40 protein-coding genes and 8 pseudogenes (2 of these 48 only partly in view) are annotated in these 57,671 nt (G+C 68.6%); 28 read left to right on the plus strand and 20 right to left on the minus strand.

Translation table 11 applies throughout. The features are described from left to right. A protein-coding gene (locus tag ACZ4WQ_RS12235) for a hypothetical protein (protein ID WP_398372997.1) crosses the window boundary here: on the plus strand, nucleotides 1-823 show its 3' portion. 1,922 nt of this gene lie to the left of the window's left edge; the window shows 823 of its 2,745 coding nt (coding positions 1,923-2,745); the start codon falls outside the window, past its left edge; the stop codon is at nucleotides 821-823. 123 nt (nucleotides 824-946) lie between these two features. Next, a pseudogene (locus ACZ4WQ_RS12240) lies at nucleotides 947-1,240 on the plus strand (IS110 family transposase); the annotation flags it as partial. A 57-nt stretch (nucleotides 1,241-1,297) separates the two neighbouring features. Here ACZ4WQ_RS12240 and ACZ4WQ_RS12245 read toward each other — a convergent pair. Continuing rightward, a pseudogene (locus ACZ4WQ_RS12245) lies at nucleotides 1,298-1,780 on the minus strand (DJ-1/PfpI family protein); the annotation flags it as partial. Nucleotides 1,781-1,934: 154 nt separating this feature from the next. Here ACZ4WQ_RS12245 and ACZ4WQ_RS12250 point away from each other — a divergent pair. Continuing rightward, the gene (locus ACZ4WQ_RS12250) at nucleotides 1,935-2,285 is read left to right on the plus strand and encodes a hypothetical protein (RefSeq protein ID WP_398372481.1); all 351 of its coding nucleotides are present in this window, start codon (nucleotides 1,935-1,937) and stop codon (nucleotides 2,283-2,285) included. Nucleotides 2,286-2,716: 431 nt separating this feature from the next. Here the strand turns inward: ACZ4WQ_RS12250 and ACZ4WQ_RS12255 are convergent, their stop codons facing one another. Continuing rightward, nucleotides 2,717-3,673: a GlxA family transcriptional regulator gene (locus ACZ4WQ_RS12255; RefSeq protein ID WP_398372479.1), complete on the minus strand. Its 957-nt coding sequence runs from the start codon at nucleotides 3,671-3,673 to the stop codon at nucleotides 2,717-2,719. A gap of 155 nt (nucleotides 3,674-3,828) precedes the next feature. Between ACZ4WQ_RS12255 and ACZ4WQ_RS12260 the strand changes: the two genes are divergently transcribed. Beyond that, nucleotides 3,829-5,094, plus strand: a complete 1,266-nt coding sequence (locus ACZ4WQ_RS12260; RefSeq protein ID WP_398372477.1) for an MFS transporter — start codon at nucleotides 3,829-3,831, stop codon at nucleotides 5,092-5,094. A 79-nt stretch (nucleotides 5,095-5,173) separates the two neighbouring features. Here ACZ4WQ_RS12260 and ACZ4WQ_RS12265 read toward each other — a convergent pair whose 3' ends face one another. Next, nucleotides 5,174-5,788: a plasmid pRiA4b ORF-3 family protein gene (locus tag ACZ4WQ_RS12265; protein ID WP_398372474.1), complete on the minus strand. Its 615-nt coding sequence runs from the start codon at nucleotides 5,786-5,788 to the stop codon at nucleotides 5,174-5,176. On the opposite strand from ACZ4WQ_RS12265, the gene ACZ4WQ_RS12270 reads away from it, so the two are divergent. The 5 genes from ACZ4WQ_RS12270 to ACZ4WQ_RS12290 all read left to right on the plus strand — a co-directional run bounded on the left by ACZ4WQ_RS12270 (nucleotide 5,787) and on the right by ACZ4WQ_RS12290 (nucleotide 9,221). Continuing rightward, the gene (locus ACZ4WQ_RS12270; protein ID WP_398372472.1) at nucleotides 5,787-6,059 is read left to right on the plus strand and encodes a hypothetical protein; all 273 of its coding nucleotides are present in this window, start codon (nucleotides 5,787-5,789) and stop codon (nucleotides 6,057-6,059) included. The two genes, ACZ4WQ_RS12265 and ACZ4WQ_RS12270, sit on opposite strands and share 2 nt — an antisense overlap. Before the next feature lie 7 nt (nucleotides 6,060-6,066). After that, nucleotides 6,067-7,038, plus strand: coding sequence for an SDR family NAD(P)-dependent oxidoreductase (locus ACZ4WQ_RS12275; protein ID WP_398372470.1), 972 nt, complete (start codon nucleotides 6,067-6,069; stop codon nucleotides 7,036-7,038). Next, complete coding sequence (locus ACZ4WQ_RS12280) at nucleotides 7,035-7,640, plus strand: TetR/AcrR family transcriptional regulator (RefSeq protein ID WP_311721427.1); 606 nt, start codon at nucleotides 7,035-7,037, stop codon at nucleotides 7,638-7,640. Before ACZ4WQ_RS12275 ends, ACZ4WQ_RS12280 begins: the two co-directional genes overlap by 4 nt. Nucleotides 7,641-7,887: 247 nt before the next feature. Then, a complete protein-coding gene (locus tag ACZ4WQ_RS12285; protein ID WP_398372467.1) occupies nucleotides 7,888-8,250 on the plus strand; it encodes a hypothetical protein in 363 nt (120 codons plus the stop codon). Between the two features lie 296 nt (nucleotides 8,251-8,546). Next, a complete protein-coding gene (locus ACZ4WQ_RS12290) occupies nucleotides 8,547-9,221 on the plus strand; it encodes a DUF4232 domain-containing protein (protein WP_398372465.1) in 675 nt (224 codons plus the stop codon). 155 nt (nucleotides 9,222-9,376) lie between these two features. On the opposite strand, the gene ACZ4WQ_RS12295 is transcribed toward ACZ4WQ_RS12290, so the two are convergent. Next, nucleotides 9,377-9,751 carry a hypothetical protein gene (locus ACZ4WQ_RS12295; RefSeq protein WP_385339724.1) on the minus strand — a complete coding sequence of 125 codons (375 nt, stop codon included), beginning with the start codon at nucleotides 9,749-9,751 and terminating at the stop codon, nucleotides 9,377-9,379. A gap of 379 nt (nucleotides 9,752-10,130) precedes the next feature. Here ACZ4WQ_RS12295 and ACZ4WQ_RS12300 point away from each other — a divergent pair. Next, nucleotides 10,131-10,663 (plus strand): annotated as a pseudogene (locus ACZ4WQ_RS12300) (hypothetical protein); the annotation flags it as partial. Between the two features lie 41 nt (nucleotides 10,664-10,704). Here ACZ4WQ_RS12300 and ACZ4WQ_RS12305 read toward each other — a convergent pair. From ACZ4WQ_RS12305 to ACZ4WQ_RS12330, 6 genes are all read right to left on the minus strand, one after another. Then, nucleotides 10,705-12,777: a glycoside hydrolase family 3 C-terminal domain-containing protein gene (locus tag ACZ4WQ_RS12305; protein WP_398372462.1), complete on the minus strand. Its 2,073-nt coding sequence runs from the start codon at nucleotides 12,775-12,777 to the stop codon at nucleotides 10,705-10,707. Nucleotides 12,778-12,810: 33 nt separating this feature from the next. After that, nucleotides 12,811-15,474: a family 78 glycoside hydrolase catalytic domain gene (locus ACZ4WQ_RS12310; protein ID WP_398372460.1), complete on the minus strand. Its 2,664-nt coding sequence runs from the start codon at nucleotides 15,472-15,474 to the stop codon at nucleotides 12,811-12,813. Between the two features lie 54 nt (nucleotides 15,475-15,528). Next, the gene (locus ACZ4WQ_RS12315; RefSeq protein ID WP_398372458.1) at nucleotides 15,529-16,371 is read right to left on the minus strand and encodes a hypothetical protein; all 843 of its coding nucleotides are present in this window, start codon (nucleotides 16,369-16,371) and stop codon (nucleotides 15,529-15,531) included. Between the two features lie 165 nt (nucleotides 16,372-16,536). Next, nucleotides 16,537-17,337 (minus strand): carbohydrate ABC transporter permease, encoded by an 801-nt coding sequence (locus ACZ4WQ_RS12320; RefSeq protein WP_311721411.1) that lies wholly within the window; start codon nucleotides 17,335-17,337, stop codon nucleotides 16,537-16,539. Nucleotides 17,338-17,435: 98 nt separating this feature from the next. After that, entirely contained in the window at nucleotides 17,436-18,341 is a 906-nt protein-coding gene (locus tag ACZ4WQ_RS12325; protein ID WP_385339737.1) for a carbohydrate ABC transporter permease, read from the minus strand. Then, nucleotides 18,341-19,678: an ABC transporter substrate-binding protein gene (locus tag ACZ4WQ_RS12330; protein WP_398372455.1), complete on the minus strand. Its 1,338-nt coding sequence runs from the start codon at nucleotides 19,676-19,678 to the stop codon at nucleotides 18,341-18,343. The genes ACZ4WQ_RS12325 and ACZ4WQ_RS12330 overlap by 1 nt, the downstream gene beginning before the upstream one ends. A gap of 276 nt (nucleotides 19,679-19,954) precedes the next feature. Between ACZ4WQ_RS12330 and ACZ4WQ_RS12335 the strand changes: the two genes are divergently transcribed. The 6 genes and pseudogenes from ACZ4WQ_RS12335 to ACZ4WQ_RS12360 all read left to right on the plus strand — a co-directional run. Beyond that, complete coding sequence (locus ACZ4WQ_RS12335; protein ID WP_385339743.1) at nucleotides 19,955-20,983, plus strand: LacI family DNA-binding transcriptional regulator; 1,029 nt, start codon at nucleotides 19,955-19,957, stop codon at nucleotides 20,981-20,983. Nucleotides 20,984-21,323: 340 nt separating this feature from the next. Then, the gene (locus ACZ4WQ_RS12340) at nucleotides 21,324-22,739 is read left to right on the plus strand and encodes a glycoside hydrolase family 5 protein (protein ID WP_398372452.1); all 1,416 of its coding nucleotides are present in this window, start codon (nucleotides 21,324-21,326) and stop codon (nucleotides 22,737-22,739) included. A 107-nt stretch (nucleotides 22,740-22,846) separates the two neighbouring features. Next, nucleotides 22,847-24,913 carry a beta-galactosidase gene (locus ACZ4WQ_RS12345; protein WP_398372450.1) on the plus strand — a complete coding sequence of 689 codons (2,067 nt, stop codon included), beginning with the start codon at nucleotides 22,847-22,849 and terminating at the stop codon, nucleotides 24,911-24,913. A 147-nt stretch (nucleotides 24,914-25,060) separates the two neighbouring features. Continuing rightward, nucleotides 25,061-26,833, plus strand: a complete 1,773-nt coding sequence (locus ACZ4WQ_RS12350) for a family 43 glycosylhydrolase (RefSeq protein WP_398372448.1) — start codon at nucleotides 25,061-25,063, stop codon at nucleotides 26,831-26,833. Between the two features lie 158 nt (nucleotides 26,834-26,991). Then, entirely contained in the window at nucleotides 26,992-28,512 is a 1,521-nt protein-coding gene (locus tag ACZ4WQ_RS12355; protein ID WP_398372446.1) for a DUF5605 domain-containing protein, read from the plus strand. A 151-nt stretch (nucleotides 28,513-28,663) separates the two neighbouring features. Then, a pseudogene (locus ACZ4WQ_RS12360) lies at nucleotides 28,664-28,840 on the plus strand (transposase family protein); the annotation flags it as partial. Between the two features lie 13 nt (nucleotides 28,841-28,853). Here ACZ4WQ_RS12360 and ACZ4WQ_RS12365 read toward each other — a convergent pair. Then, on the minus strand, nucleotides 28,854-29,903 hold the full coding sequence (locus tag ACZ4WQ_RS12365; protein ID WP_311721403.1) for a S66 peptidase family protein: 1,050 nt from the start codon (nucleotides 29,901-29,903) through the stop codon (nucleotides 28,854-28,856). A gap of 323 nt (nucleotides 29,904-30,226) precedes the next feature. Here ACZ4WQ_RS12365 and ACZ4WQ_RS12370 point away from each other — a divergent pair, with 323 nt between their 5' ends. The 6 genes and pseudogenes from ACZ4WQ_RS12370 (at nucleotide 30,227) to ACZ4WQ_RS12395 (ending at nucleotide 36,059) form a co-directional block, all read left to right on the plus strand. Further along, nucleotides 30,227-30,367 carry a hypothetical protein gene (locus tag ACZ4WQ_RS12370; protein WP_311721402.1) on the plus strand — a complete coding sequence of 47 codons (141 nt, stop codon included), beginning with the start codon at nucleotides 30,227-30,229 and terminating at the stop codon, nucleotides 30,365-30,367. 78 nt (nucleotides 30,368-30,445) lie between these two features. Then, complete coding sequence (locus ACZ4WQ_RS12375; protein ID WP_468022187.1) at nucleotides 30,446-31,018, plus strand: hypothetical protein; 573 nt, start codon at nucleotides 30,446-30,448, stop codon at nucleotides 31,016-31,018. A gap of 177 nt (nucleotides 31,019-31,195) precedes the next feature. Next, a complete protein-coding gene (locus ACZ4WQ_RS12380) occupies nucleotides 31,196-31,477 on the plus strand; it encodes a hypothetical protein (RefSeq protein ID WP_385339760.1) in 282 nt (93 codons plus the stop codon). Nucleotides 31,478-31,593: 116 nt separating this feature from the next. Next, entirely contained in the window at nucleotides 31,594-32,490 is an 897-nt protein-coding gene (locus ACZ4WQ_RS12385; protein ID WP_385339763.1) for an endonuclease/exonuclease/phosphatase family protein, read from the plus strand. A 488-nt stretch (nucleotides 32,491-32,978) separates the two neighbouring features. Beyond that, a pseudogene (locus ACZ4WQ_RS12390) lies at nucleotides 32,979-34,097 on the plus strand (IS30 family transposase); the annotation flags it as partial. Between the two features lie 741 nt (nucleotides 34,098-34,838). Beyond that, nucleotides 34,839-36,059, plus strand: a complete 1,221-nt coding sequence (locus tag ACZ4WQ_RS12395) for a metallophosphoesterase (RefSeq protein ID WP_398372440.1) — start codon at nucleotides 34,839-34,841, stop codon at nucleotides 36,057-36,059. Between the two features lie 63 nt (nucleotides 36,060-36,122). On the opposite strand, the pseudogene ACZ4WQ_RS12400 reads toward ACZ4WQ_RS12395, so the two are convergent. Further along, nucleotides 36,123-37,158, minus strand: a pseudogene (locus tag ACZ4WQ_RS12400) (integrase core domain-containing protein). A 598-nt stretch (nucleotides 37,159-37,756) separates the two neighbouring features. On the opposite strand from ACZ4WQ_RS12400, the gene ACZ4WQ_RS12405 reads away from it, so the two are divergent. Continuing rightward, nucleotides 37,757-38,650 (plus strand): NAD-dependent protein deacetylase, encoded by an 894-nt coding sequence (locus tag ACZ4WQ_RS12405; RefSeq protein WP_398372438.1) that lies wholly within the window; start codon nucleotides 37,757-37,759, stop codon nucleotides 38,648-38,650. Nucleotides 38,651-38,705: 55 nt separating this feature from the next. Beyond that, a pseudogene (locus tag ACZ4WQ_RS12410) lies at nucleotides 38,706-39,343 on the plus strand (integrase core domain-containing protein). A gap of 33 nt (nucleotides 39,344-39,376) precedes the next feature. Here the strand turns inward: ACZ4WQ_RS12410 and ACZ4WQ_RS12415 are convergent. The 5 genes from ACZ4WQ_RS12415 to ACZ4WQ_RS12435 form a co-directional block, all read right to left on the minus strand. Continuing rightward, nucleotides 39,377-41,134: an amylo-alpha-1,6-glucosidase gene (locus ACZ4WQ_RS12415; RefSeq protein WP_311721395.1), complete on the minus strand. Its 1,758-nt coding sequence runs from the start codon at nucleotides 41,132-41,134 to the stop codon at nucleotides 39,377-39,379. Nucleotides 41,135-41,264: 130 nt separating this feature from the next. Then, complete coding sequence (locus ACZ4WQ_RS12420) at nucleotides 41,265-42,089, minus strand: carbohydrate ABC transporter permease (protein ID WP_352133016.1); 825 nt, start codon at nucleotides 42,087-42,089, stop codon at nucleotides 41,265-41,267. Continuing rightward, complete coding sequence (locus ACZ4WQ_RS12425; RefSeq protein ID WP_468022188.1) at nucleotides 42,086-43,054, minus strand: carbohydrate ABC transporter permease; 969 nt, start codon at nucleotides 43,052-43,054, stop codon at nucleotides 42,086-42,088. Before ACZ4WQ_RS12425 ends, ACZ4WQ_RS12420 begins: the two co-directional genes overlap by 4 nt. 19 nt (nucleotides 43,055-43,073) lie before the next feature. Further along, the gene (locus tag ACZ4WQ_RS12430) at nucleotides 43,074-44,315 is read right to left on the minus strand and encodes a sugar ABC transporter substrate-binding protein (protein WP_468022189.1); all 1,242 of its coding nucleotides are present in this window, start codon (nucleotides 44,313-44,315) and stop codon (nucleotides 43,074-43,076) included. A gap of 131 nt (nucleotides 44,316-44,446) precedes the next feature. Further along, complete coding sequence (locus tag ACZ4WQ_RS12435) at nucleotides 44,447-45,493, minus strand: LacI family DNA-binding transcriptional regulator (RefSeq protein WP_398372433.1); 1,047 nt, start codon at nucleotides 45,491-45,493, stop codon at nucleotides 44,447-44,449. A 482-nt stretch (nucleotides 45,494-45,975) separates the two neighbouring features. Here ACZ4WQ_RS12435 and ACZ4WQ_RS12440 point away from each other — a divergent pair, with 482 nt between their 5' ends. Beyond that, nucleotides 45,976-49,638 carry a LamG-like jellyroll fold domain-containing protein gene (locus ACZ4WQ_RS12440; protein WP_398372431.1) on the plus strand — a complete coding sequence of 1,221 codons (3,663 nt, stop codon included), beginning with the start codon at nucleotides 45,976-45,978 and terminating at the stop codon, nucleotides 49,636-49,638. Between the two features lie 179 nt (nucleotides 49,639-49,817). Here ACZ4WQ_RS12440 and ACZ4WQ_RS12445 read toward each other — a convergent pair. The 3 genes and pseudogenes from ACZ4WQ_RS12445 to ACZ4WQ_RS12455 form a co-directional block, all read right to left on the minus strand. Then, nucleotides 49,818-50,084 (minus strand): annotated as a pseudogene (locus tag ACZ4WQ_RS12445) (LysR substrate-binding domain-containing protein); the annotation flags it as partial. Nucleotides 50,085-50,202: 118 nt separating this feature from the next. Beyond that, nucleotides 50,203-51,873, minus strand: coding sequence for a glycoside hydrolase family 13 protein (locus ACZ4WQ_RS12450; protein ID WP_398372429.1), 1,671 nt, complete (start codon nucleotides 51,871-51,873; stop codon nucleotides 50,203-50,205). A gap of 26 nt (nucleotides 51,874-51,899) precedes the next feature. Then, nucleotides 51,900-54,239: a hypothetical protein gene (locus ACZ4WQ_RS12455; RefSeq protein ID WP_398372427.1), complete on the minus strand. Its 2,340-nt coding sequence runs from the start codon at nucleotides 54,237-54,239 to the stop codon at nucleotides 51,900-51,902. 175 nt (nucleotides 54,240-54,414) lie between these two features. Between ACZ4WQ_RS12455 and ACZ4WQ_RS12460 the strand changes: the two genes are divergently transcribed. The 3 genes in view from ACZ4WQ_RS12460 to ACZ4WQ_RS12470 are tightly spaced (at most 49 nt apart) and all read left to right on the plus strand, a layout consistent with a single transcriptional unit that may run on beyond the window. After that, nucleotides 54,415-55,464 (plus strand): LacI family DNA-binding transcriptional regulator, encoded by a 1,050-nt coding sequence (locus ACZ4WQ_RS12460; RefSeq protein WP_311721387.1) that lies wholly within the window; start codon nucleotides 54,415-54,417, stop codon nucleotides 55,462-55,464. Beyond that, entirely contained in the window at nucleotides 55,461-57,059 is a 1,599-nt protein-coding gene (locus ACZ4WQ_RS12465; protein ID WP_311721386.1) for an FAD-dependent oxidoreductase, read from the plus strand. Before ACZ4WQ_RS12460 ends, ACZ4WQ_RS12465 begins: the two co-directional genes overlap by 4 nt. 49 nt (nucleotides 57,060-57,108) lie before the next feature. Next, a protein-coding gene (locus tag ACZ4WQ_RS12470) for an ABC transporter substrate-binding protein (RefSeq protein ID WP_398372424.1) crosses the window boundary here: on the plus strand, nucleotides 57,109-57,671 show its 5' end (the start). It continues 709 nt past the right edge of the window; the window shows 563 of its 1,272 coding nt (coding positions 1-563); it begins with the start codon at nucleotides 57,109-57,111; its stop codon lies off the right edge, out of view.

A 57,671-nucleotide genomic window follows, 5' to 3' on the forward strand; every position in this document is an offset into this window, starting at 1 on the left:
TGTCAAGTCTCTTGGGCTGACGCCCCGTTCGCAGTCCGGTCGGGCCTGGCTGATGGACGCCTGGGGCTGGGCACCCGGCACTTTGGCGGTGAAGGCGGCCGCACTGCCGCGTGTCGACGTGGGCCGCGCGGTCGTCAAGGAGGGCGACTCGGGCACCCGTACCTACCGGATTCCGGTCGAGATCTCCGGGCACGGCAGCGGGCAGGTCCGCGTGTACGTCCTCGACCCGGAAGGCGGTCCGGCCGAGAACCGCCTCGTGACCGTACGGCCCGGCAGCGACGGGATCGACGTGCCGGTCGAGGTGAAGGGCGACACGGTCTACGGCGACGACGTAGAGCACGACATCGCGGTCAAGGCCGTGCACAACGCCGTTGTCGGCAAGCACCGGGGCGGGCTCACCGTCGAGAATGACGACCCCGAGCCGGTGATCACCCTGTCGCCGGTCGTGGACCGGGTGACCGAGGGAGAGGCGCTGACCTGGCGGATGTCCGTGGACGCGCCCACGGCAGTGGAGATCTGGCAGCCGGTGCGGGTGCTTCCGGTCACCGAGGGCGCCGAGCTGTCCACCAAGGACGTGGATCCGCAGTGGCTCCAGGAGTGGTCCGGTGACGTGCCCGACCCGGAGCGGCCGCTGTCCGACGCGAACCTGTGGATGTGGCTGAACATCCCGCCCGGGAGCACCAGCGTGGACTTCGTCGTGCCGACCGTGCGGGACCAGGTGGTCGAGCCGACCGAGTCGATGCGCCTCGCGCTGACCGACCGCAACGCCGAGCCGCTGCCCGACAGGCCGGTGCTGACGGGGACGGTGCTCGACAAGCCGTAAGCACGATGTACGAGGCTCGCCCTGGATCCTTACGTATCCCCAGGTCGGGTTCTCTCGCGCCAGGCGCTGGATGAGCGCCGCAATCTCTTCGGACAGCGGTGGCCGACCGGGTTCGACCGCCATCTGGCGCCACTTCCACCGCACCCTTCAGGCAAGACGTGGTTCTCGACGAAGGTGATCAACGACGAGGCGCAGATGCTGACGCTGATCGAGGCTGCTCGGGCGCGCGCCGACGAGGTGCGGTGGGCGATGGACATCGCCGGCCGTTCCTCGACCCTGCTGCTGGCCCTGCTCGTCGCGCACGGTCAGAACGCGGTCTACGTGCCCGGTCGCACGGTCAACCGCATGTCCGGCGCCTGCCGCGGCGAGGCCAAAACGGATGCCAAGGACGCCCTGGCCATCGCCGAGGGTGTGCGCGACGACGGTGAGCCCGAAATCGATTCCCGCGGTCACGCCGCCCCCGGAGAACCTGTTCCGGTCGATGCACACACGTTCCGTCGACACCTCGACGCCCAGCCGTGCCAGCTGGTCCCGGGACGCCCAGTGCGTAGCTACGCGGTAACCGTCGAGCAGTCCGGCCGCCGCAAGAACGAGCGGACCGTTGCAGACCGCGGTGATGTAGGAAGCCGTCGCACCGCGGTCTGCCAGCCAGGCGATGGTGGCCGGGTCGAGCATCGGCTTGTACACCATCCCGCCACCAGGGACGAACAGAATGTCGAGCCGCTCGGGGCAGTCATCGAAGGTGGTGGTGGGAGCGATGGTCATGCCGCCGTCGTCCGAGACGACAGGGTCGAGGGTCTCGGCCACGAGGTGGACCTTCATGCCCGCCAGTGCAAACGTGGTGTATGGACCAACAAGGTCGAGTGCGGTGTGTCCCTCGTAGAGAAGGATGCCCACTTCCAGTGGCTGCGCATCGCCTGTCAGGTGATCGGGCCAGTTCGTGGTTTGATCCGTCATTTTTCGGAACCTCCTAGATTAGAAGGCTTGCAGCGTTCCTGTCGTACTGAAACGCGGGAGGGGGGTACTCCACCGCGCCGTTCACCGACAGGAGCGAAGACTGCCTCATCCGCAAGTTACAGTCAAACTGAAACCTTCGATCGAGTGGGGTGCCGTGACCGTCCCGCCGCAGCCCACCAGTACCGCCTTCCTGCTCGCAGCCCTCGGCAGGCACGTGCGCGGCGACGTCGAACACACGCTGAAACCGACCGGCTACACCCTGCGCCACCTCGCGACTCTCGGGCATCTGCGCCGCGAACCCGGCCTGTCCGAGGGTGGTGACGACAGCCGCAACGTGCTCGTCCTTGTGGGTGTCGACTCCGAGCACCACTTAGTCGGCGGTGGGCAGGCGGGTGGATTCGACGGTCGCTGTCTGCTCCGGCGTGCTGGTCATGACTGTCCCGATTCTCGACGACTTCGGGGTGGGATAGCCGACGTCGGACTGGGCGGGCGGTCGGAACCGTGACGGCGCCTGTCGCGAAAGCCCCTATCGGGGCACGTCCGCGCCGGTCCGACGGCAGCGAGCACCGCTCCCGTCCGTGGTCGACAGATCGAGACAACAGGCACCGAAGGCCAGTTAGGGAATGAGTCAGGCCACCGGCCGAAACAGCACGACCCCATACTCACAGCCCATACTCACAGTTCGGGTAGTCGTCGCACACCTCGGCGACCATGCGCACCGCGCAGCGGCGGAGCTCAAGCGGGCACCGGAAGGTCGTGCCATGACTCGATCCTTTCATGAAATCGAGTCTCTGTTCGAACCAGGGCCGTTCGGCAGGCTTTGCGTGGAAAGAGCACCGGCAGCCGGGGTGCCCATCGCCGAGGGTGGGCTTCCAGGGTGAGCTGGTCCCGCCGTGGGGGCAGGCCAGGGAGCCGCAGAGCGCCAGGAGCTCCCGCTCAAGGAGTCAGAATCGTCCGGCCGGAGAACGCGGCCCGATACGCGGAGGGCGACACGTCGAGGATTCTCCGAAAATGCAGGCGGAGGTTGGATCCGGTTCCCAGCCCGACGCGCTCGGCGATCTGGTCGACCGGGAGCTTCGTGGTTTCCAGGAGCGCTCGGGCAGCGTCGACCCGAGCGCGCAGGACCCACTGCAGCGGCGTGTCGCCGGTCTCCTCGGCGAAGCGGCGCATAAAGGTGCGCAGCGACATCCGCGCGTGCTTCGCGAGATCGGTGACTGCGAGCGGTTCGTGGAGGCGCGTCAGCGCCCATTCCCGGGTCGCCGCGAGCGTATCGCCATGCGGTGCCGGGCTGCTGCGGGGAAGGTACTGAGCCTGGCCGCCGCTCCGATAGGGCGCCGTCACCAGACGGCGGGCGATGTCGTTCGCCACGCTCACGCCGAGGTCGCGCCGGACGATGTGAAGGCACAGGTCGATGCCCGCCGCGACACCGGCTGATGTGAGGACCGAACCCTCATCGACGAACAGAACATTGGGCTCCACCAGGATGTCCGGATGGCGCAGCGCCAGCATCTCCGCTGCGTCCCAATGCGTTGTCGCGCGCCGCCCTTCCAGCAGACCCGCGTCGGCCAGGGCGAACGCGCCGTAGCAGATCGATGCGATACGGGATCCTCTTGCATGCGCCCTCCGAAGCGCTTCGTGCACTGTGGCCGGGATCGGTCGGCCGACCGGCGCGTAGCCGGGGACGATGATGGTGTCCGCCCCGATCAGCGCGTCGAGACCCTGCGGCACCGCGTACCCGAAACCCTCACTGGACGGCACCGTTCCCGCAGCGACGCCGCACACTGTCAGCTCGTACGGGAGTCCGTCACGCGGATGGAACACCTGGGTCGGGATGCCGACGTCGAGCGGGAGCGCGCCGTCCAGCACAAGCACCGTCACCCGGTGTGAACTCATCGTCGTCCATCTCCACAGCTCGCGGCGATCAATCCCCAGTGGCACAATCCTCGCACATATTGGCATTCCTGCCACTAGAGGGTGTCGTCCAACCGCTCGACACTGAGTGGGCCGTCCAGTCGGGTTCGGTCCTACGTCGAGTGGATAGGGGTTCCATGCCGCGTCCAACGGTTCCGCCGGTCGTCGCCTTCGTCACATCGGCTATCGCGTTCATGGCAGTGATGGCCGCCGCGGGAGCACCGAGCGCCCTGCTGGTCGTCTACCAGCAGCACTGGCATTTCCCCGACAGCGAGCTGACGGTCGCGTTCGCGATCTACGCCTTCGCGCTCCTCCTCGCGCTCCTCGTCATCGGTTCCCTGTCGGATCGAATCGGTCGCCGTCCGGTACTCATCGCGGCCCTCGCACTCCAGGCGGTCGCGATGGCGGTGTTCCTGTTCGCCCCGGATATCGGCGTCATCATCGTCGCGAGGGCGCTGCAGGGCTTCGCGACGGGAGCGGCCACGAGCGCGTTCAGCGCCTACATCGCCGAGGTCGCACCAGCGGCGCAGAAGAAGGTCGCAGCACTGGTCGGGAGCATCGCATCCGTCGCCGGTCTCGGCATCGGTGTCGCCCTGACCGGCGTCGCCATCCAGTTCGCGGCAGCACCCGCCGCGGTCGTGTTCGGAGCCGGACTCGCGATCATCGTCATCGCCATCGTCGTCACAGCGGCCTCGCCTGAGACGGTCGGCAAGCGTCAAGGGATCGGCGATGCCCTCGTGTCACGCATCGGCGTTCCATCCGCGGCCCGGACCGCGTTCGCTCGCACTGCCCCAGGGATGATCGGGATCTGGATGTCGGCCGGGCTGATCCTCGGCCTCGGGGCGTCGATCGTCCATCAAGCCCTGCACATCACCAGCGGAGCCGCCCTCGGCCTGGTGGTCGCAGCCCAGCCCCTGGCCGCGGCCGTCTCCGCGCTCGTACTCGGCCCGCTGATGCCGCCCCGACGGTTCATGCTCGCCGGATATGCAGCGGTCCTCGCCGGTGTGTCGCTGGAGGCGTGCTCGTTCGCGGCGGGCCTCGCGTCGCTCATCATCTGCGGCGCGATCATCACCGGCCTCGGCTTCGGCGCCGTCTTTTCCAGTACGCTCGGGCTCCTTGTTCCGCTGACGCGAGCGCAGGAGCGCGCGAAGCTGTTCTCCGCCGTCTACGTCGTCGCTTATCTCGCGTATGGCATCCCTACCATCGTGGCCGGCTTCCTCAGTGACGCCATCGGTTTGGTGCCCGCAGCAATCATCTACGCCGCCGCAACACTCGCCATAACAGCCGCTGGACTGATCGTCTCGCTCACCCGGACGGGATCGATGCCGAGGGACGCTCTGCCCGGCGGCACGCAAGAAGCACGAGCGCACGACGTGCGAGCGTCCACATCAAGCGCGGCCTAGTGCAGCGCCGCATTGATCTTGCGAGGGTCTGTGGCTGCCGTCGGTCTCGGTCGGGCCGACGGCAGTGGCAGGTGGCGGGTCAGTTCTTGACCAGTACGGCGGCTAGGGCTGATAGCGCGGAGTTGACCTGGGCTGCGTCGAAGGGCGCGGGGTCGAACTGGTCGGCGGAGACCAGACCGAGCCATTCCAGGCGCTCTTCATGTTCTTCGTGCTGGGGGTCGGCGAGGATCTCGATGAGGTACTCGTAGCCCCAGATGCCGCCGCTGTCTTCGGGCGGGCAGGCCCGGCGGCCGGTGAGGCAGCGGGGGTAGGCAGCACCCGGCTCGGGCTCGGTGACGTGCTCGACGAGGATGTCGTGTTCCCAGTCGTCGCCGAAGTCGTAGGTGTAGCGCAGCCGGTCGCCGGTCCTGGGCGCCACCTGGTCGAGCCGCTTGGAGGCGGCACTACGGATGCCGAGCCCGGGGTCGGAAACGCCGTAGCGGTCGTGGCCGATCCCGAAGGCCCACATGTGGTGGTCCTCCCAGCCGAAGGCTGCCTGAATGATGCCGTGCGACGCCCGCACGGTGATGCCCGACGGCACTTCCAGGCGGCGCCGGACGGGAGGGCGGGAGTCTCGCAAGGTGACCTTGATCTTGTGGACGGTCCGGCTCGGTGCGGAGTGTGAACTCGGCTTGGAGCGCCTGGTGTTCGCCATGGCGGCCACCCTGCCGGCCTGCCGCCTTGCAGCAACAATGATCACCGCTCGGGGAGCCGAAAGGGTGGGGTCCCAGCGCTTCTTGTCGGTCGGCCCGTCGATCGCCGGCTTGAAGTTCGGGTACCAGTCCGCGGGGTCCCGCACACGCCTCGCGGCCGGGAAGTACACGCCGCGGATGCAGATCCGTTCGAGCCTGGGAATGCGGGCCGGCGTGTCAGCTGCGGTTTCGTCGCTCGATGTGGAAGTCGGCCATGGCATGTTACGGTACTGAGTACCACTTGGAACTTGATACCAAGGAGTGTGCCATGGATAGCCGGACCATCGTGTTGACCGGCGTGACCCGCGGTTTCGGCCGCGAGTCCGTCGAGTTGCTGATCCGGGAACGGCCACAGGACCACTACGTCGTCCTGGCTCGCCGCGGCGGCGAACGCCTCGCTGCGGAACTCGCCCAGGCCACCGGCGCTTCCGCGGTCACTGGCGTGGACTGTGACCTCGCTTCGCTCGCCGAGATCAGGCGGGCGGTGGAGGAGATTCTGCGTGGGCTCGACACCGGGTACCTGCCGCCGCTCGGCGGCTATCTCGGCAACGCCGGCCTGACGGTCACGACGACCGAGAAACGCACCACGGACGGGTACGAGATGACCTTCGGGGTCAATGTGCTGTCCCACTATCTGCTCGTCAGGGAGCTGCTGCCCCGGTTTACCGGTCCGGGCTGGATCGTGCTTACCTCGAGCGACTGCCACTTCGGGCAGTTCCGCTATACGCTCGGCGCCACGCCTCCGCCGCGCTGGGAGACGCCGGAACGACTGGCCACGCCTCGTGCCGGTGGCGCGCGGGAGGCCGGGCGGGCGTACGCGACCAGCAAACTCGGCGTCATCTACCTGACCCACGCGCTGGCCCGCCGCCTGCCCGAGAGCGTCGGCGTCTACTCCTACAACCCGGCGCTCGTCGCGGGCACCGATTTCTTCCGCCACGCCCCGGGGCCCGTGCGGGGCGTGCTCAACGGATTCTTCCAGCTTCAGCGATTCCTCGGCCGGGGCATGACGCCGCAGCAGGCGGGCGCGCGGCTCGCTGAGACGATCCTGACCGGGCTGACCGCCCGGACCGGGTCCTACCTCGATCGCGGCCGCAACATGCCGTCGTCGCCGGAGTCGCACGACGAGGCCCGCGAGGAGGAGCTGTGGCGCGAGGCCGCCCGCCTCGTCGACGCTGACCGCGGGGTGGAACGGGCGGATATCCTGGCCGAATGAGCGCGAGAAAGTTTCCGGTGGAGTCATTGCGGGACCGCAAACGCCGCCAGACCCGGGAACGGATCATCGAAACGGCCTTCGCGCTCTTCATGGAGCGGGGGTTCGATGTCGTCACCGTGGACGAGATCGCCCAGCGGGCCGAGATCGGCCGCACCACCTTCTTCCGCTACTTCGGCGACAAGCAGGAAGTCGTCTTCTCCACCGAGGACGACTTCCTGCGCGCGCTCACCGCGGCCATGCGCGATGCGCCCACCGAGCCGCTCCAGGATCTCGCGCAGGCACTGGCCACATCTCGGCGGCTGCTGCTCGTGATCTGCACCGAGGCCGCCCGCAACCCCGGCCACTACGCGGTTTACCACCGCCTGGTCAAGCAGCACCCCGAGCTCGAAGACCGCCACACCCGCAAGACCCGGCACTACGCCGACCTCCTCGAGAAACACCTGATCGACCACGGCACCCCGTCGGCCACCGCCGTCCTCGCCGCCCAGTTGACCGTCGCCTGCTACCAGGCGGCGTGGCGCCTCGGCAGCCACGACGCGACGGCGGTGCTCCGCGAGGCGAATGACGCCTTCGACCTCCTGCTGGGCGCCACCGCCGCATAACCGGCGGACTGGCCTTCGCCCGGCCGGGACATGCGCAACCTCGCAGCGGGCTCGACCACCAGTCCAGCACCCGGGAGTGCGCGTGCAGTGGCATTGGCGGACCGCCGGACGTGACCTGATAAGAGCCCGGCCCACACGCCCCATCGCAGTGTGTCCCCGGTGCTCCGTCGGTGCAGCGCCAGCCCCGCACAGCAGCACAACCGCCACCGGCCCCAGGGCGTCCTGGAAGGGGTGAGGCAGTCTCAAGATGCCGAATACCGGGTTCCGGGGCAGCACGGGCACCGGCATCGGCACTGAAGTTCTCGGGGTCATCGGCGATGGCATCGGCGATGAATACCTGACCTATCTGGGGCGCGAGAACCCGCAGCTGATCGAGTCTCAGAAGGCGGTCGCGGACAAGTCCAATGTGGACCCGTTGTACCAGCAGGCCCGTGTCGAGTGCGGCGGATACGACACCTGCGTCACGGACCGGGTCGCCCAGCTCCGGGCCCAGAAGAAGGCAACCCCCGCCACGACCAAGACGCGTACCGGGCAGCACAAGCAGCCTCAGAAGACGACGCAGACCTCGGACTACCGGGGCAAGGGAGGCGTCAGGGCCACGGCTGCCTGAGCCCGCAACCCGTCGAGTGGTCGTGCTCCCGGCGCTCGCCGCCGTACGTCATCTCGGAGACGTACGGCGGCGGCCGGAGACGTACACGGCCAGCCCGGCCGAGCTCGCCTCGCGCCGGCCGGCGGTCCGCGTAAGGCGGCCGACGGCGCTTCACCGTCTCATGGTGGCGTCTTTTCCCTGGTCACTGTCGTGTTAGTGGGATGTTAGTGGGGCGGTAGTGGTGCGGTAGTGGGCCCGGCCAGAGTTGTTGTCGTACCGAGCAGACGACGACACCGATCGCCCTTGGGGGACCCGGAATGCGCTCCAACACCACCGCCCGCAACGCCCGCCGCCGCTCCTTCCGCGTTGCCGCCGCGGTCCTGACCGCGGCCGCCGCGCTGACCCTGACGGCCTGCAACGGTGACGCGAAGTCCGCGGGCCCGGCCGAGACGGCCCCGGCCGGGTCCAGCAGCTCCTCGGGTTCCTCCGGCGGTGCGCAGGGTTCCGACACCAAGGACAAGGGGGGCTCGGAGGCGGGCGGCGGGCAGGACGCCACCGACGGTGCGGCGAAGGGCGGGGGCAAGAGCAAGTTCTGCCGCACGAGCGACCTGATCATGGAGGCTGTGGACAGCTCGCCCGACGAGAAGGTGGGTGAGGTCACCGTGCAGATGACCAACAAGGGCGCGAAGACCTGCTCGGCGACGGGCTTCGCGGGCGTAGACCTCAAGGACATCGACGGCACGTCCGCCCCTGTCGACCGCGGCGGTGAGCAACCCCGCATCACCGACCTGAAGCCCGGTGACACCGCCACCTTCAGCATCTCCTACGAGGTCGACTTCAGTGGCGACAGCCTCGCGTCCCCGACCAACATCATCGTGACGCCGCCGAACGAAACCCACAGCGTGACCCTGGAATGGCCCGCGGACGCACTGAAGCTGGCCGGCCCGTACGACGACAAGATCCAGGTCCACCCCGTCGGCATAGCCAACTGAGGGCCGGCGGGTCTTGGAGATGCCCGGTGTCACGGCGTGCGACGCATGTGACCCGCGAACCACGCAGCTGGCATCGACCCGGCGCCGCGTCGCTCCGGTCCGACCTGCGAGGAGTACCGCGGCGACTCCGAATCGGTGCCGCAGGGCTCGGTCGGCTATGGGTAGCCGCAGATCAGTGTGGGACAGACGAGCAGGACCCACTGGAGCATCAGGGCAGTAAAGCGGACGGGCCAGTAGCGGGCGTTCCCCGCGGGCAGGAGCAGGGCGATCAGTCCCAGAGCGGCGGATGCGCCGAAGATCGGCACGGCCCATTGCTCGTACTCGATCAGCCCGTAGTGGCACCCCGCGCCGGTGCATGTGTCGCGTTCCAGCTGCCGGACGCCCTGCGTGAGGTGCGCGATCAGCAGGGCGAGGGGGAGCAGAACCAGGCCAACGACGGCGAACTTCCGCGCGGCGGGGCCGGCATCGTGGAACGGGGATTCCGCTGCGGCGGAGGCTTGATCCCCCGGAGATGCTGGGGAAGTGGTCATGCCATCATCCCACTCCACCAGGTCGGATACCGCATGAGCGCTCGTACTCAGATACGCGCCCACTGGGGCGTTTCACCGCCCCCACACTGTCCGCCAGTGCCCGATGGCGGGCACCGTGGTCGATGGCCCTCGTTCGGTAGCCGGCGGCGGGCAGAAGATCAGGTAGAGCAGTCGCAGACCCACAATCAGCGATCATGCCCATACGTGGACCATCGCAAAGCCCCAGGTCAACGACCATACGGCAATAAAGACACTGCGCTTGCCGGGTATGTCATCCGCCCTGGTCAAAGGCCTGTACCGGGCACCACGGTCGTTGGTCTCGGTCGCTCGAGTCGGTGCTCTCGCGTAGCCGGTGGTCCACGCGTCATGATGATCGATCGTGCTGCTGCGACTGGCCTATCTCGGTGTGACGAACGCGTTCGCGGTGCTTCGCCTGCTGCCGATGACCGACCGGGACAAGGATGCGGAGATCCTCGCCCTGCGCCACCGGATCACCGTGCTGGAACGCCAACTCGCCAAGGACAACGTCCGGTTCACGTCCAGCGATCGGGCGTACCTGGCGGCGCTGCTGCACCGGCTGCCCCTGCACGTCCCGCGAAGATTACGGCTGCTCGTACGCCCCGACACGGGACTGCGTTGACACCGCAACCGCGTCGCACGCCGCCATGCCACCTCCTACCGGCTCAAACGCCCGGGACGACCACGCACCGTGCGCTCGATCCGCATCCTGGTGCTGCGCCGGGCGAAGGAGAACCCGAGCTGCCTCGTCATGGACCTCGAAGACCTCGGCTGCCGAGCACGGTCCATGATCCGGGACAGAGACGGGAAGTTCCCCGCCCTCTTCGATGCCGTCCTCAGGACACGGGGATCGAAATCGTCCTCAGCGGCATCCAGATGCCAAGGATGAACTCGACAGAAGGATTTCGGGCATGCAGCCCGCCGACGATCCGAGATTACGTCAGCGCGTGAGCCGACACCGTCGCGTGGCATCGGATGTCGTCCGCGGCGAAGGCCCCTTGGACGGTGATGTCACCCGCCTCGAAGCCACGGTGGCCGTCGGGGAGCGTGTACTGCAGCCGCTCCAGCGGGACCGAGAACGACACCGGGCGAGTTTCATCGGCAGTGGGCCGGACACGCGTGAAGTCGAGCAGCTGACGCACCAGGCGGACGATGGCGGCATCCTCGTCACGGACGTAGAGCTGGACCACGGTCTCACCCTCGAACCGACCGGTGTTTCGGACCAGAAAATGAGCCGTGATCATGTCCTGCTCGACTACTGGTGCCGGACGGGTCTCATCGAAGCACAGCGCGAACTGTGTGTAGGACAGTCCGTGGCCGAAGGCGTACAGCGGTCCGTGGTCCGCCGCCAGATCGTTGTAGTGCGAGTGCGGCCCGGTGGGATGGTCGTAGCCGCTGCCGAAGTGGTGGCCGTGGTGCTGCGGTACCTGCCCGATGGCGCGGGGGAAGGTGCTGGGCAGCTTGCCGCTGGGGTTGATCACGCCGTAGAGGGTCTGGACGATGGCACGTGGTCCCTCCTCCCCCAGCAGCGGGGACAGCAGTATGGCGTTCGACTGCCGTGCCACCTGTTCCAGGAGCAGCGGCCGGCCCGAGATCACCACCGTGATCAAGGGTTTGCCGGTGCCGGCGAGCAGTTCCACCAGTCGCTCCTGGTCGCCCGGGAGTGCGGGGTGGGCCGTGGACTGGTTCTCCCCGGCGGTGTTGTTGCCCAGCCATCCGGTGCGCTCACCGAGCACCGCGACCACCACGTCGGCGCCGGCCACCGCGTCGGCGACCGCGTCGGGGGTCAGCGAAGCCGGGTCGGCCTGGAATCCGCCGAGCGGCACATGGCGGATCGAGTTGTCCTGTCCCCGCAGGGCCTCGATCACGGTCGCCATGTTCGGGTGGAGCGAGCGCGTCGTCTCCTCGAAGTGCGGCTCGATGCCGGGCATCGTCACGTTGAAGACGTCCGTGAAGAGCAGCGAGGACGGATCGACCCCCGGCACCTGGCCGGTGATCAGGGCCTGCGTGCCCAGAAGCATCTCCCGGCTCGCGGCCGAGGTGTAGGCACCGAAGTGGATGCGCAGTTCGTCCGCGGCGGGGCCGAGGACGACCATTTGCTGTGCTTGCGGGGTGAGCGGGAGCGTTCCGTCGTTGGACAGCAGAACACCGGCGCGGTCGGCGATCTCCCGGCGCAGGGCCGCGCCCTGTGCCGGATCGGGGGCAGCGACGGGCGGCGGCGGACCGAACGCGGGGATAAGCCCCACGCGCGCTTTGACGCGAAGGACACGGAGCACGGCCTGGTCGACGAGCTTCTCGTCCAGCCGTCCGGACTCCACCTCGGCGACGAGGTGATCGTAGATCTTGCCGTGGGGTAGGTCGACGTCCATCCCCGTGGTCAGCGCCTGGGCGGCTGCCTGCCCGGAGGTGGTGGCGGTGTGGAAGACCTGGACCAGCATGGGCAGTGCGTCGTAGTCGCTCACCACAAGTCCGTCGAAGCCGAGCTCGCCGCGCAGCAGGTCGTTGAAGAGCCATCGGTTGGCGACGGCCGGGATGCCGTCGATCTCGTTGTAGGAGTTCATGATCACGCCCAGCCCGGACTCGGCGATCGCGCGCCGGAACGGGAGGGCGTACTCGTCGGTCAGCGCGCGGCGGCCCAGCTGGGTGACGGCCCGGCCGGGTACGGAGCCGCAGGCGTGCATGAACCCGTTGACCGCCTCATTGTGGATCAGCGCTCCGATCCCGAACGGCGTCACCTCCCGTACCGCCTCCTGGAGGTCGGCGAACCCGGTTCGCAGACCGTCCGCGTGGTGGCCGAGGAACCAGGCCATCGAGAGGTGGCCCACGCCGTGCGGCCGCAGCTCGGCCAGTTTGCTCAGATCGGGCTCCGGGCCCCGGCCGGCCGGGAGGGACTTCTTTCGGTCGGTGAGGTTCATGACGCTCAAACCGCACAGCTGGGCGACCTTCTGCTCCAGTGTCAGCCGGGAGGCCAGTTTCGCGACCGAGTCGTCGCTGTGGGAGGCGGACACGTGTACTCCTTGGTGCGGATGTGTGCCGCGCGGTCAGGACGGAACGTTGCGGCCGGTTGCCTGGAAACGGCCCGGGCCCGCTTCCAGCCTTCTGCCATCGGGGAGGATGACGGTGGCGGTGGCGGTTGGTGGTATATCAACGTCGATGTGCAGGTTCTCGCCCTCCAGTCGCCATTCGACGGCGATGGTGCCCTGTGGGCTGTCGAACGTGCCGCGTGCCCAGCGGATCAAGGAGTGGGCTACCGGTGCGACGACGAAGGACTCCCAGGCCACGGAACCCTCGGCCTGCCGCAGCCCGAGGGTGTGGGTGTGCAGGAAGTTGATGACCGCGCCCTTGCTGTAGTGGTTGAGCGAGGCGTGCGCGTCGCCGTTGTCGTCGACGCCGTCCCACTCCTCCCAGATCGTGGTGGCCCCACGGTCGAGCATGCCGAGCCAGGACGGCGAGGTGCGCTGGAGCAGGACCTCGTAGGCAAGGTCGGCGTGGCCGGAGTCGGCGAGGACGGGCAGCAGGTCGGCGGTGGAGAGGAAGCCGGTGCCCAGGTGCGTTCCGGCCTCGCGGATCAGCGTGGCCAGGCGGGCGGCGGCCGCGTCGCGCAGCTTCTCGGGTGCCAGTCCGAACGCGAGGGCGCGGACGTAACTCGCCTGGGTGTCGACGGTGGTGCGGCCGGTGTCGTCGAGGAACTCCGCACGCCAGGCGTCCTTGATCCGTTCCGCGAGGTGTGCGTACCGGGCGGCCTCGTCGCTGCGGCCCAGGACTCGGGCGATCGTGGCGAGGGTGGCGGTCGAGCGGAACAGGAACGCCGTGCCGACCTCGCCCTTGTCGGTCGCCATCCATCCGTCGGGGTCGCCTTGCGCCGGTTCGACGAGCGAGCCGTCCTCAGTGCGGGGCTTCGGCTCGGCCCACTCGCCCCAGTGGAAGGAGCCGTCCCAGACGAACTCCTCATGGGGCAGTGGTTCGGCGGAGCGTGCCACCCGGGAGGGGTGGCGTGCGGTGCGGGCGGTGGCGAGCGCCCATTCGACCCAGCGGACCATGGCGTCCCAGTTCCCGCTGAGCACCTGGCGGTCGCCGTAGGTCTCGTACAGCGCCCATGGCACCAGCACGATGGCGTCGCCCCAGCCGGCGGAGCCCGTCATCATGTCCAACCGCTGATCGCCGCGCAGCTTGATACGGCGTCCGTCCGGGGAGAAGTTGGCGATTCGTCCGTCGTCGAGCTGGTCGTCGCGCACCGAGCGCAGCCACTTGCGGCTGAACCCGGACACGTCGTAGAGGCGGACGGCGCTGGGGAGGAAAACCTGGTAGTCGCCGGTCCAGCCGATGCGCTCGCGGGTGGGGCAGTCGGTGGGCACGTCGACGGCGTTGCCGCGGAAGCTCCAGCGGGCCACCTCGTGCAGGCGGTTGAGGTCCTGGTGGGAGCAGGCGAAGGTGCCGGTGGGCCGCAGGTCGGTGTGGACCACCCGCATGGTGAGGCTCGACGCGCCCAGCGGGACGTCACCGCGCTCCAGGCGGGCGTAGCGGAATCCGTGCACGGTGTGGCGGGGCTCGAAGACCTCGCCGACCGCTCCGGAGGAGACGGCCTCGTCGTGCTGGACGAACACGGTCACCGGGTCACCCGGGCGCTGACAGTCGAGGTGGGAGGTGGTCAGGTCTCCGGTTGAGGGGTCGAGGTGCTCGCCGTAGTCGATCACGGTGCGGGTGCCGGCCGGGCCCAGGTCGGTGAGGGCGATCCAGCCGGAGGCGTTCTGGCCGAAGTCGGCGATCCAGGCGCCGTTCGGCAGCCGGGTGAGGGAGGCGGGGAGGTCTTCGACACGTCGTACGGGCGGGGCCGGGGACCAGTCGATCGCGGGCGCGGTGACGGCGTCGGCGAGGACCGGCCGCTCCGGGCCTCGGGCCGCAAGGAAGTCGGTGATCTGGCCGTCCATCAGGTCGGCCCGGGTGGTGGCGCTCGGGGCGGAGGTCCAGCGCTCGTCGGTGATGACGACCTGTCGCGTCCCATCGGCGTGTTCCAGATGCAGTTCCAGCCGGGCGGCAAGGAGTTCGCCCCAGCCTGCCGGTTTACGGAAGGCGCCGACCTGGCCGCGGTACCAGCCGTCGGACAGGACGATCTCGATGGTGTTGGTGCCGGGGCGGACGGACGAGGTGACGTCGGCGGCCTGGGCGTACAAGCTGCGGTCGTAGGAGGTCGATCCGGGCGAGAGTTCGACGGTGCCGGCGCGTTCGCCGTTCACGAACGCCTCGTACACGCCCAGGGCCGTGGCGTACAGACGGGCGCGGACCACGTCCGAGGTGTGGAACGAGCCACGCAGGACGTGCGCCGGGCGCGTTCCGGGCGCGAGGTGCGCGGCCTGCGGGTCGTCGGCGGGGGTGATCCAGGACGCGGTCCAGTCTGCGTCGAGCAGCCCGACCTCGAAGGCATGCCAGACGCTCCATGCGGACACCTCCGTGGCGGCGCGGGATCGCACGCGCCAGCGCACCCGTTCACCACTGCGCAGCGCGCGCACCGGCCAGTCGACGAACAAGTGGCCGACTGCACGGGCGCTGTACTCCGGATCTCCGTGGATATGGATCTGCAGCTCGTATCCGTCCGGCGCCGCAGCGGTCCGGGGAGGTTTCCAGGAGAGGCGAGGGCGGCTGCCGCCGACCGGAATCCCGTCGCCCCCATAGTCGATCGCAAGGTCGTACGGAACGTTGGGGGCCATGAGCACTCTCTCCTCCGGCTTCCGGGCGAGTCAGGGGGCTTGGGGACATGAGGGTCAGCCGCCGTTGGGCGGCCGGGTGTAGGTGGTGCCGTCGATCTCGGTGGTGAGGGTGCCGTCTGCCTGGAAGTCGTTGTTGAACCACACGGCCGGGCCGAGGGTGAAGCCGTCGGGGCCGGTGCGCTTGGTGCCGGTGTGCCGGCCGGACAGTGTCAGATCCTCGGTCCAGGTGACGCAGGCGAGGGCGGTGGCTGTCCCGGGTGTGCAGCCGAGTGTCGTGTTGGAGACGCGCTCCACCTTTTCGGAGCCGTTGATGATGTTCGTGCCGTCGACGCTGTAGTTGCTGTAGTCGACGGCGATGCTGAGGCTCTGGGTGCCGGCGCTGTTGTTGGTGATCCGTACGGTGGCCGAGCCCTGTGCACGCCCGGGCAGGGTGCAGGTGCCGGCGGGCACCGGCTTCGCCTGTTCCGGAGTCGTGTCCGGGTCGTACGGCAGACCCCAGGTCTTGTCGGAGACCGGCGCAGGGGACACGGCCGTGCTGGGCTCGAGGTCCGGGAAGCGGGCGATCATCAGCCGGCTGTTGCGTCCCCCTGGTTCTGTCGAGTCGGCACAGCGGTGCGGCGTCGGGTTGGCGCCGCAGGCCAGGTTCTCGGCGTAGACCACGGCGGTGCTGTCGGCGAGCCACACCGGGTCCGCGGCGGCGTTCCAGTGCGGGTCGTTCCCAGTGTTGATCTGGAAGCCGCGGCTGGCCCGTACGTCGACGAGCCACGGTGAGAAGAAGCGGCGGTTGCCGTTGCGGTGGACAGCTGAGCGGTGATCGGGGATGGGTGCAGACCCCGTTGTCCGGAACGGTCGGCGGCACCGGCAGTTCCTTGATGTCGACCCGCGGTTGGTTCGCACCCGCCGCCTCTGTGACCGTGGACGCCTGGGCGGCAGCCGGGGCTTGGGCGCCGGGCAGGGCTGCGGCGAGCGCCGGTACGGCGGCCGCGGTGCCTCTCGCGAGGATGGAACGCACACTCCGAACTCTCGTGATCATTGCAGCTTCCTCACTGGTGGCTTGCCTGGTCACTTGAGCGCTCCTGCTGACAGACCGCTGATGATGTGGCGCTGCGCGATCGCGTAGAAGACGACGATCGGCAGCACCGCGATGAGCGAGGCGGCGAGCAGGATCTGTTGTTGCGGGGATTCCGCGGAGACGAAGTTGGTGAGCCCGCGTTGTACGGGCATCAGCGAGCTGTCGTTGAACAGCACCAGGCCCATGAGGTACTCGTTCCAGACCTGCATGGCCTGGATGACGGCCACCGCGATCAGGCCCGGCCGGGCCAGCGGGAGGATGATCCGCCAGAAGGTGCCGAGCAGGGAGGCGCCGTCGATGGCGGCGGCCTCCTCCAGTTCCTTGGGCTGGCTGGCGAAGAACCCGCGCATGATCAGGATGGAGATCGGCAGCCCGCCGGCGATGAGCACGAGGATGTAGCCGATGCGGGTGTTGGCAAGCCCGAGCGTGATCAGCAGCTTGTACTGGGCGATGAACGAGGCCGGCAGCGGGATGATCATGATGACGAGAATGGCGGCCACGATGGCGCCTCGTCCGGGGAACTCGATGCGGGCCAGGGCGTATCCGGCCAGGCTCGCGATGATCAGGATCCCGACGACCGCGGCCGTCGTGTAGAGAAGGCTGTTGGGCAGGTACTGGCTGAAGCCGCCCTCGTTCCACGCGGTGGCGAAGTTGCCCCACTCGAAGGGGTGCGGGACGGGGTCGGTCCCCTTGTACAACTGCTCGGCGTTCTGCAGGGAACCGCTCAGCACCCACAGGACCGGCACCAGTGCTTCGAGCGCTCCGGCGATCAGCAGGGCGTACAGGCCCATACGCGGCAGGCGGCTGCCGCGGCGTCGTGGGCTCGGTACCGGCTTCGGCACCGACGACGTATCGGACCCCCGTGCCGGGTCAAGAAGCGTGTTCACCGTCAACGTCCCTTCTCCGTGCTGGACTCGGTGGATCCGCCGAGCCTGCGGGAGACCCACAGCTGGACGCAGGCGAGGACGACCAGGCACAGCCCGAAGATGACGGACATCGCGGCTGCGCGGCCGTACTCGCTGTACTGGAAGGCCTGTTGATAGATGTGCAGGGTGGGGACCTCGGTGTGGCCGGCGGGGCCGCCGTTGGTCAGGACCTGGACGGTGCCGAAGATCTGCAGGCCGCTCAGCAGGGTCAGCACGCTGACGATGCCGGTGACATGCGACATGCCGGGCCAGGTGACGTAGCGGAACTGGGCCCATCCGCGGGCTCCGTCCAGTGACGAGGCCTCGTACAGCTCCTTGGGTACGTCCTGCCGGCCGGCGAGAAAGAGGATGAAGCCGAATCCCCAGTGGTACCAGACGAACACAGCGGCAACCGCGATCACGGCCGTCTTGGGGTCCCCCAGCCAGTTGTGCTGAAGACCGTCGAGGCCGACAGCCTTCAGCATCTGGTTGACGACCCCGATGTTCGGGTCGAGGAACCACGAGAACATCACGCCCACCACCACCGTGGAGAACACGCCGGGCAAGTAGTAGACGGTGCGGAAGAACGCGGACCCGCGGCGGGCCCGGTGCACGGCCAGCGCCATGACCATCGACACCGCGTTGGCGACGATCAGTCCGACCACGCCGTAGAAGACGGCGTTCTTCATCGAACCCCAGAACTGGGTGTCGTGCAGAACATAGCGGTAGTTGTCGAGCCCGACGTACGGCGTGTCCAGGCTCACCCCGTCCCAGGTCTGGAAGCTCAGAAGAATGCCCTGCCCGAACGGGACCACCGTGAACACGGCGATCATGGCCAGCGCCGGCGCCAGGAACAGCCAGGCGGCCAGCACGCGACTGCGGCGCCGCACTACGCGCTCTTCTGTGCAGCGTCAAGATCGCCGAGGACCTGGTCGACCGTGCGTTCCTTGAGGACGAGTGCCTGAGTGCCCTTCTGCAGGGCGGTGTTGACCTGCTCCAGAATCTGGTTCTGGACGAGTTGGATGTCCGAGATCTTCGCGGCGATGCCGGTCAGCTGCTTGGGGATGTTCTTCTCGGACACGGCGCGCGCGGAGGGGATCAGCGGGACCCCCTTGGCCCAGGCCTGCTGCTGGTCAGGCGCCGTCAGCCACCGGAGGAACTTCAGCGCCTTGGCCGCTTTCTTGCTCCGGGGGTTGACCGCGGCGCCCTTGGCGGCGCCGCCGACCATGCGCGGGGCCTGTGTGCCGTCATCGGCCTTGGGGAACGGGAAGGAGCGGAAGTCCGTGAAGTCCGGGGCGGTCGCACGGGCCACGCCGACGGCCGAGGTGCCGTCGAAGATGGTCGCGACGCCCTGGGTGTTGAAGAAGGCCTTCTCCACCGTGGGGTTGTCGGTGTTGCCGCTCGGCAGCGACCCGGTGGCGATCACGCCGGCGTCCCGCAGGTCGACCACGAGCTGCAGGGTCTTGCGCCAGCCCTCGCTCTTCCAGCTGTTATCGCCGACGAAGGTGGCGTTCAGCTCATCGTCGGTCATGTAGTTGGACGCGTACGACTGGATCACCTGGTTGGAGAGGCTGGTCGCGAACCAGAAGGGGCCCTTCCCGGACTTCTTGATCTTCCGCAGCTGATCGATGAACTCGCTCATGGAGGCGGGCGCCTTGTCCGGGTCAAGGCCGACGGCCTTGTACATCGCGGCGTTGACGAAGATCCCCAGGGCCGGGGTCTCCCAGTGGGCGCTGTAGATCCCCGGCTTCACATGCTGCGGATTGTCCGCCCCGAACGTCGTCGTCTTGAGCGTGGCGGGCCGGAAGGTGTCACCCCAGCCGCCCTTCATCCGGTCGGTCAGGTCCATGGCCCAGCCGGCCTTGTAGTACGGCGCCATGGAGTGGCCGTCGACCACCGAGTACATGTCCGGCATGTTGCGAGACTGGGAGCTCGACTGGAGCTTGGTCAGGAAGTCGGTGGGGCCGACGTCGTCGATCCTGATCTTCACCCCGGACTGCTTCGTGTACTGCTCGGCCAGTGCCTTCAGCGTCGCGGCCTGGCCGCGGGACTGGTTCATGAACACGACCTCCGAGCCGCCCGAGCCGCCCGAGCCGCCGGAACCGCAGGCCGCCAGGGACGTAGTGGCGAGACCGGTGCCGATGGCTCCCAGGAGGAAGCCGCGTCGGGAGGGTCCCGTGGTGGTGGCGGTCGGACCTGTCGAACCTGCCGTGTGGAATCGCGTCATCTCGGGTCTGCCCCTTTGGGTGAGTGGCGAAGACGTCGCGCGAGGAGCCGCCAGGCATGGAGGACCGAGAAGTTTGGCCCCTGCTGCTCGAAAGTAATTTCTGTCGGTCGCGCTGGCGGTGAACGTTAAGCGGGTGTCACGTGTCCGTCAATCCTTACCGCACGGTGAATTTTCGCGCATCGACGGTCTTGATCTAGAGGTATTTCGAAAATAGTTTCGGTGCTACGGTGCTGCGCAGCGCGGGCCGCTGACCCGCCGCCCTGTCCTGGGAGAGCTATGGCATCCGACCCCCAACGCGTCACCCTTGCGAAGGTCGCCCAGACCGCCGGCGTATCCGTGGCCACCGTCTCCAAGGTCATCAACGGCCGCCCCGACGTGGCCCAGCAGACGCGCGACAAGGTTCTGGACCTGTTGCGGCACTACAACTACGGCGGATACCGGGACGATCTGCGCTCGCACCCCACCGTGGAGCTGTTCTTCGGGTTCGAGCGGCTGAGCATCTACCACACCGAGATCATTCAGAGCGTGGTGGACGCGGGAGCCCGTGAGGGCATCGCCGTGGTGGTGGGCAGGCGCGGCGACCACGACCCGACGGCCGATCCCGCCGCCTGGGCCCGCGACCTGGCCGCCGCCGGACGGCGCGCCGTCATCGCGGTCACGGCGAACACCTTGTCGCCGGCGATCCACGAAGCCCTGAACCGGGTCCGAATGCCGCTGGTACTGCTCGACCCGGAGTCACTGCCCGACGACTCGATCGTCAGCGTCGGTGCGACCAACTTCTCCGGCGGCCACGCCGCGGCCGCGCATCTGCTCTCCCTCGGCCACCGCCGTATCGCCTACCTCGGCGGCACGGAGCACGCCTGGTCCAACCAGGCCCGGCTGCACGGGTTCCGCAGTGCGGTGGAGGCAGTCGGCGCACGGGTGCCGGGCGAACTGGTCCGCCATGCCGGCACGTTCCACGCCGCCGAGGGCATCGAGCACGGCGGACACCTGCTGGCCGTGGACCCGGCGCCCACCGCGGTGTTCGCCGCCTCCGACGAACTGGCCGCCGGGGTCATCGAAGCCGCCCGGCTACGCGGCCTGCGCGTACCCGACGACCTGAGCATCATCGGCTTCGACAACACCCCGCTGGCCCAGGTGACCTCCCCGCCGCTGACCACCATCCACGGCCCCGTTCACGAGATGGGCGCCGTGGCCCTGCGCACCGCCCTTCAGCTGGCGGCCGGGGAGAAGATCGACTCCCACCACGTCGAGCTGGCCACGCAGTTGGTCGTGCGGGAGTCCACCCGGCCCCCGCGCGACTGATACCGGCAGCCACCCCGGCCTCCCCGAGCGCTGTGCCGCCCGCTGCCGGGGCGCCACCGTCCCCATCCCGCCGCCTTCAACCGGGCCCCAGTCGCCCGCCGCCCGCACACCACCGACCCGAAGTCAGGCAATGTTCCAGCAGCCCCAGCGGAGCCTGCTCGGCGTCCCCCACCGGGGCTGGGCGCCCTGGGACGTACGGATCGTCGTCACCGCCGACGACGCGGCGTCGGCAGCCCGAGAACGCGACCGCGGGTGCTTCCCAACTGCCCGGCCGTCCGCGTACGCCTCGGCCCCGCCACCGATCACTGTCCACCACCGCACCGCGAAGGATCAACCCGCGTTGACCACGACACCTGCGGCTCCCCGCTCCCACGGCACGATCCCGAACCCGCTGCTGAGGATCTCCGGCACCGGTCTGACCACCCATGACGGGACCCCAGTCCGGCTCCGCGGCGCCGGGCTCGGCGGCTGGATGAACATGGAGAACTTCATCACCGGCTATCCGGGCAATGAGGACGCCATGCGTTCAGCCGTACGGAAGGTCCTCGGCGAGCGCCGCTACGAGCTGTTCTTCGACCGGCTGCTGAGCGTCTTCTTCGCCGACGCCGACGCCGCGCTGCTCGCGTCCAAGGGCCTCAACTGCCTGCGCCTGCCGGTGAACTACCGTCACTTCGAGGACGACGCCCGCCCGTTCGAGATACGCGAGGAGGGCTTCACCCACCTCGACCGAGTGGTGGAACTCTGCGGTCGACACGGCATCTACACCATCATCGACCTGCACTCCCTGCCCGGCGCCCAGAACCACCAGTGGCACTCGGACAACCCCACGCACCTTCCGTCCTTCTGGACACACCCGCACTTCCAGGACCGGGTGGTACACCTGTGGGAAGTCATCGCGGACCGTTACAAGGACAACCCGTGGGTGGCCGGCTACAACCCGGTCAACGAGCCCGCCGACGAGTCCGGGCGGGTGCTGCCCGCCTTCTACGACCGCCTCGCGACCGCGATTCGCTCGGTCGACCCGCGCCACATCCTCTTCCTCGACGGCAACCACTACTCCACCGAGTTCGACATCTTCGGTGACCCCATCGAGAACGCCGTCTACACCTGCCACGACTACGCACGCGCCGGTTTCGCCCGCAGCACCGGCTACCCCGGTCACACCGACGGCGTCTGGATCGACAAGGAACAGGTCGAGGAAGCCTTCCTGCGCCGCACCGCGTACATGCGCAGAACCGGCACCCCGATCTGGGTCGGCGAGTTCGGCCCCGTGTACACCGGCGACCCCGTGCGGGACGAGCAGTGCGGCCGGCTGCTCGCCGACCAGCTGGAGATCTACCGTCGTCACGAGGCGAACTGGACCATCTGGACCTACAAGGACGTCGGTCTACAGGGGCTTGTCCATCTCACCCCGGACAGCGCCTACGACCGGCATTTCGCCGCGTTCATGGCGAAGAAGCACCGCCTGGGCGCGGAGGCCTGGGGCTCCCCGGGCGGCGCTGCCCGCGAGCTGGTCAGGCCGCTCGAACAAATCCTCGCGGACGAATTCCCGGGCTTCGTCGCACAGCCGTTCAGCACCCGCCAGTGGCTCGACGTCCTCATCCGGCACATCATGCTGGGCCAGCCGCTGGTCCAGGAGTACGCCGAGCTCTTCCGGGGCCTCGGCGACGACGACGTACTCGCCCTGGCCGACTCCTTCGCACTGGACCAGTGCGTACAACGCGACCGGCATCTGGACATGCTCGCGAACGGATGACGGACCGCTCCAACCGTGTGTATCAGCGGAGGCGCTGCCTATCAGCTCCACCTTCCCTCCCTCTGCGGAGAGTTCAGAACCAGAACCGACGCACCCGAAGGAAAGCCATGTTCCAGCCTCCTCAGCGCGTCCTGTTCGGCGCCGCCTACTACCACGAGTACCAGCCCTACGAACGGCTCGAGGACGACCTCGACCTCATGGCCGAGGCCCGCTTCACCGTCATCCGCGTCGGCGAGTCGGTGTGGTCGACCTGGGAACCCGACAACGGGCGCTTCGACCTCGACTGGCTCCAGCCGGTCCTCGACGGCGCGCACGCACGCGGCATCGCCGTGATCCTCGGCACCCCGACCTACGCCATACCCCCGTGGCTCGCCCGCCAGTACCCCGAGATCGCCGGCGAACGCGGCACCGGACACCGCATCCCCTGGGGCTCCCGCCAGGAAGTGGACTACACCCACCCGGCCTTCCGCTTCCACGCCGAACGCGTCATCCGCAAAGTCGTCGCCCGGTACGCCGACCACCCGTCCGTCATCGGATTCCAGGTCGACAACGAGCCCGGCCTGGAGCTGTTCCACAACCACGGAGTGTTTCAGCGCTTCGTCGACCACCTGCGCCACACCTACGGCGACGTGGACACCCTCAACCGCGAGTGGGGCCTGACCTATTGGTCGCACCGGCTGTCGACCTGGGCCGACCTGTGGACACCCGACGGCAACACCCAGCCGCAGTACGACCTGGCCTGGCGACGCTTCCAGGCCCGCCTGACCACCGAGTTCATCGACTGGCAGGCCGGCATCGTCCGCGAGTACGCGAGCCCCGACCAGTTCGTCACCACCTGCATCGCCTACGACCGCCCGGCAGTAGAGGACGACGCACTCACCCGCAACCTCGACGTCACCGCCGGCAACCCCTACTACGCGATGCAGGACTCCCTCGCGCTGCCGGACACCCGCCCCTCGCACCAGAGCACGATCTCCAACGACGGAACCTGGGCCCTCTACCGCATCGCCGACCGTATCTACGCCTCCCGGCAGGAACCGTTCCTGGTCACCGAGACCAACGCCCAGACCATCGGCAGCTCCTCGCGCAACAAACCCGCCTACGACGGGCAATGGCGGCAGGCCGCCTGGGCACTCATCTCCCGGGGCGCCTCAATGATCGAGTACTGGCACTGGCACACCCTGCACTACGGCACCGAGACCTACGTGGGCGGCATCCTCCCGCACAGCGGCCGACCGGGACGGATATACCGCGAACTCGCCGCTCTTGGCGCCGAGTTGGAAACAGCAGGCGAGCTGGTCGCCTCCCTCACCCCGGACGCGGACGTCGTCTTCCTGTATTCGCTGCCCAGCAAATGGGCGCTGGAGGCCAAGCCGTCACTGGCCAAGCCGGACGGCTCGCCGGACGAGCGCTCCTACGCAACCATCTTCGACGCCTTCTACCGCGGCGCGTTCGACGCGGGCCTGCAAGCACGCCTGATCCATCCCGACCAGTTGGAGACCGTGGACCTGCCGCCACTGCTCGTCGTCCCGGCGTTCTATGCCGCGGACGATGCCACGCTGGACCGGCTTCTCGCCTACGCGGAGTCCGGCGGGCATCTGGTGATCGGCCCGCGCACCGGCTACGCGGACCTCGAAGCCCGGGCCCGCACCGACATCCAGCCGGGCCGCCTCGCCACAGCCGCCGGAGTCTCCTACGACGAGTTCAGCAATCTGGACACGGCGGTGCAGGTGCGGGGCAGTGCCGCGCTCGTGCTGCCGCCCGCGGCCCAGGCCCTGCACTGGGCAGAAGGACTCATCCCGGACGGGGCGGAGGTGCTGGCCACCTACGACGACCCGCACCTCGGGCACTGGCCCGCCGCCACGACCCGCCGGCACGGCACCGGCCGCATCACCTACGTCGGCACGGTGCCCGACCATGCGTTCGGCGAGGCCCTGTTCCGCTGGACCGCCCCGGCTGAGGCAGGGGGCCGCCCCCACCCGAGCGTCACAGCGACCTCGGCCACCGCCCGTGACGGCCGTCGGGTCCGCTTCCTGCACAACTGGTCGTGGAACCCGGTGTCCGTTTCGATGCCGACCGCCGCGGAAGACGTCCTCACGCACACCGCCTACGAGGTCGGCCAGTCGGTCGACCTCGGTCCATGGGACGTAAAGGTGCTCATAGAACGCGGCTGATCCGGCAGGTCCGGGGGCTGGGAACAGCTGAACAGCCCCCGGACCGGTATGCGAACCGAGCGTCGTCCTGTGCCTCGATGATCCGACGTCACCCTGTACCGGCGCTGCCCTTACGCGCGACTGCCACACACCTCAGGAGACCCAACGATGCGCTCTTCCCGGCGCGTGCTCTGCAATCCCCTCGACCTCGCCTACCGCTACCAGGACATCCGCGCCACCGGCAGCGCCGACGGCATGAACAACAGTGAGCCACGGCGGTCCGTCCACCGGGAGGCGGCGGATCCCTCCGTCGTGCTGTACCGGGATCGCTTCTACATGTTCGTCTCGATGTCGGCGGGCTTCTGGCACTCGGAGGATCTGCTGCGGTGGGAGTACCGCCCGACCTCCAAACTGCCCGCCCTCGACTACGCACCGGATGTCCGGGAGGTCGACGGAGCCCTGTACATCAGCGCGTCGCGGAAGACGGACAACTGCCCCTTCTTCCGCAGCGTGGACCCGCTGGCCGACGACTTCGTCGAGGTCACGCCGGGGACCTTCCCCTTCTGGGACCCGAATCTGTTCCAGGACGACGACGGCGACGTCTATCTCTACTGGGGATGTGACAACAACACGCCCCTCTACGGGGCGCGGCTCTCGGGCACCTTCGAGCAGATCGGCGAACCGACGCCCCTGATCCGGGCTGATGTCGCAACCCACGGCTGGGAACAGGTCGGTGAGGACTACATCGGCACGTCGGCGCAGCCCGACCAGGCGGCAGTCCTCTCCCGTCTCCAGGGCAAGCCCTATATCGAGGGCGCGTGGATGACCAAGCACGACGGCATGTACTACCTCCAGTACGCGGCGCCCGCGACGCAACTCAACACCTACGCCGACGGCTACTACACGGCCCCATCCCCGCTGGGCCCGTTCGAGTACTCGCTCGACAGCCCGTTCTCGTCGAAGCCGGGCGGTTTCATCACCGGGGCAGGTCACGGAAGCACATTCCAGGACCGTCATGGAAACTGGTGGCACGCGTCGACCATGCGTATCTCGGTGAACGACGACTTCGAGCGGCGCGTCGGAATCTTCCCCGCCGGATTCGACCAGGACGGCGTCCTCTTCTGTAACCAGAACTTCGCCGACTACCCCTTCGTCGTCCCGGACGGGCCGTTCGACCCGTGGACGCCCCCGCCCTGGATGCTGCTGTCCTACAAAGCACACACCACCGCCTCGTCCTCCGCCCCCGGCCACACCCCCACGTCGGCGGCCGACGAGGACATCCGCACCTGGTGGGCAGCCGGGGGGCGCGAACCCGGCGAGTCACTGACCGTCGACCTCGGAACGAGCAAGACGGTGCACGCGGTACAGATCAACCTGGCGGATCACGAGCTGGGCGACATAGCGCCACAGACCGCCGAAGGAGCCGACTGGAACCCCCACATCTGGCGCGGCATCTTCCCCGCCCATGAACCGGCGGAGACCGTGGTGGAGATCTCGCCGGACGGCCGGCAGTGGACCGTCCTGCGCGACTCCCGGGAAACGAACACCGATGCCCCGCACGCATTCATGGTGCTGGATACGCCGCTGCGCGCCCGGTTCGTCCGGGTCACCGGCGGCCGCATGCCGTTCGACGGCGTCTTCGCGGTCAGCGGTGTACGGGTCTTCGGCACAGGTGACGGCGCGGCTCCGCGCTCGGTTCGCGCTCAGGCCCGCCGTGTCGACGGCCGCACCGCCAGGGTGGAGTGGGACGCCGCCACCGAGGCCACCGGCTACAACATCCGCTACGGCCGCCATCCACAGAAGCTCTACCACAGCTGGCAGGTCCACGAGCGGACCTCACTCGACCTGCGCTCGCTCAACGCCGACGCAGAGTACTGGGTAGCGGTGGACGCGTTCGGCGAAGGAGGCATCACACCCGGGGAACCGGTACCGGTGACGTGACCGCAGGCCCTGGAGGCGGAAGTCACATTCTCCAGCCCCACCTGAGATCTCGGCTGGAACACCATCGCGTCTCGCCGGCCGGGCCGCACCGTACGAGCCTCAACGGCACCCCGCAACGTCCTGCACGGTCCCTGCCCTCCGACTGAAAGGTCCGCTCCATGGCTCCCCATACCAAGGCCACAGCGCGCATCCGTCACGACGAGCACTGCGCTCGGTGGGATGTGTTCGAGATCGAACTCGACGGGCCCTCGCACGGCAACCCGTTCACCGATGTCGACCTCGGCGCGACCTTCAGCGACGGCCGGCGTGAGCAGCGTGCGGGCGGCTTCTACGACGGAGACGGAAAGTACCTGATCCGGTTCATGCCCGATGCCGAGGGCCCCTGGACCTTCGTCACGTCCTCCACGGCACGGTCGCTCGACGGGATCGCGGGCCGTTTCCTGGCCGGGCCCGCCGCACCGGAACACCACGGTCCGGTCCGGGTGGCCGACCGCCATCACTTCGCGTACGCCGACGGCACGCGATACCTGCCGATCGGCACCACCGCGTACGCCTGGACGCACCAGGTGGAACGCCTGCGGGCCGCCACCCGACGTACGCTGGCGTCCAGTTGCTTCAACAAGATCCGTATGTGCCTGCTGCCCAAGTCGTACGCGTACAACACCGACGAGCCGGAGCTATACCCTTTCCCCGGCTCCCCGACGGACAGTTGGGACACCACCCGGTTCGACCCCCGGTTCTTCCGACGCTTCGAGGACGAGGTGCGCGCGCTGCGGGAGCTGGGGATCGAGGCGGACGTCATCCTCTTCCACCCGTACGACCGGTGGGGCTTCGCCGAGCTGGGCCGCGAGGCCGACGACCGGCTGACACGCTACGCCGTGCGCCGGCTGTCGGCGCTGTCCAACGTCTGGTGGTCAATGGCGAACGAGTACGACCTGGTCCGGGCCAAGACCGAGGCCGACTGGGAGCGCCTCGCCGGCATCGTGGCCGAGGAAGACCCGTTCGGCCACCTGGCCTCCATCCACAACTGCTTTTCCTTCTACGACCACACGACACCTTGGATCACGCACTGCAGCATCCAGCGCGTCGACGTGTACCGCACTGCGGAGAACACGGACACCTGGCGAGAGCTGTGGGGCAAGCCCGTCGTGATCGACGAGTGCGGGTACGAGGGCGACATCGACCAGGGTTGGGGCAACCTCACGAGTGAGGAACTGGTGCGGCGCTGCTGGGAGGGCGCGGTCCGCGGCGGGTACGTGCAGCACGGTGAGACCTACCTCAACGACGCCGAGGAGCTGTGGTGGTCCAAGGGCGGCCGGCTGACGGGCACCAGCCCCGAACGCATAGCGTTCCTTCACGGTGTCATCCGCGATTCCCCCACCGGGGTCCTCGACCCGCTCCCCTCCGACTGGGACGCCCCGCGCGGCGGGATCCAGGGCACGTATGAAGTCATCTACTTCGGCCTCAGTCGCCCTCGTTTCCGGAATATCAGCGTGCCCGCCGACGAGCGCTTCGCGATCGACGTGATCGACACATGGGCCATGACGGTCGACCGTGTCGGCATAACGACAGGCAGCTGCGTCCGCGTGGAGCTGCCGGGCCGTCCCTACATGGCTGTGCGCCTGTCCCGCCTGCCCGACCAAACCGAGGCGGGGACACATGCGTCGGTGCTGACCTGACCCTGAGCCTGCCGAAAATGTCATCCTCCCTGGTAGGAGGCGGTGCGCGCGGTGTACCGGAGGTCGACCGGCGAAGTCGCCAGAACGGCGCTCTCGCGAGGCTGGCGCTCACCGCGGCAAGATGACCGACCGTGCTGCTGCGACTGGCAAGCTCTCCGCAGGCCAGAAGGCCGTCAACCGCGCTCACGCGAAGGTCCGCGCGCTCGGCGAGCAAGCCATGGTGACCCTCAAGACCTGGCGGTTCCTGCGCAAACTCCGGTGCAGCAACACCCGCATCACCGACCTGGTCAAGGCCGTCCTCACCTTGGAGCTGACCGCCGCAGCCTGAGGATGCAAGATCCTCACTGATCCGCGTGGCTCGACCGACCGGTCACGTCGCCACGAGCGGCACGTACTGCCGGTTCGAGCAGCGACAACGTCTTCTCTTCCGCATCGAGAGCGACGCGGATGCCGACCGGCATCGGCAGATTCGGGCCCGCATGTCCGACCTCGACGTTGCCCAGGACCGGGATGTCACGGTCGCCGAGAACGTCGAGGACGATCTCGGCCAGGGTCGGGGAGCCGTCGGGTGAGCCGAGCCCGTCGATCGCCTCAGGAACACCCACGACCATGCCGGCGATCCGATCGAGGATGCCGCTGTGCCGCAATATCTGCAGGTAGCTCCACACGTACGACGCCTGGCCGCCCAACTCCTCCCAGAACAGCACCGCACCGTCAAACCGTTCGAGCGGCAGCGCGAAAGGCGTCGCCTGCGCGAGCACAATGCGGTTGATGACCCCGCCGATCAGCGGACCTTCGACACGCCCAGCACGCCAGCATTCCCACGACGGGCCGGCGGGCAGCGCGCCGATCGGCTCCGTGCCGGTCAGCAGCGTCGCGTACAGCTTCCCCAGCTCCTTCCGGCGGGCCACGGACGCTCTCTGCCAGTGCCCGCCGAGACCGGGCGTGGCCAGGTCGGCATGGAATCCGACCAGGCCCGTACGCGCGTAGAGCACCAGATGCAGCAGCGAGATGTCGCTGTAGCCGAGGATCGGTTTGGGGTCGGCCCTGATCGCGTCGAAGTCGATCAGATCGAGATATCCGAACACTGTCTGGCCACCGTCGTGCGCGACGATCGCGCGCACCTCGGGGTCACGCAAAAGACCGTTGAACTCCCCAGCGATCTCGTCCGGCCGCGCCACGCTCCACCAACGGTGCCGCCCGGCCTCGAGGAGCGGTGCGAGACGCACGCGGAATCCCATCCCCTCGAGCTCGGCCACGGCCCGCTCGAGATCGGGCGCGTATCTGGCATGGAGCGGCCCGGACAGCGCCGCGATGACGACAAGATCACCGGACACGAGGGCCCGAGGGCGCAGCAGTTGGGGCAGTTGAGGCAGTGCGGTAAGCGTCACCGCGGCAGTATCCCGATGCCTGCAATAACACGCGACACATTTACGGATCGGCTCCCTCCCCAGGCGATCGACTCGGCAGCCTCGTCCACGAATACACGCAGGTCGCCTAGGGTGACACCGTTTCCGGCGCCCACAGTCCCGGTTGGGGTTTGGCGCCATCTCCAGGACACCAGACGGCGGTGCCAGTTCAGCAGTGTGCCCCGGGTGACCAGCCGATTGCGGCGTAAGGCGAGTGGCAGGTGCCGTGCGAGACCAGAGCGCACGGCACGATCGGCCCATGAGAGCTGTGGCCGCTTGATCTGCCGGCGAAACACGGCGACCTCATGGCGAAGCGCGAGGATCTCGGCGTTGTTCTCGGCGGTCGATCGACCCAGCAAAAGAAGACAGCCCAGCAGCCGGGAGAAGATCAGGTACAGCAGTCGCAGACCCAATCGGCGACATCAGTCATCGACACAGCAGGCTAGCGACGGACGTCGCCACCCGGGCCGACCATCACCCAAACGGGCGACAAGCAAAGTGGCGTTCCCACTCGAGACCGGGTGGTGGTCGCCTCGGACGCGCGACGGCGGCCGAAACCCGCCGCGTCATCCCAAGCTCACACTTGGCGAGCAGACGCCGCACAAGTCGGCCGAGCCGCGGACGACGCATCGGCCGCGCCCACGGAAACCCCCGAGACACCCGCTGGCAACGGCGAGCAGGACGACGAGAACCATCGCGACCACCTGGACCGGGCCGCCAGCATCAGCTCCGCCGAGATCACCTGCCATCGCGACATGTGGAACTTCCTCGTCAAGCACGCCGTCAACGGAGACCTCTTCCGGCCCCCCGGAAAGGCGACGGAGCAGGCCGACGGCCGCGTCTCCGTCCACGCGTCCGGCCCCACCCTCACCGCCGCGCTTGAAGCCCTCTGGGCACTCCAGCACGAGGCGAAGACCGCGTTGGGCGTACAGGCCGTCGCCCGCATCTTCTCCCAGCGCATCGGTGAAGCCCTCGCGAAAGCGAAGCCGGCCGACGAGACGACGCGTCGAGAAGAGTCGGCAGAATCCAGTCAGCCGGACTTCCCGCTCACCCGCATGGTCATCGACGACCGACCCCTAGCCGGCGCAACCAACTGAGGCGACCACAGCGAAGCCCCCACTAACGGTCTCGAGTGGGGGCTCCGCATTGCTCCAGTGCGACCAGGCGATTCAAGGTTCGCCCAACGTCTGCGCAATGCCCACTCGTCACGGTGGTGCTGCGGCCCTCCGAAGCCGGACGGCTGCACAGTCTCCGCACCTGAACAAGGAGCCCGCATGCGTTTACGTCGCACCCTCGTGACCGCTGCCCTCGGCGGCACACTCGCCCTCACCGCTATGGCCACATCCGCCCAGGCATCGTCGGCCGCCCCGTCCACGTCGGCCTCAATCGGCACCAACACTACGTGGGCACCGGGGCACGCGGAGTACTACAGCACCTACTCGAGCAAGGCCGCGTGCGAGAACGCGGGAGTCACCGGAGACATACACGGCCGGTGGTCGTCGTGGTCCTGCACCAAGACCCTCCGTGGGTGGGATCTCTGGGTCACCTACTTCTGATCCGGTGACCGACCGGCCCACCAGTCGGGCCGCGTCAACACGAAGCACCAAGGCCCCCAAGAGCGGCTCGTCAGCGGATGACACGGCCACACCCAAGGTCCACAACAGGGGGAATGATGAACAGCACAACCCGCGGCGCGGGCAGCCTCGCCGCGAAAGCCGGCATAGCCACATCAGTGGTGATCCTAGGGCTGATCACGCCCGCACAAGCCAATTCCGCCAACCAGGCGCCCGCACAGGCCAAGGCCGCCGTCAACCTGCCCGCGACAGTGATCCCGAACCGGGTCATGAGCTGGAACTCCAACGGGCAAAAGCTCAGCACACCGCAAGACATCGTCGACCACATCAAGCGGTTCCGCCCGCAGCTGGTCCTCCTACAGGAATCCTGCCGGACCGAAGTACGCAAGGCCGTCAAGTTCCTCAACGAAATCGGGTTCCAGTACGAGTTCAAACTCGGACCGGGCACCGTCAACATCGGCTGCGACGGCTGGAGCATGAACGGCCAGGCCATCGTGTACGCCAAGGGCACCCCGATACAGAACTACCGCGAGGTCAGGTACAGCGACGACGAGGGGCCGTGGGAAACCCGCGCCTACACGGCGTTCACCACTCGGCTCGCAGGCCGACAGGTCCGGGTGTTCAACACCCATCTCAGCGACAGCGGTCACGCTGCGGAGAGGAAGACACAGGTTCAGGAACTGGTGGCCGCAGGGCGGCGGTACGGTTCGACGCTACTCGGCGGCGACTTCAACGCCCAGCCGTGGTACCGGGAAATGCGTGCGATCTGGGATGCCCAGTACTCGGATGTTGATCCCTTCTGCCGCAAGGACTGGGACCGCCGATGCAACGGGACACAGGTTGGCCGCAACTCGGGTAAGAAGTTCGACTACATCCTCCACCGAGGCGTGAACTCCCGGAACTGCATCCTGCGAACGGTCAACGAAGACCACCGGGTCGTGATCAGCGACGTCACCCGCGCCCAGGGCCCTCGGACCGCTTGCTCCGTGACCTGAATGCCTGATCCACCGCTGACGCGGGCCACTGAACAACAGGGCCGACGGGTTCCCTCGTCGGCCCTGTTGCAGATTCCTCCCACCAGATAAGGAGCCTGCACATGCGTTTACGTACCGCTCTCGTGACCGCTGTCCTCGGCGGCACACTCGTCCTCATCGGGGTGGCCGCGCCTGCCCAGGCGGCGCCAGCCGCGCACTCCACAAAGGCTGAAGCCGCACCGGCCTGTGGGGAATATAACGGCTGGTGAACGGGTGGCCAGAGGGGCTACCTCACCTGTCGCGCTGGCACAACGGTGGTTTCCGCGATCCTCGACCCGGGGTGACAGTCGGCCCGGCTGGCGACTTCAGGTTTTGGCCCATGACTGATGCGGCCGGGATGCTGGAGTGCGGACATGACTGCGGCCCAGTCGCCTGGTCAATGGCCAGAAGCCCCCTACCCAGTCCTTCAGTTCTAGTGGTCGTCGCAACACCCCAGCTCAAGGGGTGCGATGGACTTCAAGATCCGGGAGAACGGGGGACCAGGGGGCGGTAGCCGTCTGCTGCGTGAGCGGGAGGTATATCTCCAGCTCATGCAGCAGGGCTACAGCAATCGAGAGGCCGGCCGGATCGTCGGTATCAACCCGCGGACCGGCAAGCGGTGGCGGAACGGCTGGCACACTCCGCCGACGGGGAAGCCGAAGCCGCCCATCACCGTGGAAGCTCCGGCGCCCCAGCCATCGCGGTATCTCCGCGAGACGGACCGCATCCACATCGCCGACCGGCTGCGGGAGAAGGCGTCCATCCGGCAGATAGCCGCTGAACCGGGCCGCAGCCCGTCCACCATCAGCCGGGAGATACGGCGCAACGGAGCGTTGTGGCGGGGCAGGAACTGGACCTACCGGCCTCATGCCGCCCAGCGACGTTCCGAGGAGCGTCGCCCACGCCCGAAGCCCGGGAAGATCGGTCAGAACACCGAGCTGCGGGACTTCATCCAGCACCACCTCGAACGCCGCTGGAGCCCCGAACAGATCTGCCAGGCTCTACGGACCGCCTTCCCCGAGCGGCCGGAGATGCACGTGGTCCACGAGACGATCTACCAGGCCCTCTACGTCCAGTGCCGCGGAGAACTCCGCCGCGAGCTGACCCGGGCCCTGCGGACCGGCAGGACCATGCGCCGGCCGCACCGGCAGTCCTACCGGCGCCGGCCTCGCATGTCGGCGGACATGGTGATGATCAGCGGGCGGCCGGCCGAGGCCACCGACCGTGCGCTCACCGGGCACTGGGAAGGCGACCTCATCATCGGCAAAGCCATGCAGTCCGCGATGGGCACGCTCGTCGAACGCTCCAGCCGCTTCGTCGCCCTGGTCCATCTGCCCGACGGCCGCCAGCCCGCCCAGGTGCGGGACGCTCTCATCCACACCGTCTCGTCCCTCCCGGCCCAGCTCAGACGCTCTCTCACCTGGGACCAGGGCTCCGAGATGGGCCTGCACAAGCAGTTCAGCACCGCCACCGACATGCCGGTCTACTTCTGCGATCCCGGCAGTCCCTGGCAGCGCGGTTCGAACGAGAACACGAACGGCCTGCTACGGCAGTACTTCCCCAAGGGCACAGACCTGGCCTGCTACAGCCGTGGAGGCGGTCGGTGCATTCGGCTCGGGCCGTGTGTATCCATCGTTCGACGAACGCGTTGAACCGTGGGCTTTGCGGCGGTGTCGGGATGACGGCTGTGCCGTTGCCGGCGAAGACGGCGTCGAACGCGGCGGTGAACTTTCTGTCCCGGTCCCGGTCCCGGTCCCGGTCCCGGATCAGGAACCGGAAGCACCCAGCCCTCTCCTTAAGGTCCATGAGCAGATTGCGGGCAAGTTGGGTGACCCATGCGCCGGTCGGGTGGGCGGTGACGCCCAGGACATGGACGCGCCGAGTGGCAATCTCCATGATGAAGAAGACATACAGACGTCTGAGGAAGACGGTCTCTACGTGCATGAAATCGCAAGCCAGCAGCGCGTGGGCCTGTGAACGGAGGAAGGAGCGCCAGGCCTGCTGGGAGGCGCGCTGGGGTACGGGGGGCAGGCCGGAGCGGCGCAGGACACGCCTGATCGTGGCGGCGGCGACCCGATGGCCAAGCCGTCGCAGCTCGCCCTGGATCCTGACGTATCCCCAGGTCGGGTTCGGCCGACGATCAGGTAGAGCAGTCGCAGACCCACGATCAGCGATCATGCCCACACTTGAACGACCGCAAAGCCCCAGGTCAACCACCGTACGGCACTAAAGACACCCTTCAGGAGTTCAGCGAAGGCCGAACCGGTCCGGTCGGCCCAAGGCGACCGGATACAGTGCGCGAGACGGCAGCCCGGTCAGGGAGGGGAAGCGTGACCGACACCAGCAACACCCGGCCCGCCGAGGGTGAAGCGCAAGCGCCGCGGCAGAGCCGACTGCACCGGCTGATGCGCTACATCCCCCTGATCGCCCCCGTCCTGCTGTGGGCCGTGCCCTGCTGGGTGCTCCTGCACACCAGCCAGCACTGGCCGCTGCCCGTCACGCTGGCCGGCACCGCCCTGTTCACCCTCGGTCTCATCGGTATGCCGCTCGCGATGGTGCGCGGCCACGGCCGGCGCCAGCAGGACCGGGCGGCGATCATCGGCGACACCCTGCTGGGCACCATCTGGATTCTGTTCACCTGGTCCGTTCTGCTCGGCGTCCTCTTGCGGCTCGCCCTGACCGTGGCCGGCGTCGGCGAGAGCCAGGACCGAGCCCGAATCGTCACCTGGGCCGTCCTCGGCATAACCGCCGTACTGCTCGGCTGGGGGTACGCCGAGGCCCGCCGCGTGCCACGCGTGCGCCGACTCGACGTGCAACTCCCACGACTTGGTGCCGGGTTGGACGGCATCCGCGTCGTCCTCATCACCGACACCCACTACGGCCCGCTCGATCGCACTCGCTGGTCGGCACAGGTATGCGAGACGGTGAACACTCTGGAAGCCGACCTGGTCTGCCACACCGGCGACATCGCGGACGGCACGGCCGAACGCCGCCGCGCCCAGGCCGCCCCACTCGGTACCGTGCGGGCCACCCGGGCCCGTGTATACGTCACCGGCAACCACGAGTACTACAGCGAGGCCCAGGGCTGGGTCGACCTGATGGACGAGCTGGGCTGGGAGCCGCTGCGCAACCGCCATCTGCTGCTCGAACGCGGAGGCGACACCCTCGTGGTCGCCGGCGTGGATGACGTCACCGCCGAGTCCTCTGGCCTGGCAGGCCACCGCGCCCACCTCGCCGCAGCCTTGAACGGCGCCGACCCCGACCTACCCGTCCTGCTCCTGGCACACCAGCCCAAATTCATCGACCGGGCAGCAGCAGCCGGCATCGACCTCCAACTCTCCGGCCACACCCACGGCGGCCAGATCTGGCCCTTCCACCACCTCGTCCGCATCGACCAGCCCGCCCTCGCCGGCCTCAGCCACCACGGCCCCCGCACCCTCCTCTACACCAGCCGCGGCACCGGCTTCTGGGGCCCACCGTTCCGCGTCTTCGCCCCCAGCGAGATCACCCTGCTCGTGCTCCGCTCCCCGCACCTGCCCACCTCGACATAGCACTCGACGGACCGACACATCCGCTTGGAACAGTGCCCTTGCCGGAAACCTCATCCGTGCAGGTCAAGCCGCATTCCGGTACTCGTGGAGGATGCCGCCGAGGCGATCGCGTCGACGTATGTTGAGGCGGGCTAATGTGTCCGGGTCGTCGATCGGCGGGGGCAGGGGCTGTAGCGGCCTGGCGTTCGCGATGCCCTGGTGTGGTCGGTGTCCGTTGTAGAACTGCTCGAACTCGCGCAGGGCATGGAGAAGGTGTCGCTGGTTCCAGATCAACGTCCGGTCCAGTAGCTCGCGGCGACAGGTCTGTATCCAGCGCTCCACGATCGAGTTCATCCTCGGTATCTGGATGCCGCTGAGCACGACCTCGATCCCCGCGTCCCTGAGGACGGCATCGAAGAGGACAGGGAACTTCCCGTCCTGGTCCCGGATCATGAACCGTGCCCGGCAGCCGAGGCCTTCGAGGTCCATGACCAGGTTCTTCGCCGCTTGCGCTACCCAGGGTGGCACGTACATCCGCACCCCCCGACAGAGTGACTCTTTCCAGGAAGCCGCAGGCCAGCAGGGCATCAGCCTGAGAGCGAAGAAAGGTGGCCCAGGTGCTGGAGTTCCGCTCGGGTGCTGGGTCGATGCCGGCCTCCTTCAAGATCTCCCAGACGGTGGACGCGCCCACCTTCACCCCCAGCACCAGCAGCTCACCGTGCAGACGCCGGTACCCCCAGCTCGGGTTCTCCTTCGCCAGCCGCAGCACCAGGACGCGGATCAAGCGCACCGTGCGCGGCCGACCCGGACGCTTGGGCCGACAGGAGGCGGCATGGCGGCGCGCGACGAGGCTGCGGTGCCGACGCAGCACCGTGTCAGGGCGTACGAGCAGCCGTAATCTTCGCAGGACGTGCAGTGGCAGCCGGTGCAGCAGCGCCGCCAGGAATGCCCGATCGCTGGGCGTGAACCGGACCTTGACCTTGCCGAGTTGACGTTCCAAAACGGTGACCTGGTGGCGCAGCGCGAGGATCTCCGCGTCCTTGTCCCGGTCGGACATCGGCAGCAGACGAAGCATCGCGAACGCGTTCGACACACCGAGATAAGCCAGTCGCAGCAGCACGGTCGATCATCTTGCCGCGGGTCAGCGCCAGCCTCGCGAGAGCGCCCGTTCCGGCGACCTCGCCGGTCAACCTCCGGTACACCGCGCGCACCACCTCCCACCAGGGCGGATGACATTTCCGGCGCACGCACGCCTACATCACCGCCCTCGGCGGCGCACTGACTCTGCGAGCCGACTTCCACGACCACGCCACCCAGACCACATGGCCCCAGCCATGCACCACGGAAAGCGGACACCCGCTCAGGCTTGCGGGCGCCGGTCATCCGGGCTGACCCGCTGGTTCGGATGTGCCAGACCTCAGAACAGCGGGCCCTTCCGAGGCAGCGTCCCGGTCGTGGTGATACGGCTGATCCACCTGCCGACCCCGGTGTCGAATGGATGGTGCTGCCGTACCCGAACTTGTACGAGGGCAACCCGCTGGACAGGCGACACTCCGTCCGCCGAGTCGCTCCCGTCCGGGCCCCCGAGGCGCCCAGGGCAAACGGCGCTGGGCCCGGCCTCGGCGACCTTTTGGCCCCATGCGCCGGACCCGTGAACGCCCAGATGGTGCGATCGACGGCGGAAGCGGGGGTGGCGGCCTGTTCCGTACTCTGGCGGCATGCGCATGCGTCCCACTTTGAGCTGGACCCCTGCCGAGGACCTGCCGGCGGGCAGCACGGATCTGGAACCGGTCGCCAAAGCGCTGAGCACCGGCGGTGTGCTGGTACTCAGCGGGGCCGGCATCTCCACCGAGTCGGGCATCCCCGACTACCGGGGCGAGGGCGGGAGCCTGAGCCGGCATACCCCGATGACCTACCAGGACTTCACAGCCGACGCCCAGGCCCGGCGCCGGTACTGGGCTCGCAGCCACCTCGGCTGGCGCACCTTCGGCCGCGCCCGCCCCAACACCGGGCACCGGGCCGTGGCCGCGTTTGCTCGGCATGGCCTGCTCTCGGGTCTGATCACGCAGAACGTCGACGGCCTTCACCAGGCCGCCGGCAACGAGGGCGTCGTGGAACTCCACGGAAGCCTGGACCGGGTCGTCTGCCTTTCCTGCGGCGCCCTCGGCCCGCGCCGCGAACTCGCCCGGCGATTGGAGGAGGCCAATGAGGGCTTCGAGCCGGTGGCCGCCGGAATCAACCCGGACGGTGACGCCGACCTCACCGACGAACAAGTCGGGGACTTCCGTGTGGTGCCCTGTACGGTCTGCGGCGGCATCCTCAAACCGGACGTGGTGTTCTTCGGCGAAGCCGTTCCGCCACGGCGGGTCGAGCACTGCCGCAAGCTGGTCCGCGAGGCGACCTCGCTGCTGGTCCTGGGCTCGTCACTGACGGTGATGTCCGGGCTCCGGTTCGTCCGCCAGGCGGCCCAGGCCGGAAAGCCGGTACTGATCGTCAACCTGGACCCGACCCGCGGCGACCGGCACGCCGTCACCCGGGTCGCGCTCCCGCTGGGAACGGCCCTCACCTCCGTGGCCAGCCGACTGGGCATCCCGCAGTCGGCACAGCCCTGACCCGGAGCAAACGTGACGGAGCCGGGAGCGGGGGGCCCAGGCGGCGGGACGCGGTGTGCACGGCGCTGGAGTACTGCTCGTGCGTCCTGACACGGTACTGCGCCGGCATCGCGACCTCGCAAAGCGCCAGCATGCCGCCTCATCACGGCCCAGGCAACCCGGCCGGCCTCGTACCATGCGCTACGTCCGGACTCTGGCTCTGCGCCTGGTCAGGGAGCATCCGAACCGGGGCTACAGGCGTCTGCACGGCGAACTGCTCGTGCTGGGAGTGGAAGTGGCCGCGTCGACCGTCTGGATCGAAGACGTAGGCTGCCAGGCCCGGTTCATGATCAGGGACAGGGACGGGAAGTTCCCTGGACCGTTCGATGACGCCCTCAAAGACGCGGGGATCGAAGTCATCCTCAGCGGCATCCAGATGCCGCGAATGAACTCGATCACGGAACGGTGGGGGCAGACCGCAGACACGAGCTCCTGGACCGGACCCTGATCTGGAACCAGAGCCACCTCCGCCACACACTCCGGAAGTTCGAGCAGTTCCACAACACTCATCGGCCCCACCCGGGCATCACGAACGCCCGGCCACTGCACCCGATGCCCGCACCGATCACCGATCCGGACAAGTTGACCCACCTCGACATACAACGACGCGACCGCCTCGGCAGCCTCCTCCACGCATATCACCATGCTGCCTGACCTGCATGGATGCAGTTCTCGGCAAGGACATCTTCATCCGCCCGTCTGCGGGGCGGGCCTGGCGGGCCGGAGTGCGTGGGCTTCGGCGAGGAGCAGGTAGCCGCTGGCGGTCCAGGTGTAGGCGCGGTCGCGCAGGCCGGTTCCGGTGAGGGCGTCGAAGTTCTCCGCGAAGCCGTGTGTCTCGCACAGGGTCCGGAAGCGGGCGCTGATCTCGTGCGCGAGGTTCTGGTGACCGCTGCGGCGCAGGCCGTCCTCGATGAGGACGACGGCGGGGGCCCAGACGGGGCCGCGCCAGTAGCCGTCGGAGAGGTAGTGCGGTGAGCTGGGCAGTTCGGTCGCGAGCCCGTACGGCGTCAGGTGTGCCTCGATACGGTCGGCCAGCACCGCGGCGACGTGCTGCGGGAGGTGCTCGCCCAGCGCGATCGGCATCAGGTCCAGCAGGCTGGAACTGCTCCACGTGTCCCTACTGTGCGCTCCGCGGGCGACGAAGTGGTCACCCTTCCACAGGTCGTCGAGCATCGCGGCCTGAGTCGCGTCCGCGGTCCTCGTCCACCGGCCGGCGTCGTCCGGCCGTCCCAGCTCTTCGGCCAGGGCCGCGAGTTCGCGCAGTTGGAGGACCAGAAACCCGGCGAGGTCGGCGGTGGCGACCAGCCGTTCCGGGTCGAAGGTCGTGGCGTTGTCCCAGCCGCTGTCATTGCCGTGCTGGTAGTGGGGGAGGGCGCTGCCGGGCGCTCTTCGCGCGGTGAGCCAGAACGCGGTCCAGCGTGCCAGCCGGTCGTACGTCCGGGCCAGCTCCGCCGGGTCGAGCGGTTCGGGCAGGCGTCGGCGCAGGTGGCCCAGAGCCCAGCCGTGGATGGGGGGTTTGACGTAGTTGTAGAGGATCTCGGAGTGGCAGACGGAGTCGGGCAGGGCGCCGCTCTCGTCCTGGTGGTCGAAGGGGAGGCAGAACTGGTCCCAGGCGGACGCCGACAGACCGGGGGCCATCGCCAGGGCGTTGAAGCAGTGGTCCCAGCTCCAGACCTTGTCCATCCAGTGCTTGGACATCAGCACCGCGGGCCGGGTGACGAAGCCCGCTGGGTTCACCGTCGCGGACCACAGGACGTAGGCCGCCAGTTCGGCGGCCGGGGTGTCGGCCGAGCGCCACGGGGCGACCGCGTCAGCGAATTGGGCGAAGGCGTTCTGTGCGGCGGTCACGACCTGGTCGAAGGCCGTCTGCGCGGTGTAGGGGCAGCGTGCGCTGTCCAGTTCCTCGACAGCGGCCTCCCAGACCCCGCCGTTCTCTGCCGCGATGGCCAGACCGCGCTCCGCGCTGCCCAGGTCCTGGGCGCCGAACGCACCGACCGCGCCGGCGGACAGCGCGGTGATCCGGTAGCGGCGTCCGGTCTCATACGAGGTGAAGACGTACGCCCCGTCCACCGGGTCACGGAAGAAGTAGGCGCCGGTGAAGGGTGTCAGGGTCTGCTCGGCGGCACAGATACGCAGGCCGAGCCCCTCACCGCGCAGCCGTATGGTGTCCGGTGACTCGTAGGCGAGGTCGATACGGCCGCCTTCGCCGGTCCAGCTGAGCAGTCCCGGTGTCGCCTCGATGCGGGTCGTGGCCCGGGCACCCGTCCCGGCATCGAGGGGGACGAACCGCAGCACTGCGTGCATACCGTTCTGGTGCGAAACCAGGTGGAGGTCGTCGGCGTAGGTCTTCTGGGCCACCACAGGCGAGATGCCGAACCAGGACCCGTGGGTGCTAAACGGAATGTCGTGGACGGAGAAGGCCGGGCCGGACGGGGCGGCGGTCATGAGCGTTACTCGTTTCTTCAGCGGTGGCGGGTCGGCGGCATACCGGGCGGCTGTGGCGGCGTACCGGTCGATGGTGTGCGGCGTCCCGGCGGGAGCTTCCCGCGGGCGGGGGAAGGATCGCCGAGGAAGGTCAGTCCTTGACAGCGCCGGCGGTCACGCCGGCGGCGACGTACCGCTGGGCGAGGACGAGGATGACCGCGGCGGGCAGCGAGGCCACGACGGCGGTGGCCATGATGGCGTTCCACTCCTGGTTGTTGTTGCCGATGTAGTGGTAGATGCCGAGGGTGATCGGCTTGTGTGTGGCGCCGCCCGCGAGGGTGCTGGCGAAGACGAAGTCGGACCAGGACCACAGGAAGGCGAACAGGGACACCGTGACGACGGCGTTGCGGCTCATCGGCAGGACGATCGACCAGAAGGTGCGCAGGGGGCCGGCGCCGTCGGTCTTCGCGGCCTGGAGCAGTTCGCCCGGGATCCCGGACATGAACGCGGTGAAGATGAGGACCGCGAAGGGGACGGCCAGGGTGGAGTCGGCGACGATCAGGCCGGGCACGGACTGGAGCAGGCCGAGCTGGAGGTAGATGGCGTAGAAGCCCATCGCCATGATGATGCCGGGGATCATCTGGGCGGCCAGGAGGAGGAAGCTCAGTACCCCGCCGCCGCGCGGGCGCAGCTTGGCCAGCGCGTAACCGGCGGGCGCGGACAGGGCCACGGTCAGTACGACGGTGCCCAGGCCGATGACGAGGCTGGTGCCGAGGTAGGGCAACTGCTCGTCGAGGACCCTGCGGTAGCCGGCCAGCGTGCCGTGGACGGGGAACAGGTCCGGTGGGCTCTTACGCATGTCCTGGTCGCGGGTGAAGGACACGTTCAGCATCCAGTAGACCGGGAAGAGCATGATCCCGGTCAGCAGAAGGCCGATCGTCGTCTTTCCCCAGGTGCGCTTGGAGCTTCGCATCATGTCAGCGCCTGCTTTCTCTGCACCCGGACGTAGACCAGGCCGAAGACCAGGGCGGCGATCACGAGCAGGTTGCCGACGGCCGCACCCGGGCCGAATGCGGGCAGCAGGTTGCCGAAGCCGAGCTGGTAGGACCAAGTGGCGAAGGTCGTGGATGATTCCGCCGGGCCGCCCTTGGTCATGATCCAGATGATGTCGAAGACCTTGAGCGTGTAGACCAGCCCCAGCAGTAGGGTGATCGCGGACACGGGGCGCAGCAGCGGGAAGGTGATGCTCCAGAACCGGCGCCAGGCACCCGCCCCGTCGAGGGCGGCCGCCTCGTACAGGCCGGCGGGGATGGACTGCAGGCCGCTGTAGAGCACCACCAGGTTGAACGGGACACCGATCCAGATGTTGGCGGTGATCACCGAGGTCAGCGACCAGGAGGGTGACGTCAGCCAGTTCACCGGGTCGATGCCGACGGCGTGCAGGGCGGCGTTGACGACACCGGAGTCGCTGTTGAGCATCCATGACCAGGTGGAGGCGGACACGATGAGCGGCAGCAGCCAGGGCACCAGGAACAGGGCGCGCAGGGTGGCGGAGAGCCGGAAGTGCTGGTTGAAGAAGACCGCGAGGGCCAGGCCGATGGCGTACTGGAAGAGCAGGCACACGGCGGTGAACACCACGGTGTGGAACAGGGCGGGGGCGAAGGTCGGGTCGTCGAAGACGGTGCGGTAGTTGGCCAGGCCGGTGAAGGGTGCGTCGCCCTGGACGAAGGAGCGCACGGTGTAGTTGCGAAGGCTCAGATCGAGGTTGCGGTACAGCGGATAGGCGTAGAAGAGGGTGAGGTAGAGGGTGACCGGGGTGAGGAAGGCCCAGGCGGCCCACTGCTGGGAGCTGGGGCGGCGTCGTGCCCGGGGCGGTGCGGTAGGGACCGCCGTGGGGTCGGGCACGGTTCGGCGATGCGGCACTTGTGTCGTGTGACTCATCAAAAGGCCCTGGAGTGCGTCACTTGACGGCGGACTGAGCGGCGCTCAGTGCGTCCTTCGGAGACTTTGAGCCGCTCAGGGCGGACTGCACGGCCTTCCACAGCTGCTCGGAAATCCTCGGGTACTTGGTGCCCAGGTCATCGCTGGTGCGGCCCCGGGCGGCCTTGACCGCGTCCACCCACGGCCCCAGCTCGGGGTTGGCCGCCACCTGCTTGTCCTGGACCTCGGAGGTGGGGGCGACGTAGGAGAGGGTGGTGTCGGTGTCGTACAGGCTCTGGGTGCTGGTCAGGCAGGTCGCGAGTTTCTGCGTGGTGGCGTAGCGGTCGGTCGAGTCCTGGACCGGGACGGTGACGAACTCGCCGCCTGTCGGGGCCGACGCCTTGCCTCCCTCGATGCCGGGGATGGGCAGGAGGCCGTAGTCGAAGCCCGCCTTCTTGGCGTTGGCGAGCTGCCAGGTGCCGTTCTCGCTGAACGCGTAGTCGCCGGTCGCGAACTCCTGCCAGCTGGTGGTCTGGGTGTTGTTGAGCACCGAGTTCGGGGCGTAGCCCTTGGCCAGCCAGTCCTTCCACAGGGACAGCGCGGAAACGGCCTGGGCGGAGTCGAGCTCGGTCAGCTTCGCGCCCGAGCCCCAGAACCATGGCAGGAACTGGAAGCTGCCTTCCTCGGTGCCGATCGCCGAGAACGTGATGCCCTTCTTGCCTGCCTTCTTGACCTTCTCCAGCGCCGCGGTCAGCGACTTCCAGTCCTTGATCGAGGCGATGTCGACCCCGGCCTCCTTCAGGACCTTCTTGTTGTAGTAGAGGGCGAGGGTGTTGGCGCCGATGGGGGTGCCGTAGGTCTTGCCGCCCGACTGGCCGGCCGCGAGCAGGTTGGGATCCACCTTCGAGGAGTCGAGCTTGTTGTCGTCGGTGGTGGTGAGGACGCCCGCCTCGGCCAGGGTCGACACCACCGGGTTGTCGACGATGAGGACGTCCGGGGAGTTGCCCTGTTGCGCGGCCAGCAGTGCCTTGTTCGCCAGGTCGCTGGTGTCGAAGCCGGTGCGCTTGACCTTCACGCCGGCCTTGGTGCCGCACTCGTCCAGCAGCTTCACCCATGCCGAGCCCTTGTCGAACTGGGGATACGGGTCCCAGATGGTGTACGTGCCGCTGTCCGACGCTTTCGTCCCGGTGCCTCCCGAGCCGCAGGCGGTGGCGCTGGTCGCGACGGCCAGGGCGGTGAGGGCTGCGGCGGTGAGGCGACGCCGTCTGGAGGAGCTTTTCATGGCCGGTCCTTTGTTTTTGGCATGCCGGTGCCGAGGGCTGGAGGTGGTGGGGAGGGTGCGGGCACGGCGAACGAGAACTGCTGAGCGGTTCGAGCGTCCGGTGGGCGTGAGGAGGTGAGCGTGAGGTGCGGTCAGGGGGTCGTGTCGGGCCAGGTGTCCGCCGCGGGCGTGACTCCCGTGGGCCCGGTGCTGGCCCGCAGGGAGATGGGCGGCGTGAGGAGATGGTGCCGGGGCGACGCGTGGGGATGGTCGAGCCGCTCCACCAGCAGCTCGACGGCGAGCCGGCCCATCTCGGCGGCCGGTACGTCCGCCGCGGTGAGCTGCGGGGTCACCGTCTCCGCCCAGCGGCCGGCCACCACTCCGGTGACGGAGAAGTCGCGCGGTACGTGGCGGCCGGCCTGGGCGAGCCCCCGGTAGAGACCGCCCAGCGCGGCCTCGTTCAGCGTGACGAGGGCCGTGGTGGCGGGATCGTCGTGCAGGATGCGCTGTACGCAGCTCTGGCCCGAGGCGGCGTCGTCCCCGCAGCAGTACGTCCGGACCGTCAGTCCGCGCTCGGCCGCCGCCTTGGTGAAACCGTCCAGGCCGCGGTGCGCGGATTCGTACCCGGTCCGCAGCAGTTGCTCGGGACGGTTGACGAAGGCGATCCTGCGGTGGCCGAGATCCGCCAGGTGGTGGACGCACGCCTGCACCAGCGCGGTGTGGTCCAGGCTGACCCACCAGATGCCCTCGGGACGTGCGGTGCGGCCGATGGTGACGGAGGGGAACTCCAGGGCGGCCAGATGGTCCACCCGGTCGTCCTCCAGTCTGATCTCCATCAGGATGGCCCCGTCGACCCGCCGCTCCCCCAGCAGCCGCTGGAACGACCGGTCACTGTCCATACCGCTCGGCGACAGCAGCACGTCGTAGTCGTAGGCCGCGGCGGCCTCCACCACGCTCCCGATGAAGTCCAGCTGCATCCCCGTGTAGTGGTTCCCGGCCGGCGGGAAGACCAGGCCGAGGGTGCTGGTCCGCCCGTTGGCCAGGGCGCGGGCACTGGCGCTTGGCCGGTAGCCCAGCTCGTCGACGACCTGCTGGATCTTCCGGCGCGTGTCCTCCGACACCGGGCGCTTGCCGCTCAGCGCGTAGGACACGGTGCTCCGCGAGACACCGGCCCGCCGCGCGATCTCACCGATGTTCACGGCAACTCCTTGCTCGAACCGGCTCGCCGCTTCACAGGAGGAGCGGCCGCCGGTTGTGGGGATGCGGTACGGGAGGAGAGGGGCGCCCCGGTCGTCGAACCGGTTCGCGTGAAGTGACGGTAGGAACCGCCTGAACGCCTGTCAACACCCTGAACATCACTTTCTCGACCCGCCCAAGGTCTGGGTATCGCAGTTCCGTCGCAGGGATTGCTGGTCGGGATTCCCGGTGCTAGCTTCGCGAACCGGTTCGACGAAGCGATCCTTCCGGCAACCCTGGGCGCGCTCCGTACACCCTCGAGGGGAGGAGCTGCCGCCCCGGCCGGCCGGAGAGGTTCCCGTGGCGCAGCAAATCGAACCCATTCGCCTGCCACCAACACCACCCTCCCACCCTCAAACTCTCCCGCCGGGCCGCGCCCCATGGACGAGCAGCCGACCGAGGCCGGCCGACCGGAACCGCCAACTCAAGGATGAGGACGCAATCCATGCCATCCGCTGACAGATCCGCCCGGCGCCGGGCACCGGCCGCCGTGGCGCTGGCCCTCGGCGCGGGCCTGCTGGCCGCACCAGCCGTCCCCGCACAGGCGGCCGACACGCCCCAGCCCACCGCCCGCTACACCTTCGACCAGGACGACCTGTCCTCCGGCAAGATCACCGACAGCTCCGGCAACGGCCTGACGGCGAGTCTGGTCAACGGCTCCACCGCCCGGTCCGTCGCAGGCACGGGCGGGGGCAAGGCGCTCGCTCTCCCCGGCGGGGCGCCCACCTCCACCGGCGCGTACGTCCGTCTGCCCCGTGAAGTGGTCGGCGACGCCGACAACTTGACGGTCTCCGCCCGGGTGAGGTGGAGCGGCGACACGTCGTCGTGGCAGCGGATCTTCGATCTGGGCACCAACACCACCAAGTACCTCTTCGCCACCCCGTCCAACAACAGCGGGCTGCTGCAGACCTCCGTGACCACCGGCGGAGGGGGCGCGGAGACTCAGATCCGCGGCTACGCACCGCTCCCCGCCGACGAGTGGCGGACCGTCACCGTCACCCTCGACACCACCGCCGGCCGGCTCACCACCTACCTCGACGGCGTGGCGGTCTCCTCAGCAGCGACCGGCATCAAGGCCAGTGAGCTGTTGGACACTTCGGCCACGGCCGCCGGCTACATCGGCAAGTCCTTCTACCCGGATCCGCTGTTCAAGGGCGCGATCGACGACTTCGCCGTATGGCACTCGGCGCTCAGCCCCGAGCAGGTGGCCGGCATGGCCGGGGAGGTGCCTACCCTCCAGCAGCTCTCGAAGATGTCGTTCGAGGTCCGTACGGCGACCGGGACCGCCCCGTCCCTCCCCGCCGCCGTCCGCTCCTCCTTCTCCGACGGATACGACCGCGACACGCCGATCACCTGGGACGCCGTGGCTCCCGACAAGTACGCCCAGCCGGGCACCTTCACCGTGGCGGGAACGGCCGCCGGGCGCGCGGTGGAGGCGACCGTCACCGTGGTCCGCGAGGGGCAGCTCACCGTCGACCTCGGCTCGGACACCGGCGCGTTCCACGGCGGCGCCTCCGGCACCCTCTACGGCGTGTACGGACCGGACGTCCCCACCAACAACCTCATCGAGGGCATGGGCCTGCGCACGGTCTCCACGAAGGCGCAGGACGGCCCACAGCACCCCGGCGCCGACGCTCTGGAGGTGGTCAAGCCGCTGGCCGACTCCACCGACGGTGACGTGTACATCTACATGACCGACATCCACCGCGGTTTCCCGTACGAGTGGCCGGGCGACACCCCCGAGGAGAAGCTGGGGCTCTACAAGGAGAAGATCGCGGTCCAGGTCGACCAGGTCCTGCACCTGCCGAAGCAGTACCAGGACAACATCGTCTTCGTGCCGTTCAACGAGCCCGAGGGCAACATGTTCGGCACCGGGGAGTGGAGCTACAACAAGGTCAGCTGGCTGAGCGACCCGGACGACTACTTCGCCGCCTGGGACGACGTCTACAAGCTCATCAAGCGCAAGATGCCCGGCGCCCGCATCGCCGGTCCCAACACCAGCATCCTGTACGACCAGGTGAAGGGCTTCCTCACCCACACCCTGGCCGCCGGCACCCTCCCGGACGTCATCACCTGGCACGAGCTGAGCCACCCCGAGGCGGTCCGCGAGAGCGTCGCCAAGTACCGGGGGTGGGAGAAGGAACTGTTCAAGGGCACCGACAAAGAGGGCACCCAGCTCCCCATCAACATCAACGAGTACGCCTTCAACTACCACACCTCCGTCCCCGGCCAGATGATCCAGTGGGTATCCGCGATCGAGGAGTCCAAGGTGGACGCCGACATCGCGTACTGGAACATCGACGGCAACCTCTCCGACTCCGCCGTGCAGTCGAACCGCGCCAACGGCCAGTGGTGGCTGTTGCACTCCTACGCCTCGATGAGCGGGCACACGGTGAAGGTCACCCCGCCGTTCCCGGGCGAGAACTACACCATGCAGGGCGTCGCCACCGTGGACGAGAAGAAGCGGCAGGCCCGGCTGCTCTTCGGCGGGTCCACCGGGAAAGGCCACATCAGCTTCGCCGATGTCCCGAAGAAGCTCTTCGGGAACCGTGTGCACGCCTGGGTGCGAGAGATCGAGTGGAGCGGACAGTTGGGCGACAACTCCGGCCCGAAGCTGCTCACGGAGACGAATCTGAAGGTCGGTGACGACGGCAAGGTCGTCGTCGACTTCGGCGACGGCGGACTGCCGAAGCTGAAGGAGTCCTCGGCGTACGAGATCGTCCTCAGCCCGGCCGGGAAGGCGAAGGACACGCAGTCCACGCCCGTGCGCTGGCAGGCTTCGTACGAGGCGGAGGACGCCGCCCACACCGGGTCCGGCTACTCGAAGAACGGCCCGGAGGGCTCGCCCCGCGAGGTGTCGAAGTTCTACACCTCCGGCGGCTACGACGTGGGCGGTCTGCGCACCGGCTCGGACGTCACGCTCGACTTCACCGTGGACGTGCCCGAGGACGGCACCTACGACCTGGGCGTCTTCGCCAACTCCCTCAACACCTTCGACAAGGTGAAGGAGCAGGGCCCCACCAACGTCTTCCTGCGCGTGGACGGCAAAGCGGACAGCGAACGGGAACTGCACCTGCCGCTCGCCTACAAGTGGGTGGTGTGGGACCACACGGACACCAAGGTCCACCTCACCAAGGGCAAGCACAACCTGACGCTCGCCGCGAAGAGCCTCGACGGCAAGCGCGCCACCAAGGGCGACGCCATCGTCGACCGCCTCGCCCTCTCCCTCCCCGATCCTTCCGCCGCCACCCAGGTGTACGAAGGCGAACTGGCCTGGCCGGACGGCGGCGCACGGCCCGTCTACGACCTGCCCAAGCGGACCGGAACCCCCGCCACCGGCTCGGGCGCGATCCAGCTCCCCAAGAACGGGACCGCCACCTTCTGGGTCTACTCCCCCGCCGACCGCGAGGCCACCCTCAAGGTCGACACCCTCGGCGGCGCGAACGCCAGGCTCTCCGTCAACGGACACAACGTCCTGCGCCTGTCCAGGGGCAAGCACAGCGTCGCGGTCTCCCTCTCCGGCGGCATCAACAAGGTGACACTCACCGGAGGCTCGTCAGCCACCCTCGTCGACCGCCTCACCGTCACGCCCACCGAAGGCACGCTCACGGCGCGCACATACGAGGCCCAGGACGCCAAGCTCGCGGGCTCGGCAACACTCACCCCGCTCTCTCTGGCGACCGACGGCACGGCGATCACCGGCATCGGCGGCGACCCCGGCAACGGCAACACCGCGACCTTCACCGTGAATGCCGACCGGGCCGGCCTGAACGCGCTGCGCATCCGCTACTCCAACCCCGAGCAGTCCGAAGCCACCCACTACAACCCGGACCCACTCGCCCGCCACGCCGACATCACGGTGGGCGGCGGCAAGGCGCAGCGCGTGACCTTCCCCCACAGCTTCCACCAGAACAACTTCTGGGAGCTGACCGTGCCGGTCCACCTCAAGAAGGGACAGAACACCATCACCTTCCGCTCCGAGGAACTGCCGAACTTCGACGGCACCACCTACGCCTCGGACACCTTCCCCGGGGTGCTGCTCCGTTCCCGCTACGCACCGCTGATCGACCGGATCACCGTCGCGCCGTACGCAGAGGAGGTGCGATGAGGTGATCAACACCGGCGGCGATGTGCCGCGCGCAAAGATCGGGTAGCGACCGCTCCGCCACGCCCCGCCCGGCAGGGTCGCGTCCACTCAAACCGTCGGTGCCACGAAGGCACGGTGCCCGGGTCCGCCATGGTCGGCGGTCCCGGGCTACTGGCGGGTGACACGCGCCAGGCGCCGCTTCAAGCCGCGGAACTGTCGCGCAGGAAGCCCGCGAACGCCTCGGCGGCAGGGGTGAGGACGTGGTCACTCATGCGGACCAGGAGGATGCGACGCACCGGAGCGGGGGGTTGAAGCGGCAGGACGCTGACGCCGGCTCGGATGCCCTCCAGGGCCAGGGTGGGGGCGAGGGCGATGCCGATGCCGGCGGCGACCATGGCCCGGGCCTCCTGGTAGTCGTGGGCCTCGTAGGCGATCTGCGGCTCGAAGCCGGCGGCGTGACCTCCCCGGATGAGATTTCCGGCAAGCGCAGCATCGGCGGCGGCCATGGGCTGGTGAAGGCCAGGGCCTGTCCGGACGGCGGGGCGTGAGGCCGGACAGGCCCTGGGGATATCGGGGTGTGGCTCGCTACACGCTGAGCCAGGCCGTCTGGTCCGGGGCCAGTCGGTTGTCTTCGAGGGGGCCACTGGCCAGCAGGGTCGAGGCGTGTTCGGGCAGTTGGTACGGCTCGGTCGAGAGGTTGACCACGCACACGAAGCCGGGCTTGCGGTGGAAGGCGAGAACTCCGGCGGGGGTGTCGTCCAGCCAGGTCAGGGTGGAGTCGTCGAGGGCAGGGTGTTCGCGGCGCAGGCGGAGGGCGGCGCGGTAGAGCTCCAGCATGGAGCCCGGGTCGCCGCTCTGGGCTTCCACTGTGCGCGGCGCCCAGTCGGAGGGCTGTGGCAGCCAGGGCGCGGCGATGGGGTCTTCCGCGCCCGCGGGCGGCTGGGGGCTGAACCCGTACGGTGTGGTCCGTCCGGACCAGGGGATCGGGACGCGGCAGCCGTCGCGGCCCCGGTCGGTGTGGCCGGAGCGTTCCCAGACGGGGTCCTGGAGCATGGATTCGGGCAGGTCCTCCACCTCGGGCAGGCCCAGTTCCTCGCCCTGGTAGACATAGGCGCCGCCGGGCAGGGCGAGGGTGAGCAGGGCTGCTGCGCGGGCTCGCCGGGTGCCCAGTTCGAGGTCGGCGGGGCCGGCGGGGACGTAGGACTCGTTGGCCACCCACTTCTTTGCGGCCCTGCGGCCGTAGCGGCTGGCGTGGCGCATGACGTCGTGGTTGGACATGACCCAGGTGGCCGGGGCGCCGACGGTGCCGAGTGTCGTGAGGGTGGTGTCGATGACGGCGCGCAGGTCCTTCGCGTCCCACTCGGCCATGAGGAAGTCGAAGTTGAAGGCGGTGTGCAGGCCGTCGTCGCGGACGTAGGCGGCCAGCCGTTCCGGGGTGTCCGTCCAAGCCTCGGCGACGAAGGAGCGGTCGCCGGGGTACTCGTCGGCCACTTTGCGCCAGGCGCGGTAGATGTCGTGGACCTCGTCGCGGTCCCAGAAGGGGTGCACGCCACCGTCGCGGTCGGCCAGGTCCGGCAGTTCGGGGTCCTTGACGAGGCCGTGGGCCACGTCGACGCGGAAGCCGTCCACTCCGCGGTCGAACCAGAAGCGCAGGACGGACTCGAACTCGGTGTGGACGTCTTGGTGTTGCCAGTTGAGGTCCGGCTGCTGGGGAGTGAAGAGGTGGAGGTACCACTCGCCGTCGGGCACCCGGGTCCAGGCCGGGCCGCCGAAGCGGGAGTCCCAGTCGTTGGGCGGCAGGGCGCCCTCGGGGCCGCGGCCAGGGCGGAAGATGTAGCGCGCGCGTTCGGGGCTGCCGGGGCCTGCCGCCAGCGCGTCCTGGAACCATGCGTGTCGGTCGGAGGAGTGGTTGGGGACGATGTCCGCGATGATGCGGATCCCGTGCGCGTGCGCCTCCGCGATGAGTCGCTCCGCCTCGGCGACCGTCCCGAACAGCGGATCGATCTCGCGGTAGTCGGCCACGTCGTAACCGTGATCGGCCATCGGTGACTTGTACCACGGGTTGATCCAGAGGGCGTCCACGCCGAGGGACTTGAGGTAGGGCAGCCGGGAGCGGATGCCGGCGATGTCGCCGACGCCGTCGCCGTCGCCGTCGGCGAAGCTGCGGATGTAGACCTGGTAGATGACGGCGTCGCGCCACCAGGGAGTGGTGGCGGTGGTGGCGGGCACGGTGTTGTTGCTCCTTGGTCGTTTCATGTCGGACTCGGACCTGTCGGTGTGTCTCAGGCGGGCGTCGGCAGGCTGTGGTGGCCCGCGGCGTCTGCGTGCGGTGCGAGGCCGTAGTAGATCCGGGGCGCGCCGTCGAGTGTCAGCGTCGCGCCACCGCCTGTGACCGGGATCTGGGTGACCTGTCCGATCGCGTCCACCTGCCGTACGGCGGTCGTGGCGGCGACCACGAGCGGGGTCTTGGTCGGCCAGGGGTCGGTCCACACCTCGGGGGCGGGGAAGTGCCAGTCGGTGCGTTGGCCGGCGGTGTTCAGCAGGTAGCCGTCGGCCCGGTTCCACAGCACGACCGCGGGGCCGTCGGGTGTGTCGAACCACAGGCCGAAGGTCTGCGGGTCGGGGAAGGTCAGCCGGCCCCGGAAGGTGGCCTGGTCGAGCGTGCGGGCCGCGGTCGCGTAGGCCAGGAGCGAGGGCTTCGGGCTGAGGTCGCGGTTCATGAGGCCGTAGTGGTACTCGACGTTGTCCGGGTCGGCGACCTGGGGCATGCCGAGCACGCTGTCGTGGAACTGGTACCAGCACACGCCCCGGATCCCCTCGGCCTTGGCCAGGGCGAGGGTGAGGAGCACGTTCTCCGCGGCATGCCGGTAGGTGTCGTGCCACCAGCTGTTGGGCTTGGTCGGCGCGTATGCCTCGGTCAGCCAGATCTCCTTCTCGCCGTGCTCGGCCATCAGCGCCTTCAACTGCCGCAGGCCGCCGTAGAAGTTCCAGTAGGTGCCGTCGCCGCCGGTGGTCCAGTCGTCGCCCGGCGGTATGTAGTCCGGGGTGAAGTTGCCGCGTCCCGGGTGGTAGGCGAAGGCGTCGATCAGGTCCCAGCCGCCGGCGGCGATGAAGTTCTCCACCCATGGCTTGTCCATGCCGGCCAGTCCGTTGTTCATCAGCTTCACGGTGTCGCCGGTGGCTGCTCGCCGGTCGAAAACCGGGCGTAGTGCCTTGTCCAGGTATGCCTGCGCGGCGTCGCCGGTGTTGAAGGGTCTGTTCAGCTCGTTGCCGACCTCGAAGTAGTCGGCGCCGGCAGCGACCGCCACCGCCAGTTTGTCCGCGGCCCAGGTGGCAGCCTCGGTGTCGGTGACGTCCAGGGACGGCTGGAGTTCGATGTTGTGGCGCATGCCGCGGGCGTCGAAGACGGAGGGTGGCAGCCCGGGTCCGCCGTCGTAGGAGATCCGGACCAGGCTGATGCCGACCTTCTGCCACAGGTCCAGTACGGTGTCGGCGCTCGGCCGTTGCAGCCATGGGTAGTTGGCGACGGCGAACATGCTGTCCGTGCCGGCCTGGTAGTCGTAGGAGGGCAGGACCGCGAGATTGGTGCGGGCGAACGCCTCGTCGTCACCGGATCTGACGACCACTTCGGCCAGTGCGATCCCGCCGGCCGGTGCGGTCAGGGTAAAGGTGTGCTGCCAGGTGGCGGCCGCGGGGACGCTGCCGGTCGTGGTCGTGGCGGCCAGCAGGTCACCGTCGAAGTCGCGCATCCACAGTTCCAGCTCGGCCGTCTTGGCCGCGCCGCCGTTGGCCACCAGGGCGGTGAGTTCCATCTGTTCACCGGCCGACTCGTACAGGTTGAAGTCGCGGTTCGTGGTGAGTTCGAGTCCGAGTTCACGGCCCCGGCCGATGGTGGCGGTGGCGGACGGCCGGGTCTCGGAGAAGAAGAAGTCGGCCCGGCTGGTCCAGCCGCCGGCCGCTTCGGCCAGACCCGGAGCGTGCACCCAGGTCGCGTTCGTCCATGCCTGGCGGGACCGGTCCAGCAGGAACAGGCCGTGCAGCGCGGTTGACCAGGTGGAGGTGTGGGCGACGCCGAGGGTGGTCTCGTAGGGGATGCCGCCGCCCGTGTCGCGGACCCATTCGGTGATCGGAATGTAGTCGTCGGGGGCGGTCGGCGCCTGGATCGCCCGGCTGAACAGGAAGCCGTCCGGGACCAGCGTGTCCGCCCCGGTGACGTGCCACTCCAGTACGGCATGGGAGGTGGTGACGCTGAACCAGCCGGTGACGGCGGTCGATCCGGCGGCGGCGTCGAAGGTGTAGTCCATCCGGATCGCCGGCGTCCCGTCCCCGAGCGCGCTCAGCGTCGGGGTGCCGCCTGTGGACACGTGGATGCCGGTGACACTGTCCTTGACCTGGAACTTCGACCCGGCCGACCGGGTCACGCCACGGTCGTCACGGATGGCGAGCCTGCCGCCCGCACTGGCCAGCAGGCTGATGCCACCGGCGGACAGGGTGACGTCGCCGGCCGCGGCGTGCGCGGTGACCGGGGTCGACTCCGCGACGAGTACGACACCGGCGGCGAGGGCCGCGCCGAGGAAGCGCCGGCGGTCGAGGGCGGGTCGGGAGAAGGCTTCGGAGGTCATCGTCTGCTCCTGTCCAGCGCTGGGTGCGCACGCTGATAATGCCTATCTTCAACTTCGTGAACGACACGTTTCCAGGCCGCTACCCCGGTGTCAACAGACGCTTGTCCTGGCGATCCACCGTGCGTTACGGTCATCGCCAGCAGAAGAAGTTAGGCATTATCACGATGGAGGAGCGATGTCGCCGAGACCTCGCCGTGTCACGCAACGCGAGATCGCGGAGCTGGCGGGCGTCAGCCAGACCACGGTGTCGGTGGTACTGAATGACCGCGACGGCTCGAACGTGCGGGTCCCCGAGGCCACCCGGGCGCGAGTCAAGCGGGCCATCGAGCAGCTCTCCTACGTCGCGGACCCCGCAGCCCGGCGGCTCGCCGGGCTGGACAACCAGATCATCGGCGTCTTCACGTACGAGGCCGCGCTGTCCCCCGAGAGCATGGACTTCTACGGTCCGCTGCTGAACGGGATCGAGCGGGCCGCCGAGCGGATCGGCTGGGACCTGTTGTTCTTCACCTCCTCACCGGTGGAGAACAACACGCGCAGCCTCTTCCACCGCAAGACCCGGCTGCGGCTGACCGACGGCTGCGTGCTGCTCGGCCAGCAGATGGTCGCGTCCGAGCTGGAGCGGCTGGTCGCCGAGCAGTTCCCGTTCGTCGCGATCGGCCGCCGGGACGAGACCGCCGCCGCGGTGCCGTACGTGGCGATCGACTACACCACTCCGACCACCGCGCTGCTCGATCAGGCGGCGGCCGGCGGGCATCAGCAGGCGCTGTATGTCCACCGCGGCCGTGACACGCCGACCGCGCGGGACCGGCGCGATGCCGTCGAGGGCGCCTCCGCGGCGGGCCGACTGGCCTTCCTGCTGGTCGGTGAGGAGAGAATCGCCGACCTGCCCCGACTGGCGCGGGCGACCGGTGCCACCCTGATCATCGCGGAGGACGCGTTCCTGGCGGAGGACGTCGCGCACGCCCTGTTGGGTGCCGGGGTCGCCGTACCGGACGAGGTCTCGCTCGCCGCGCTCGGTGAGGTGCGCGGCCATCGGGTGGAGGGCCGGACACTGACCGGCTTCCACGTGCCCAGACCACAACTGGCGGCCGAGGCGCTCGACCTCCTCCAGCTCCTGATCGGCACGGCCCCGCAGGAGTGGGCCGGTCTGGACCGTGAGCGGCTGCTGGTCGCCGAGGTCGAGCCGGGGGACACGATCGTCGCGCGAACGGAGTCGCCGTCATGACCAGCGGGATCACGGCCGAGGTGGCGATCATCGGCGGCGGACTCGGCTCCGTCGCCGCAGCGCTGGCTCTTCTGCAACGTGGCCGCCGGGTGGTGATGACCGAGGAGTACGCCTGGCTCGGCGGACAGCTCACCTCGCAGGCCGTTCCGCCCGACGAGCACATCTGGGTGGAGCAGTTCGGCGTCACCGCCCGCTACCGCGCGTTGCGCGAGGACATCCGCCGCTACTACCGCGACCACTACCCGCTGACGGCCGCCGCGCGCGCCGACCGGGAACTCAACCCGGGCCGTGGCCGGGTGAGCAGGCTGTGCCACGAACCGCGAGTGGCCGACGCGGTGATCACCTCCCTGCTGGCGCCGTACCGGTCGACCGGGCGGCTCACCGTCCTGCAACCCGCGGTGCCCGTCGCGGCCGAGGTGCGCGACGCGACGGTCCGCTCCGTCACCGTCGCGGACCCGCGCACCGGGGCCGAGACCGTGATCACCGCCGAGTACGTCCTGGACGGAACCGAGACCGGCGATCTGCTGCCGCTGACCGGAACCGAGTACGTCGTCGGCGCCGAGGCGCGGTCCGACACCGGTGAGCCAAGCGCTCCCGAGACCGCCGATCCGGGCAACGTGCAGTCGATCGCGTGGTGCTTCGTCTTCGATCACGTCGCGGGCGACCACACCATCGCCCGGCCGGACGACTACGACTTCTGGCGCGCCTTCGAACTGCCCTTCTGGGGCGCGCCGATGCTGTCCTTCACCGCGCCGAACCCCCGGACCCTCGTGCCGGAGGACCGGACCATGAACGTCAACCCGGCCGCCGACGCCACCGGGGACCCGCGGTTCGACGCCGGCGACCGGGATCTGTGGCAGTTCCGGCGGATCGCCGCCCGGCAGAACTTCGCCGACGGCTTCTACGACAGCGACATCGTGCTGGCCAACTGGCCACAACTGGACTACGTGGGCGGCTCGATCATCGACACCGACGACCGGCAGCTCCATCTGGAGGCGGCGAAGGCACAGTCCCGTGCCTACGTGTACTGGCTGCAGACCGAGGCGCCCCGCCCGGACGGCGGCCGCGGCTGGCCCGGACTGCGGCTGCGCGGCGACCTGGTCGGCACCGCCGACGGCTTCGCGCAGGCGCCGTACATCCGCGAGTCCCGGCGGATCAGGGCGCTCACCACCGTGCGCGAGCAGGACATCTCGGTCAAGGCCCGCGGGGGCGCCGGACCGGCCCGCTTCGACGGCTCGGTCGGGGTGGGGATGTACCGGATCGACCTGCATCCCTCCACCGGTGGCGACAACTACATCGACGTCGAGTGCGCGCCGTTCGAGATACCGCTCGGCGCGCTGGTCCCGGTGGCCACCCAGAACCTGGTTCCGGCCGCCAAGAACATCGGCACCACCCACATCACCAACGGCGCCTACCGGCTGCATCCTGTCGAGTGGAACGTCGGCGAATCGGCCGGGGAGTTGGTTGCTCACTGTCTCGAACTCGGTCTGACCCCGAGGCAGATCGCGACCGACGATCGCCTCGTCGACCGACTCCAGGGCAGGTTGACCGCGGCCGGTATCGAACTCCACTGGCCGCAGATCGCCGGTTACTAGCCCCAACCCGAAGGCGCAGCACGCGCCGAGACCACGAAAGACGCACACCATGAACAGAGCAAGAAAGGTCTTCGGCGCCCTCGCGCTGACGACCTCGCTGACGCTGACAGCCGCCTGCGGTGCATCCACCGACGGGTCCGGCGGGAAGAACGCCAAGAACGTCAAGCTGCGGATGACGGTCTGGACCTCGAACCAGGACCAGCTCAAGCTGTTCGACTCGATCGCCGACGCCTACCGTGCCAAGCACCCCGAGGTCTCCTCGATCACCTTCGAGAGCCTGCCCTTCGAGGACTACAACACCACCCTCACCACCCAGATCGCCGGCGGCAACGCTCCCGACCTGGCCTGGATGGGCGACCTGTCGAGGGACCTGATGGCCTCCGACGCGCTGGTCGGCCTGACCGACAAGCTGAAGGCGACCCCCGGCTGGCAGTACGACGACCTGGAGGCCAGCGCGACCGAGGAGTTCAGCCGGGACGGCACGCTGTACGCCTACCCGTTCTCCACCTCGCCGTACGCGCTGTACGTCAACACCGACCTGTTGGCGAAGGCCGACCAGAAGATCGACCCGAAGAACCTGACCTGGGACCAGGTCGCAGTCGCCGGCGCGGC

The sequence above is a fragment of the Streptomyces sp. NPDC028305 genome (assembly GCF_055569495.1).

Coding starts and splice junctions, on each gene's coding strand:
- ACZ4WQ_RS12330 (WP_398372455.1), bottom strand. CDS start 19,678: ATGACGCGATTCCACACGGCAGGTTCGACAGGTCCGACCGCCACCACC.
- ACZ4WQ_RS12385 (WP_385339763.1), top strand. CDS start 31,594: ATGAACAGCACAACCCGCGGCGCGGGCAGCCTCGCCGCGAAAGCCGGC.
- ACZ4WQ_RS12320 (WP_311721411.1), bottom strand. CDS start 17,337: ATGGGCCTGTACGCCCTGCTGATCGCCGGAGCGCTCGAAGCACTGGTG.
- ACZ4WQ_RS12345 (WP_398372450.1), top strand. CDS start 22,847: ATGTTCCAGCCTCCTCAGCGCGTCCTGTTCGGCGCCGCCTACTACCAC.
- ACZ4WQ_RS12370 (WP_311721402.1), top strand. CDS start 30,227: ATGGCGAAGCGCGAGGATCTCGGCGTTGTTCTCGGCGGTCGATCGACC.
- ACZ4WQ_RS12465 (WP_311721386.1), top strand. CDS start 55,461: ATGACCAGCGGGATCACGGCCGAGGTGGCGATCATCGGCGGCGGACTC.
- ACZ4WQ_RS12380 (WP_385339760.1), top strand. CDS start 31,196: ATGCGTTTACGTCGCACCCTCGTGACCGCTGCCCTCGGCGGCACACTC.
- ACZ4WQ_RS12310 (WP_398372460.1), bottom strand. CDS start 15,474: ATGGCCCCCAACGTTCCGTACGACCTTGCGATCGACTATGGGGGCGAC.
- ACZ4WQ_RS12260 (WP_398372477.1), top strand. CDS start 3,829: ATGCCGCGTCCAACGGTTCCGCCGGTCGTCGCCTTCGTCACATCGGCT.
- ACZ4WQ_RS12270 (WP_398372472.1), top strand. CDS start 5,787: ATGGCGGCCACCCTGCCGGCCTGCCGCCTTGCAGCAACAATGATCACC.
- ACZ4WQ_RS12460 (WP_311721387.1), top strand. CDS start 54,415: ATGTCGCCGAGACCTCGCCGTGTCACGCAACGCGAGATCGCGGAGCTG.
- ACZ4WQ_RS12350 (WP_398372448.1), top strand. CDS start 25,061: ATGCGCTCTTCCCGGCGCGTGCTCTGCAATCCCCTCGACCTCGCCTAC.
- ACZ4WQ_RS12415 (WP_311721395.1), bottom strand. CDS start 41,134: ATGACCGCCGCCCCGTCCGGCCCGGCCTTCTCCGTCCACGACATTCCG.
- ACZ4WQ_RS12335 (WP_385339743.1), top strand. CDS start 19,955: ATGGCATCCGACCCCCAACGCGTCACCCTTGCGAAGGTCGCCCAGACC.
- ACZ4WQ_RS12440 (WP_398372431.1), top strand. CDS start 45,976: ATGCCATCCGCTGACAGATCCGCCCGGCGCCGGGCACCGGCCGCCGTG.
- ACZ4WQ_RS12265 (WP_398372474.1), bottom strand. CDS start 5,788: ATGGCGAACACCAGGCGCTCCAAGCCGAGTTCACACTCCGCACCGAGC.
- ACZ4WQ_RS12285 (WP_398372467.1), top strand. CDS start 7,888: ATGCCGAATACCGGGTTCCGGGGCAGCACGGGCACCGGCATCGGCACT.
- ACZ4WQ_RS12295 (WP_385339724.1), bottom strand. CDS start 9,751: ATGACCACTTCCCCAGCATCTCCGGGGGATCAAGCCTCCGCCGCAGCG.
- ACZ4WQ_RS12450 (WP_398372429.1), bottom strand. CDS start 51,873: ATGAAACGACCAAGGAGCAACAACACCGTGCCCGCCACCACCGCCACC.
- ACZ4WQ_RS12255 (WP_398372479.1), bottom strand. CDS start 3,673: ATGAGTTCACACCGGGTGACGGTGCTTGTGCTGGACGGCGCGCTCCCG.
- ACZ4WQ_RS12425 (WP_468022188.1), bottom strand. CDS start 43,054: ATGAGTCACACGACACAAGTGCCGCATCGCCGAACCGTGCCCGACCCC.
- ACZ4WQ_RS12420 (WP_352133016.1), bottom strand. CDS start 42,089: ATGATGCGAAGCTCCAAGCGCACCTGGGGAAAGACGACGATCGGCCTT.
- ACZ4WQ_RS12455 (WP_398372427.1), bottom strand. CDS start 54,239: ATGACCTCCGAAGCCTTCTCCCGACCCGCCCTCGACCGCCGGCGCTTC.
- ACZ4WQ_RS12430 (WP_468022189.1), bottom strand. CDS start 44,315: ATGAAAAGCTCCTCCAGACGGCGTCGCCTCACCGCCGCAGCCCTCACC.
- ACZ4WQ_RS12290 (WP_398372465.1), top strand. CDS start 8,547: ATGCGCTCCAACACCACCGCCCGCAACGCCCGCCGCCGCTCCTTCCGC.
- ACZ4WQ_RS12280 (WP_311721427.1), top strand. CDS start 7,035: ATGAGCGCGAGAAAGTTTCCGGTGGAGTCATTGCGGGACCGCAAACGC.
- ACZ4WQ_RS12405 (WP_398372438.1), top strand. CDS start 37,757: ATGCGCATGCGTCCCACTTTGAGCTGGACCCCTGCCGAGGACCTGCCG.
- ACZ4WQ_RS12355 (WP_398372446.1), top strand. CDS start 26,992: ATGGCTCCCCATACCAAGGCCACAGCGCGCATCCGTCACGACGAGCAC.